Origin of the sequence: Leucobacter sp. G161, from assembly GCF_001482305.1 — a bacterium.
Taxonomy (GTDB): Bacteria; Actinomycetota; Actinomycetes; order Actinomycetales; family Microbacteriaceae; genus Leucobacter.
Genome location: NZ_LOHP01000064.1, coordinates 1 through 56470, shown reverse-complemented (window position 1 = coordinate 56470; position 56470 = coordinate 1). Strand labels below are relative to the sequence as shown.

At 66.0% G+C, this 56470-nt stretch carries 55 protein-coding genes, 2 tRNA genes and 1 pseudogene (1 of these 58 cut by a window edge); 10 read left to right on the top strand and 48 right to left on the bottom strand.

Features of this window, described 5'->3' with window-relative positions; genetic code table 11:
- Together AUL38_RS10330 and AUL38_RS10325 are read right to left on the bottom strand one after the other, a co-directional pair.
- Window positions 1-287, bottom strand: the beginning of a protein-coding gene (locus tag AUL38_RS10330) for a SpaH/EbpB family LPXTG-anchored major pilin (RefSeq protein WP_235590688.1). The gene continues 991 nt to the left of window position 1, outside the view; 287 of the gene's 1278 nt are visible here — the first part of the coding sequence; the start codon lies at window positions 285-287; its stop codon lies beyond the left edge, outside the window.
- A complete protein-coding gene (locus AUL38_RS10325; RefSeq protein WP_059061830.1) occupies window positions 269-1138 on the bottom strand; it encodes a hypothetical protein in 870 nt (289 codons plus the stop codon). The genes AUL38_RS10330 and AUL38_RS10325 overlap by 19 nt, the downstream gene beginning before the upstream one ends.
- Window positions 1139-1231: 93 nt before the next feature.
- On the opposite strand from AUL38_RS10325, the gene AUL38_RS10320 reads away from it, so the two are divergent.
- Complete coding sequence (locus tag AUL38_RS10320) at window positions 1232-1768, top strand: hypothetical protein (protein WP_059061827.1); 537 nt, start codon at window positions 1232-1234, stop codon at window positions 1766-1768.
- Between the two features lie 150 nt (window positions 1769-1918).
- Complete coding sequence (locus tag AUL38_RS16880) at window positions 1919-2728, top strand: AraC family transcriptional regulator (RefSeq protein WP_083506779.1); 810 nt, start codon at window positions 1919-1921, stop codon at window positions 2726-2728.
- On the opposite strand, the gene AUL38_RS10310 is transcribed toward AUL38_RS16880, so the two are convergent.
- Genes AUL38_RS10310 through AUL38_RS10295 form a run of 4 tightly spaced genes read right to left on the bottom strand, consistent with a single transcriptional unit; the run spans window position 2632 to window position 6727 of the window.
- Entirely contained in the window at window positions 2632-3498 is an 867-nt protein-coding gene (locus AUL38_RS10310; RefSeq protein ID WP_059061823.1) for an ABC transporter ATP-binding protein, read from the bottom strand. The two genes, AUL38_RS16880 and AUL38_RS10310, sit on opposite strands and share 97 nt — an antisense overlap.
- Before the next feature lie 29 nt (window positions 3499-3527).
- Window positions 3528-4607, bottom strand: a complete 1080-nt coding sequence (locus AUL38_RS10305) for an iron chelate uptake ABC transporter family permease subunit (protein ID WP_059061821.1) — start codon at window positions 4605-4607, stop codon at window positions 3528-3530.
- A complete protein-coding gene (locus AUL38_RS10300; protein WP_059061819.1) occupies window positions 4604-5647 on the bottom strand; it encodes an iron ABC transporter permease in 1044 nt (347 codons plus the stop codon). The genes AUL38_RS10305 and AUL38_RS10300 overlap by 4 nt, the downstream gene beginning before the upstream one ends.
- A gap of 27 nt (window positions 5648-5674) precedes the next feature.
- The gene (locus AUL38_RS10295; protein ID WP_059061817.1) at window positions 5675-6727 is read right to left on the bottom strand and encodes an ABC transporter substrate-binding protein; all 1053 of its coding nucleotides are present in this window, start codon (window positions 6725-6727) and stop codon (window positions 5675-5677) included.
- Window positions 6728-6941: 214 nt separating this feature from the next.
- Between AUL38_RS10295 and AUL38_RS10290 the strand changes: the two genes are divergently transcribed.
- Window positions 6942-7538 (top strand): TetR/AcrR family transcriptional regulator, encoded by a 597-nt coding sequence (locus AUL38_RS10290; RefSeq protein WP_059061816.1) that lies wholly within the window; start codon window positions 6942-6944, stop codon window positions 7536-7538.
- Between the two features lie 14 nt (window positions 7539-7552).
- Here the strand turns inward: AUL38_RS10290 and AUL38_RS10285 are convergent, their stop codons facing one another.
- Together AUL38_RS10285 and AUL38_RS10280 are read right to left on the bottom strand one after the other, a co-directional pair.
- Window positions 7553-8500, bottom strand: a complete 948-nt coding sequence (locus AUL38_RS10285) for a fumarylacetoacetate hydrolase family protein (protein WP_059061814.1) — start codon at window positions 8498-8500, stop codon at window positions 7553-7555.
- Window positions 8501-8526: 26 nt separating this feature from the next.
- Window positions 8527-9297: a cyclase family protein gene (locus tag AUL38_RS10280; protein WP_059061812.1), complete on the bottom strand. Its 771-nt coding sequence runs from the start codon at window positions 9295-9297 to the stop codon at window positions 8527-8529.
- Window positions 9298-9397: 100 nt separating this feature from the next.
- On the opposite strand from AUL38_RS10280, the gene AUL38_RS10275 reads away from it, so the two are divergent.
- Entirely contained in the window at window positions 9398-11161 is a 1764-nt protein-coding gene (locus AUL38_RS10275; RefSeq protein WP_059061810.1) for a CocE/NonD family hydrolase, read from the top strand.
- Between the two features lie 46 nt (window positions 11162-11207).
- On the opposite strand, the gene AUL38_RS10270 is transcribed toward AUL38_RS10275, so the two are convergent.
- The 11 genes from AUL38_RS10270 to AUL38_RS10220 all read right to left on the bottom strand — a co-directional run bounded on the left by AUL38_RS10270 (window position 11208) and on the right by AUL38_RS10220 (window position 21122).
- Window positions 11208-11280 (bottom strand) — tRNA-Ala (locus AUL38_RS10270).
- A 93-nt stretch (window positions 11281-11373) separates the two neighbouring features.
- Window positions 11374-11751, bottom strand: a complete 378-nt coding sequence (rsfS, locus tag AUL38_RS10265; protein WP_059061809.1) for a ribosome silencing factor — start codon at window positions 11749-11751, stop codon at window positions 11374-11376.
- Window positions 11752-11855: 104 nt separating this feature from the next.
- Window positions 11856-13112: a hypothetical protein gene (locus AUL38_RS10260; RefSeq protein ID WP_059061807.1), complete on the bottom strand. Its 1257-nt coding sequence runs from the start codon at window positions 13110-13112 to the stop codon at window positions 11856-11858.
- Window positions 13109-13711, bottom strand: coding sequence for a nicotinate-nucleotide adenylyltransferase (nadD, locus tag AUL38_RS10255; protein WP_083506777.1), 603 nt, complete (start codon window positions 13709-13711; stop codon window positions 13109-13111). Before nadD ends, AUL38_RS10260 begins: the two co-directional genes overlap by 4 nt.
- Window positions 13711-13920, bottom strand: coding sequence for a hypothetical protein (locus AUL38_RS10250; RefSeq protein WP_059061803.1), 210 nt, complete (start codon window positions 13918-13920; stop codon window positions 13711-13713). The genes nadD and AUL38_RS10250 overlap by 1 nt, the downstream gene beginning before the upstream one ends.
- Window positions 13921-13977: 57 nt before the next feature.
- Window positions 13978-15228: a glutamate-5-semialdehyde dehydrogenase gene (locus AUL38_RS10245; RefSeq protein ID WP_059061800.1), complete on the bottom strand. Its 1251-nt coding sequence runs from the start codon at window positions 15226-15228 to the stop codon at window positions 13978-13980.
- Window positions 15229-15263: 35 nt separating this feature from the next.
- Window positions 15264-16046: a glutamate 5-kinase gene (gene proB, locus AUL38_RS10240; protein WP_059061798.1), complete on the bottom strand. Its 783-nt coding sequence runs from the start codon at window positions 16044-16046 to the stop codon at window positions 15264-15266.
- Complete coding sequence (gene obgE / locus AUL38_RS10235; protein ID WP_059061795.1) at window positions 16043-17551, bottom strand: GTPase ObgE; 1509 nt, start codon at window positions 17549-17551, stop codon at window positions 16043-16045. The genes proB and obgE overlap by 4 nt, the downstream gene beginning before the upstream one ends.
- 179 nt (window positions 17552-17730) lie before the next feature.
- Window positions 17731-17985 carry a 50S ribosomal protein L27 gene (gene rpmA, locus AUL38_RS10230; RefSeq protein WP_042542900.1) on the bottom strand — a complete coding sequence of 85 codons (255 nt, stop codon included), beginning with the start codon at window positions 17983-17985 and terminating at the stop codon, window positions 17731-17733.
- Between the two features lie 28 nt (window positions 17986-18013).
- Entirely contained in the window at window positions 18014-18322 is a 309-nt protein-coding gene (gene rplU / locus AUL38_RS10225; RefSeq protein ID WP_059061793.1) for a 50S ribosomal protein L21, read from the bottom strand.
- 160 nt (window positions 18323-18482) lie between these two features.
- Window positions 18483-21122, bottom strand: a complete 2640-nt coding sequence (locus tag AUL38_RS10220) for an Rne/Rng family ribonuclease (RefSeq protein WP_083506775.1) — start codon at window positions 21120-21122, stop codon at window positions 18483-18485.
- 264 nt (window positions 21123-21386) lie between these two features.
- On the opposite strand from AUL38_RS10220, the gene AUL38_RS10215 reads away from it, so the two are divergent.
- Window positions 21387-21995, top strand: a complete 609-nt coding sequence (locus AUL38_RS10215; protein ID WP_059061791.1) for a vitamin K epoxide reductase family protein — start codon at window positions 21387-21389, stop codon at window positions 21993-21995.
- 28 nt (window positions 21996-22023) lie between these two features.
- Here AUL38_RS10215 and coaE read toward each other — a convergent pair whose 3' ends face one another.
- Entirely contained in the window at window positions 22024-22641 is a 618-nt protein-coding gene (gene coaE, locus AUL38_RS10210) for a dephospho-CoA kinase (protein ID WP_059061790.1), read from the bottom strand.
- A 45-nt stretch (window positions 22642-22686) separates the two neighbouring features.
- On the opposite strand from coaE, the gene AUL38_RS10205 reads away from it, so the two are divergent.
- Entirely contained in the window at window positions 22687-23292 is a 606-nt protein-coding gene (locus AUL38_RS10205; RefSeq protein ID WP_059061788.1) for a DUF4126 domain-containing protein, read from the top strand.
- Between the two features lie 190 nt (window positions 23293-23482).
- Here the strand turns inward: AUL38_RS10205 and rpsA are convergent, their stop codons facing one another.
- Window positions 23483-24934, bottom strand: coding sequence for a 30S ribosomal protein S1 (gene rpsA, locus AUL38_RS10200; protein WP_059061786.1), 1452 nt, complete (start codon window positions 24932-24934; stop codon window positions 23483-23485).
- 232 nt (window positions 24935-25166) lie between these two features.
- On the bottom strand, window positions 25167-27788 hold the full coding sequence (gene polA, locus AUL38_RS10195) for a DNA polymerase I (RefSeq protein WP_059061785.1): 2622 nt from the start codon (window positions 27786-27788) through the stop codon (window positions 25167-25169).
- A 72-nt stretch (window positions 27789-27860) separates the two neighbouring features.
- Between polA and AUL38_RS10190 the strand changes: the two genes are divergently transcribed.
- Window positions 27861-28325 carry a hotdog fold thioesterase gene (locus AUL38_RS10190; RefSeq protein WP_059061783.1) on the top strand — a complete coding sequence of 155 codons (465 nt, stop codon included), beginning with the start codon at window positions 27861-27863 and terminating at the stop codon, window positions 28323-28325.
- 91 nt (window positions 28326-28416) lie between these two features.
- Here AUL38_RS10190 and AUL38_RS10185 read toward each other — a convergent pair whose 3' ends face one another.
- The 14 genes from AUL38_RS10185 to AUL38_RS10120 form a co-directional block, all read right to left on the bottom strand.
- Window positions 28417-29025, bottom strand: a complete 609-nt coding sequence (locus AUL38_RS10185; protein ID WP_059061781.1) for an ANTAR domain-containing response regulator — start codon at window positions 29023-29025, stop codon at window positions 28417-28419.
- Window positions 29026-29279: 254 nt separating this feature from the next.
- A tRNA-Leu gene (locus AUL38_RS10180) sits at window positions 29280-29360 on the bottom strand.
- A 70-nt stretch (window positions 29361-29430) separates the two neighbouring features.
- Window positions 29431-30894 (bottom strand): pyruvate kinase, encoded by a 1464-nt coding sequence (gene pyk, locus AUL38_RS10175; RefSeq protein ID WP_059061778.1) that lies wholly within the window; start codon window positions 30892-30894, stop codon window positions 29431-29433.
- An 11-nt stretch (window positions 30895-30905) separates the two neighbouring features.
- Window positions 30906-31844 carry a prolipoprotein diacylglyceryl transferase gene (gene lgt / locus AUL38_RS10170; protein WP_059061777.1) on the bottom strand — a complete coding sequence of 313 codons (939 nt, stop codon included), beginning with the start codon at window positions 31842-31844 and terminating at the stop codon, window positions 30906-30908.
- A gap of 155 nt (window positions 31845-31999) precedes the next feature.
- Entirely contained in the window at window positions 32000-32788 is a 789-nt protein-coding gene (gene trpA, locus AUL38_RS10165) for a tryptophan synthase subunit alpha (protein WP_059061774.1), read from the bottom strand.
- On the bottom strand, window positions 32785-34032 hold the full coding sequence (gene trpB, locus AUL38_RS10160) for a tryptophan synthase subunit beta (protein ID WP_059061772.1): 1248 nt from the start codon (window positions 34030-34032) through the stop codon (window positions 32785-32787). Before trpB (AUL38_RS10160) ends, trpA begins: the two co-directional genes overlap by 4 nt.
- 35 nt (window positions 34033-34067) lie before the next feature.
- Window positions 34068-34838: an indole-3-glycerol phosphate synthase TrpC gene (gene trpC / locus AUL38_RS10155; RefSeq protein WP_059061769.1), complete on the bottom strand. Its 771-nt coding sequence runs from the start codon at window positions 34836-34838 to the stop codon at window positions 34068-34070.
- Between the two features lie 2 nt (window positions 34839-34840).
- Window positions 34841-35074, bottom strand: a complete 234-nt coding sequence (locus tag AUL38_RS10150; protein WP_059061767.1) for a DUF6704 family protein — start codon at window positions 35072-35074, stop codon at window positions 34841-34843.
- Window positions 35075-35236: 162 nt separating this feature from the next.
- The gene (locus AUL38_RS10145; RefSeq protein ID WP_059061764.1) at window positions 35237-35860 is read right to left on the bottom strand and encodes a Trp biosynthesis-associated membrane protein; all 624 of its coding nucleotides are present in this window, start codon (window positions 35858-35860) and stop codon (window positions 35237-35239) included.
- Entirely contained in the window at window positions 35853-37457 is a 1605-nt protein-coding gene (locus AUL38_RS10140) for an anthranilate synthase component I (RefSeq protein WP_059061762.1), read from the bottom strand. The genes AUL38_RS10145 and AUL38_RS10140 overlap by 8 nt, the downstream gene beginning before the upstream one ends.
- Before the next feature lie 110 nt (window positions 37458-37567).
- Entirely contained in the window at window positions 37568-37969 is a 402-nt protein-coding gene (hisI, locus tag AUL38_RS10135; protein WP_059061760.1) for a phosphoribosyl-AMP cyclohydrolase, read from the bottom strand.
- Window positions 37966-38748: an imidazole glycerol phosphate synthase subunit HisF gene (gene hisF, locus AUL38_RS10130; protein ID WP_059061758.1), complete on the bottom strand. Its 783-nt coding sequence runs from the start codon at window positions 38746-38748 to the stop codon at window positions 37966-37968. The genes hisI and hisF overlap by 4 nt, the downstream gene beginning before the upstream one ends.
- 11 nt (window positions 38749-38759) lie before the next feature.
- Window positions 38760-39602, bottom strand: coding sequence for an ATP phosphoribosyltransferase (gene hisG, locus AUL38_RS10125; RefSeq protein ID WP_059061756.1), 843 nt, complete (start codon window positions 39600-39602; stop codon window positions 38760-38762).
- A 104-nt stretch (window positions 39603-39706) separates the two neighbouring features.
- Entirely contained in the window at window positions 39707-39970 is a 264-nt protein-coding gene (locus AUL38_RS10120; RefSeq protein WP_059061754.1) for a phosphoribosyl-ATP diphosphatase, read from the bottom strand.
- A 707-nt stretch (window positions 39971-40677) separates the two neighbouring features.
- Here AUL38_RS10120 and chrA point away from each other — a divergent pair.
- Window positions 40678-41976 (top strand): chromate efflux transporter, encoded by a 1299-nt coding sequence (gene chrA, locus AUL38_RS10115; RefSeq protein WP_059061998.1) that lies wholly within the window; start codon window positions 40678-40680, stop codon window positions 41974-41976.
- 265 nt (window positions 41977-42241) lie between these two features.
- Here chrA and AUL38_RS10110 read toward each other — a convergent pair whose 3' ends face one another.
- The 9 genes and pseudogenes from AUL38_RS10110 to AUL38_RS10070 form a co-directional block, all read right to left on the bottom strand.
- Window positions 42242-42997, bottom strand: coding sequence for a hypothetical protein (locus tag AUL38_RS10110; RefSeq protein ID WP_059061751.1), 756 nt, complete (start codon window positions 42995-42997; stop codon window positions 42242-42244).
- Window positions 42998-43011: 14 nt separating this feature from the next.
- On the bottom strand, window positions 43012-43959 hold the full coding sequence (locus AUL38_RS10105; RefSeq protein WP_161937432.1) for an ABC transporter ATP-binding protein: 948 nt from the start codon (window positions 43957-43959) through the stop codon (window positions 43012-43014).
- Window positions 43960-43964: 5 nt separating this feature from the next.
- A complete protein-coding gene (locus tag AUL38_RS10100; RefSeq protein ID WP_059061748.1) occupies window positions 43965-44189 on the bottom strand; it encodes a helix-turn-helix transcriptional regulator in 225 nt (74 codons plus the stop codon).
- Window positions 44186-44587 (bottom strand): hypothetical protein, encoded by a 402-nt coding sequence (locus AUL38_RS10095; protein WP_059061746.1) that lies wholly within the window; start codon window positions 44585-44587, stop codon window positions 44186-44188. Before AUL38_RS10095 ends, AUL38_RS10100 begins: the two co-directional genes overlap by 4 nt.
- Window positions 44584-45747 (bottom strand): ABC transporter permease, encoded by a 1164-nt coding sequence (locus tag AUL38_RS10090; protein ID WP_059061744.1) that lies wholly within the window; start codon window positions 45745-45747, stop codon window positions 44584-44586. Before AUL38_RS10090 ends, AUL38_RS10095 begins: the two co-directional genes overlap by 4 nt.
- A 230-nt stretch (window positions 45748-45977) precedes the next feature.
- Window positions 45978-46343: a thiamine-binding protein gene (locus tag AUL38_RS10085; protein ID WP_059061743.1), complete on the bottom strand. Its 366-nt coding sequence runs from the start codon at window positions 46341-46343 to the stop codon at window positions 45978-45980.
- A gap of 91 nt (window positions 46344-46434) precedes the next feature.
- Complete coding sequence (locus tag AUL38_RS10080) at window positions 46435-46869, bottom strand: PaaI family thioesterase (protein WP_059061742.1); 435 nt, start codon at window positions 46867-46869, stop codon at window positions 46435-46437.
- 186 nt (window positions 46870-47055) lie between these two features.
- Window positions 47056-47717 (bottom strand): annotated as a pseudogene (rpe, locus tag AUL38_RS10075) (ribulose-phosphate 3-epimerase).
- 9 nt (window positions 47718-47726) lie between these two features.
- On the bottom strand, window positions 47727-48656 hold the full coding sequence (locus AUL38_RS10070) for a LysR family transcriptional regulator (protein ID WP_083506773.1): 930 nt from the start codon (window positions 48654-48656) through the stop codon (window positions 47727-47729).
- 70 nt (window positions 48657-48726) lie between these two features.
- On the opposite strand from AUL38_RS10070, the gene AUL38_RS10065 reads away from it, so the two are divergent.
- The gene (locus tag AUL38_RS10065) at window positions 48727-49662 is read left to right on the top strand and encodes a DMT family transporter (protein WP_059061740.1); all 936 of its coding nucleotides are present in this window, start codon (window positions 48727-48729) and stop codon (window positions 49660-49662) included.
- On the opposite strand, the gene AUL38_RS10060 is transcribed toward AUL38_RS10065, so the two are convergent.
- Together AUL38_RS10060 and AUL38_RS10055 are read right to left on the bottom strand one after the other, a co-directional pair.
- A complete protein-coding gene (locus tag AUL38_RS10060; RefSeq protein ID WP_083506772.1) occupies window positions 49646-51244 on the bottom strand; it encodes an RsmB/NOP family class I SAM-dependent RNA methyltransferase in 1599 nt (532 codons plus the stop codon). The two genes, AUL38_RS10065 and AUL38_RS10060, sit on opposite strands and share 17 nt — an antisense overlap.
- The gene (locus tag AUL38_RS10055; RefSeq protein ID WP_059061738.1) at window positions 51241-52164 is read right to left on the bottom strand and encodes a methionyl-tRNA formyltransferase; all 924 of its coding nucleotides are present in this window, start codon (window positions 52162-52164) and stop codon (window positions 51241-51243) included. Before AUL38_RS10055 ends, AUL38_RS10060 begins: the two co-directional genes overlap by 4 nt.
- A 201-nt stretch (window positions 52165-52365) precedes the next feature.
- On the opposite strand from AUL38_RS10055, the gene trpB (AUL38_RS10050) reads away from it, so the two are divergent.
- Entirely contained in the window at window positions 52366-53607 is a 1242-nt protein-coding gene (trpB, locus tag AUL38_RS10050) for a tryptophan synthase subunit beta (protein ID WP_083506771.1), read from the top strand.
- Window positions 53608-53687: 80 nt separating this feature from the next.
- On the opposite strand, the gene AUL38_RS17400 is transcribed toward trpB (AUL38_RS10050), so the two are convergent.
- Window positions 53688-56470 (bottom strand): DEAD/DEAH box helicase family protein (locus tag AUL38_RS17400; protein WP_059061736.1); only part of this gene is annotated, 2783 nt, incomplete at its 5' end.

Here is a 56470-nt window from a genome sequence, read left to right as displayed (position 1 = left end):
GCGGCGGGGATCGCGTTCGCAGCGAGCGTGCTCTCGTAGACCACGTAGGCTTTGTCGGCGGCGAGGTTGAACACCGTCGTCCCATCGGCTGCCGATGTCATCTGCTCAGTACCGCAGGTCAACGCGAGCGTTGTGCCCCCCTCTGTTGCGACGGGGTCACCGTTGGGGTCGTTGGTGACAACGATGCCCTTGAGCCGTTCCCAGTCGGCAGCGACGGTGAGGTCGATGTCATCGATCGAACAGGCGGTAAAGCCTGCCTCGAGTGGATTCACGCCTGTGAGCGGCAGTTCGGAACCGTCGTTGGGTCCGAGGTCACCGCCCTCCTCCCCGTGCCGGCGGTGAACTTCAACGAGATCGTGTGACCCGGTGTGCCGGTGCCCGAGATCGTCACGGAGTCCGGCACATTCGTGTGCGAGTTGTGCGGCGGCTCAGTGATGACTGGAGCGTCCGGAAGCGGAATGTCGTATCGGTAGTAGACGCTGCCCGGCGTCCACTTTTCCTTGTCAGCCCGCGGCGTAAGATACCCGTTCGCGTCAAACAGGTCAGCGGCCGTGTACGAAATCGTCGGAGCACCATGAGACGCGTTCGGCGTGAGTGGGTCGCGAGCCTCCGGCCATGCGAGGAGCCGATAGTAGCCGTTACCCCCCGCGCCGGAGAAGTCGATCGAGCCGTCGATGCCGACGCGCTGGGTCAGGCCCTGCTCGGCCTGCTCGATGGTCCACCCGAGCGCCGGAGCATCGGGTCGCGCCGACTGCGCCAAGTTCTTAATGATGTACCGCTCAGTCGACGAGCGGCTATCGCGCGAACTGTTGCATGTCAGCCGGATGGGCCCGGTGTTGATCGATTCGACCAACGAGCCGTCCTCGTGCACCCATGCGTACCACATGCTCTCAGTGATCGTGCCGGTCGGCCCGGCCTCGGGATTCCCGTTGCGTGTTGCATTGTTCACGAGGTCAAGACCGAGCGAGTTCGGCGGCAGCACCCCTGGGGCGTACCCGTTCAGACCGTAATCGAGCACAGCGCCCCAGTTCGCCTGACCGGCGCTCCAGAGCGACTGAATATTGTCCCAGGGAATGCGGTATTGCGGGCCCGTGATAGCCGAAGAGACGCGCGCGCCGTAGTACCAGCAGAACGTCATCGGCTCGGTGGTGAGGGCGGATGAGGTCTAACCGGTCGAGCTGCTGGGCGCCCGCAGCTCATCACCGGGAACACCCAGATCCTCTTCCCCGGCATGGGTCGCCTCGGTGAGAACGCGGTGCTAAGCATTAAGAACCGCTCCTTCAACGTCACCGCCCAGGTCGAGGTCTCCGGCGATCCTGCCGAGGGCGTGCTCCTCAGCCAGGGCGGCTACCTCGGTGGCTGGTCGTTCTACATCGACGGGGGCAAACTGAAGTTTGCCTACAACTTCGTCGGCCTGTCCACCACGGTCATCACCTCCGGCGACCTGATCCCCCACGGCCCACGGCAGCTCCGCGCCGAGTTTGCGTACGACGGTGGCGGCTTCGGCAAGGGCGGCGAGCTGACGCTGTTCGTTGACGGGATCTCCGTCGGGAGCGGTCGGATCGATGCGACCCAACCCATCGTGTTTTCCGCTGACGAATCGAGCGACGTCGGCACCACGACAGGCACGCCAGTGACCAGCGATCGCGGCGCAGGGTGCTCATTCACCGGCTCCGTCGAGTGGATCCGGATCGACATTGGATCGGACGACCACAGCCACCTGATCCCACTGGAGGACGCAGTTCGTTCAGCGATCGGGCGGCAGTAACAGCGGGCCATCTCGTCTCGCTCGTTGCGCACTCCTCGTCACTCGAGCTGTCGAAGCGCCACGGAGGCAAGGTTAGGTTAGGCTAACCTTGCCTCTGGCGCGGCGCATGGCTAGTCCGTGCTGCGCCATCCCCGACAGAACGGAAGCGCAATGTACTCCCGAGCTGACGCTTCGGTCGCCCACACCGTCGATCTCCTGTTGCAGATTCCTGCCGTCACCGTGCCAGAGATCCGACATGACGACGTGCACATGGCGTTTTGGCAGCTGCGTGGCTCGACGCGCTTCACGCACCCCGGCCACGCGACCGAGGTGCACGCGGGCGAGGTGCTCTGGCTTCCGGTCGGCACGCCGCACTCGCTCGACGTTCGAACCGACTCGATCGTGTTCCCGTACTGGTTCCCCATCGGCGAGACAGCAACGGTGCTGCACGAGCCCACCGTTGTCACGATAACCGAGCGCGACCAGAGCTTCTTCCTTGCGCTGTATCAGAGCCGCAGCACGATCATCCGGCCGAGCGCGAACGTCCAACGCCAGGTGCTCTCCATTCTGGAGCGCGGCGCGACCTATTCGGAGGAGTTGCCGCTGCCGGCCAGCCCGACCGCGGCGGCCGTGGCTGAGGCGCTCCTGTTCAACCCCGGCGACGAGCGCCGCACCGCTGATTGGGCGGTCGAAGTGCACACGAGTAGTCGCAGCCTTGAGCGTGCCTTCTTGAGCGAGACCGGGTTGACCTTCAGCGAGTGGCGGCTGCGTGCGCGGATGCAGTTGGCCGCGCGGTTACTGCGTTCTGGCGCCGCGGTCACGTCGGTCACGTTCCGAGTGGGCTACCAGCACCCGAACAGCTTCGCGCGCGCGTTCCGCGGTTTCTACGGCGTGAGCCCGTCCGCCTTCGCAGCACTCCCCGAGGGTAATGTTGCGGCACGCGGGTCGAGCGGCACGACCGTCGGCGTTCCCGTCACCTGATCAGGGAGCACCAGGCAGCGCAGCCCGAACACGGTCTCGATGAGCTCGGGCGTGATGATGTCTGCTGGGTGCCCGGTCGAGACGACCGCACCCTCACGCATCACAATGAGGTGATCAGCGTACCTGGCAGCCTGATTGAGGTCGTGCAGCACAGCGACGACCGTCTTGCCACTCTCGTGCAGCGTCCTAAACAGCTCAAGCAACTCGTACTGGTGCGCGATATCCAGGAACGTGGTGGGCTCGTCGAGGAGCATGATCGGGGTCTGCTGCGCGAGGAGCATCGCCACCCATACCCGCTGCCGTTGCCCGCCTGAGAGCTCGTCGACGAGGTGCCCGGAGAGCGCAGTGAGGTTCGTCGCCGCGAGCGCGCCCTCGACGGCCGCTTGGTCGACCGCACGCCACTGCTGCAGCATCGACTGGTGCGGTGCACGGCCGCGCGCGACAAGGTCTGCGACGCGGATCCCGTCCGGGGCGAACGAGGTCTGCGCCAGCAGCCCGAGTTCTCGCGCAACGACCTTCGCCGGCATCGCACTGATCGACGCACCGTCGAGCAGGATTCGTCCGGCGCTCGGCGTGAGTACGCGCGCGAGCGCCCGCAACAGCGTCGATTTCCCGCACCCGTTCGGACCAATGATCGCGGTGAATGATCCGCCCGGGATCCGCGTTGTGAGATCGCGCGCGATGACTCGACGGTCGTAGCCGATGGTTGCGGCCTCGATGCGGAGGCGGTCTGGCGCCTCGGCTGGTGTGGGGACAGTGTTCGCGTCCATACGGTGCTTTCTGCTCGAGAGGAGTGGAGTCATGCGGAGGCGCCGCCCGCACGGCGGGCCTCGCGGATCAGGAGCCAGATGAGATACAGCCCGCCCAAGCAGACGGTGATGAGTCCCACTGGAATCGCGCGGTACGCCTGCGCGATGAGAACAGATGCGAGGTGCGCCGTTGCGAGCAGGGCAGCTCCCATCGCCGCGGCTGACAGCAGGCTCGTCCCGGCCGCGCGGGTGAGCCGTCTGGCAAGCTGCGGTGCAACGAGCGCGATGAAACCGATCGGGCCGGCGGCCGCGGTCACGAGCGCGGTCGTTGCCACGCCGAGCACGAGCAGGCCGAGCCTGGCCACGCCGATCCGCTGTCCCTGCGCTCTTGCGACGTCGTCACCGAGCTCGAGCTGACGCAGGCTCGCGGCGAGCACCACCGCTGCAACGCACAGCACCGCGGCGATCGCAAGTGTCGGCAGCAGGGTGCCCCATGACACCCTGGTGATCGATCCAGCGCCCCAGAACCCCACCGCGATCGCGTCCGTGGAGTCCGAGCGGGTGATGAGGAACGAATTCACCGAGCCAAGTACGGCCGATACTCCAATCCCGACAATGATGAGACGGAAGCCCTGGAAGCCGTTGCGGTACGCGAGCAGTGCGACCAATGACGCCGTCGCAAGCCCACCGATGAGCGCGGCCGCAGCGAGGGACCAAGCGCTCGAGCTGCCGAAGACAAGAATCGACAGCACCACAGCGGTGTACGAACCGGCATCGAATCCGATAATGTCGGGCGAGCCGAGTGGGTTGCGGGTGAGTGACTGAAAGATCGCGCCGCCAATGCCGAGCAGTGCACCGAAGACGACGGCGGCCACGGCGACCGGGAGGCGCCACTCCACCACAATCATGCGGTGAAATTCGTCCCCTGACCCCCGGAAAACGGCGAGCACTTCGCCCACCGTCAGCGGGAAGTCACCGAAGCGGATCGCGAACGCGGCAACGAAGACGGCGACTGCGAGCAGTGCCGCCGACACGCCGGCCGTTCGCAACGGGATCCGCTGCGATAGCCACCTCGTGCGAATGACTCGCGTGCGGTAGCCAAAATCCAGTTGCTTCTCCCGTACGCTCACAGTCCACTCACCTTTCGCCCGCGCACGAGCGCAATCAACACCGGCGCGCCGAGGACGGCCGTCAAGACCCCCACCTCGACCTCCCCAGGGCGCGCGATGACGCGGCCGAGGACGTCTGCGAAGAGCACAAGCACCGGCGCCGCGAGCGCGGAGGTCGCGATGATCCACCGCTGATCCGGCCCAAACAGCCAGCGCGCGATGTGCGGCACCATCAGGCCGACGAACCCGATCCCGCCTGTGAGCGCGGTGCCACCGCCAGCGAGCAGCGTGACCGCGACGATCACCAGTACCCGGGTGCGGACCACGCGCACACCGAGCGTCGCGGCTAAGTCGTCACCGAGTGCCATGGAGTTCAGGGCGCCGGAGACCAGCACCGCCAGCAGCATGCCGACCAGCAGCATCGGCAGCACACTGAGGGTGTCAGCGAGGCCGGTGTTCTCGATTGACCCGAGCCCCCACGTCCGCACTGCCCGGAACGTGTCGGGGTCGAGGAGGGAGAGGAACGTCGAAAAACCGTTCAGCACGGCCCCGAGCGCGACTCCCGCGAGCACGAGCGTCACCGGGGAAGCCATTCCCCCGCCGACGGAACCAATGAGATACACGAGCAGCGTTGCCGCCGCGGCTCCGAGAAACGCGAACCACACATACTGGCTTGCACCCGTGACCCCAAACACACCGATCCCGATCGTGACCGCGAACCCGGCTCCAGCGTTCACTCCGAGGATCCCCGGGTCTGCGATCGGGTTGCGTGTGAGCGCCTGGATGAGTGCCCCGGCAACGCCGAACGCGGCCCCGACAAGGACGCCCGCGAGCGTGCGGGGTGCGCGAAGCTTCCAGACGATGCTGGCGGCTTCCGAACCGTCGGGGCGCCAGATCGCAGCCCACGTCTCACCGACACTCAACGGGTTCGCGCCGAATGCGAGGCTCGCCATCACGGTGACGAGGAGCCCCGTGGCGATGATTACGGCACCAATCGCGCGGCGCCGCGCGAGTGCGGTGCGCGGCCCGCTGCTGGCCGCGCACCGATTACGGATGGTCATGCCCGTTCGACTTCTCAACTGGCCCAGCTAGTTGAGCGCCTCTGACCCCATCTCTGCGAGGCGCTCGATGAGCCACGGGATGCTCAGCACGCTCTGCTGGTTGAGGCCCCACGCGAAGTTGTTCGTCGTGGTGCCCTCCTCCGCTGGGTCGATCACCGCACGCCCCTCGGCGACCGCGGGAACCGTCTCGAGCAGTGGTGAATCCAAGAAGAATTCGGGCTCGGTGATGGTGCTGATGAGCAGGAAGTCTGCGTCGATGAGGCCGATGAGCTCATCGCTGATCTTGGTGCCCGGCGCGATCGACTGTGCCGCCTCGGGCAGCACGAACCCGAGCTCGTTGAACAGTTGCTCGGTGTTCGAGCCTGGCGTGCTCGCATAGAACGCGCCGGCCTTCTCAGAGTGAGCAATCACGTGGGTCGCCGTCTTGCCGGCGAACTCCGGATGCGCTTCGCGCGTCTTCGCGATCGTGTCTTCCGTGCGCTGCACCGCATCACGAGCGCTATCCCCGAGGTCAATCGTGTCACCGAGCGTCTCGGTGAGCTGCTGCCAGCTCAACTCGTCGACACCCGCATACAGCACGGGCGCGATTGCGCTCAACTGGTCAAACGTCTTCTGGTCAAAGGTGTCGAGCGCCTGTAGCGTCACGATGAGGTCTGGCTTGCTCGCAGCAACCGCCTCAGCCGGCAGCTCGACGTCGGGGCTTGCCTCCCACACGGTCTCGATCCGGTCGGTCTGGCTCGCATCAAGCCAGGTGTTTCGCTCGATCGTCGACGGAGCGAATACGGGTATGCCGCCGAGCGCCAGCAGCGCATCGGTATCTGGTGTAGCAGTTGTGACGATCGCAATGCGCTCGGGGCGTTCGACGAGTTCGGTCTCGCCGAACGGGGTATCGAGCGTGAGCGGGTAGCTCGTGTTTCCCTCCGCCTCCGGCAAGAGTGCGCTGGGTGTCGTCGTGTCCGAAGTCGCAGCGGAGCCCGCAGAGCTCTCTGCCGGAGTGGCACACCCTGAGAGAAGCAGTAGCGCGGCCACCGCTCCGGAGAGCAGTGCTGCGGGGCGATAGTTGGGCATCACAAATGTCATGGTTGCTTTCAGATCAGAACACGGAAGTGCCCCCGGGGCTCCGAGGGCAGAGCGCCTCACGCGCACAGATCTTAGGCTAGCCTTACTTAGATCTGATGTATGAGCAGAACGCGTCAAAGCCGGAGCAGAATGCGACAGCGTGGCTTCGCGCCGGGAGCGACGCGGTCCCCAGCTCAGGCTGCACCTCGTGGCCCAATGCCATAATGGATGCACCATGAGCAGACCGAGTCGTCGAGAAGACATCTTGCGCGCGGCCGAAACTGTATTCGCCGACAAAGGCTTCGATGCCGCCTCAATGCGAAACATTGCTGACGAGGCTGGTGTCGGCCTGCCGCTTGTGGTGTATCACTTCGAAACGAAGCTGAACCTCTATCGCACGATCTTTGAGCATCACCAACACCTCAATGAGAGCCGCATGCGGGAGCTGCGCGAGATCGACGTCACCGCAACCGACGCGCTGGAAGCAGCGGTGTCGGCATTCCTCAGGCTTAGCAGCAACAGCATTAACGACGAGCGTGTGGCAAACTACCTGACGATCGTGCTGCGGGAGGCTGGCGACCCGCACGCGTACGATCGCGACATTTTGGACGCGCTCTTCGACCCCATGGCACGGGAGTTTATCGCGACCCTCTCACGCATCATCCCCGGGAAGCCTGAGGGCTTCCACGAGTGGGCGTACCTGTTCGCTGTCGGCGCGCACATCTCCACGAACGTTGGCGAGCGCGGCCGCAGGATCGTCGGCGAAGCCGGGGCCCGCGCCCGACTCGAATACCTGCACAGTTTCATCTGTGCGGGTATTCGTCACGGCTAGGCGCCGACCACCGCCTACTCCCGCAACGGCCGCGTCCATTCTACGTGTCGCGCTCTGGGAACGTGCTGCAGTGGGGGCCCGGCAACGATCCTGTTCGAGATCGTGCCAAGCCCTTGCACGGTCATGGTGACCGTGTCCCCCGCTGCGATCGGCGCCGGATCGTGTGCCCCGTTCCAGCCCCAGAACTCCGCGAGGCAACCTCCCCCGCTCGTCCCCGAACCGAGCACGTCCCCGCGCCGCACCCACGTGCCTCGACTCGCGTATGCCACGAGCTCTGCAAACGTCCACGCCACATTTGCCAACGAGTCCCCGCCGATGAGTTGGCCGTTCACGAAGACCTGCATCTGCAGATCGTAGTGCCCATCAGAGAAATGCCCCGCGAGTTCCTCTGTGGTCACAACCGTGGGCCCGAGCGTGGTCGCAGTGTCCTTGCCTTTGACGGGACCCAAACCCACACGCATCTCACGCTGCTGCAGGTCGCGGGCAGACCAGTCGTTGAGGATCGTGAACCCGGCTATGTGGTCCCACGCTTCCTCAACAGTGAGATTAAAGCCGTCGGCGCCGATGACCGCGGCAACCTCGAGCTCGAAATCGTAGACTTCGCAGCCAGGCGGCACGATCACCTCCTGGCCTGAGCCCACCGCTGCATGGGGGTTGGTGAAATAGAACGTCGGGGCCTCGAACCAAGCCTCGGGCACCTCGGTGCTGCCCGTCACGGCCCGCAGCGAGCCAGCGGTGTGCTGCTCGAAAGTGATGAAGTCCCTGATCGTGGTAACCGGCAAGGGTGGCTCGAGCACGCCATTCGGGTCGAATGGCACCGGCTCACCCCATTCAAGCGCACCCGCGGCCCCCGCCGTGAGCAGATCCAGCGGATCTTGCCCATGGACAATCGGCGTGAAGGTCGCGCCCTCGACGCGCCCGAAGCGGCGTGTGCCGTTGATGTAGATCGATGCGATGCGCACGAATTACTCCTTCTAATAGGTTCGGGTCAGTGGATGATCGCGACGGCGCGAGTCCAGCCCGCCGACGCCGCGTGAATTTTCACGGGAAAGCACGCCACCTGGAATCCGTGTGGCGGCAACACTTCGAGATTCCCGAGCTTCTCAATGTGGCAGTAACCAATCTCGCGGCCGGCACGATGCCCCTCCCAGATAATCCCGGCATCCCGGCCCTGCTCGAATCGCTCGGCCGTATACCGGAAAGGGGCGTCCCAACTCCAGGCATCAGTACCGGTCACGCGGACACCCTGTCGCAGCAGGTGCAGGGTTGCTTCCCGGCCGACGCCACACCCCTTGGCGAGGAAGTCATCCTCACCGTATCGAGCCCCTGCGCTCGTGTTCACCAGCACGATGTCGAGCGGCTGCAGCACGTGCCCGATCCGCTCGAGCTCCGCATCAATGTCGGCTGGAGTCACCACGTAGCCGTCGGGCAGATGTCGAAAGTCAAGCTTGACGCCATTTTGAAAGCACCAATCCAGCGGCACTTCGTCTATGGTGATGGCACGCTTGTCACCGTCCATAGTCTTCGAGAAGTGATACGGCGCATCAAGGTGAGTGCCTGTATGGGTTGTCGCAGTGATGCGCTCAATAGCCCAACCTTCACCGTCGGGCAGGTCGCCGATGCCCGCGCCAGGGAAATACGACACCACCTCAGCAGCAGTCGCATCATGGTCGAGGTATTCGATATCTGGGGTGTGCCCAGGCGGGTCCGATGCAATTCCAGCCTGCAGTGGGACTGAGATGTCGATGATGTGACGCATGTCATGGGCTCCTTCGCTCCGGTGCATGGATTCGGGGTTGCGAGCCATACTAGCAATACGTACAGTTAGTTTACGAGAGCAGATCAAGGGAGATTCTGGAATGTACGATAAACAAGACCGCTACGTGCGCACAGTCGACAAGGACAACATGCGCATCGACTGGGACGTACCCATTGAGATGAACGACGGAATCGTCCTGCGATGCGACGTGTATCGGCCCATCAGCGACGGCACATACCCAGTGCTCATGACATACGGCCCCTACGGCAAGGGCCTACACTTCGAGCAGGGCTACGCTCCACTGTGGAACCGCATCGTCACCGCCTACCCCGAGATCCTCGAGGGCACCAGCGGCAAATACATGACATGGGAAACAGTGGATCCCGAAAAATGGGTTCCCGAAGGCTACGTGGTGATCCGCGTGGACTCGCGCGGAGCGGGCCGCTCCCCCGGAAGGATCGACTGCTGGTCACCGCGTGAGTCACAGGACTTCTACGACTGCATCGAATGGGCGGGTGTACAGCACTGGAGCAATGGCAAGGTGGGCCTGCTCGGCATCTCCTACTACGCGATGAATCAGTGGCGGGTCGCCGCAATGAACCCCCCACACCTTGCCGCGATCTGCCCGTTCGAGGGCAGCTCCGATTATTACCGTGAGGCGGCGCGACACGGCGGCATCAAGCACGACATGACTTCACTCTGGTACCCACTGCAGGTCGAGAGCCTACAGCACGGCCTCGGCTCCCGCGGCCACACCAGTCGCATCACTGGCGAACTGGTATCCGGCCCGGCCGAGCTCACCCAGGACGAGCTCGACGCGAACCGGATCGACATCAGGCAGGACATCCTCGACCACGAGTGGTACGACGCCTACTACGAGGAGCGAAATGTCGATCTCGCAGACATCTCAGTCCCGTTGCTGTCCTGCGGAAACTGGGGCGGCAACGCCCTGCACCTGCGTGGCAACATCGAGGGCTTTCTGGGCGCAGGAAGCGAACACAAGTGGCTTGAGATCCACGGCCTCGAACACTTCACCGAGTTCTACACGGAGTACGGCCGCTCCATGCAGCTGGCGTTCTTCGATCATTTTTTGAAGGGCAAAGACACCTGGCACCAGGCCCCTGTGCACCTCCGGCTGCGCAACGTCGATGGCACCTTCACCGACCGCGACGAGCAGGAGTGGCCGCTCGCCCGTACACAGTGGACAAAGTACTACCTCGACGCTGACACCATGCGGCTCACACCTACCGAACCGCTTGCCACGTCACATGCGACGTTCGCCGCTTCCGGAGACGGAGCGACGTTCAGAAGCACCCCGCTCACGGAGGAACTTGAGATCACTGGCCCTATCGCCGCGAAGCTCTTCGCCAGCAGCAGCACGGAGGACGCCGACGTCTTCGTGACGCTACGCGTGTTCGACCCGAACGGTGACGACGTTACTTTCGTCGCTGCAAACGACCCCCACGGACTGATTGCCACCGGATGGCTGCGCATGAGTCATCGCAAACTCGACGAGACTCTCAGCGAACCCTATCGGCCGTGGCACCCGCACGACGAAGCCCTCCCGGTGGCGCCCGGCGAGGTCTACGAACTCGATGTCGAGGTCTGGCCTACGAGTGTCATCGTGCCAGCGGGGTACACGATCGCAGTGACTGTATCCGGGCGCGACGTCGAGCTACCAGGCGAAGGCCCCTGGCCTGGGCTCTACGGCGTCGAAATGCGTGGCAACGGCATCTATATCCACCAGGACACCGAGGAGCGCGTCCCGGAAGTATTTGGTGGCAACACCACGCTGATGTCAGCCCCGGAACAGCGACCCTACGTGCTGCTTCCAGTCATTCCGAACAGCTCACCACTCGAGTAACGCGAAACAGTAAAGGCCCCGCGCGAGCGGGGCCTTTACTTAGGAGTGGATCTGAGGGGATTCGAACCCCTGACCCCCTGCATGCCATGCAGGTGCGCTACCAACTGCGCCACAGACCCGTAGGGAAGTCGGGCGAATGCTCGCCCGACAACTCTTCTATTCTACACCAGCCCCAATGTTGCGAAGCAAATCGACGCGCCCGGGGCCAGAGGCTAGGAGTTGGCGACCTCGAGCATCGCCGCAACGTCGATGACCGGGGCGTCGTGCCAGAGACGCTCGAGCTGATAGAACTCGCGCTCTTCCTCGTGGAACACGTGCACCATGATGTCACCAAAGTCGAGCAGCACCCAGCGGCCACCCTCGCGCCCCTCACGGCGTACGGTGCGGGCACCGGCTTCGTTGAGTGCGCGCTCGATCCCGTCAGAGATGGCCTGCACGTTGCGCTCGACGCTGCCGGAGACGATCAGGAACGCGTCAGCGAACCCGAATTGCTCCGCCACGTTGAGCGCGACGGGTGCCGTCGCGCCTTTGTCGTCGGCCGCGCGGACGGCGGTCTTCAGATCGGTGAGCGTATCTCGGGCTTCTGCCACGTGTGTGCCTTTCAAAGCGATTTAACCGAACAGTCCCTGTGTCGCTGCGAAGATCACGCCGCCAACGACCACAACAATGAGTCCGCCACCGGAGAGCGCGAGGATCAGCGGCATCTTGCTGCGATCCTTCGTCGGCTCCGCGACAACGGGAACCTCTGGGCGGCGACGTGCGCTGACTGCGCTGAGCGCCGACACCGGCATCGGCCCGGACTCACCGGAAGACGCGACGACTCGGGGTTCTCCCCAGTCAGGAACGGGTCGTAGTCGAGCGAGTCATGGATGCCAGAGTGGCCGCCAGTCTCCCCCATCGACTTGGGAAGTTCGATGGAGCCGGTAACAAACAGTTCACCGGTGGACCCAAGCGGGCCGGTCAGTCCACCGGTGTCACCCGGGTGCGTGGGAAGAATCAAGGCCGAGGCACCGGTTCCGCCAGTGCTCCCCTCCTGAGCGACTGCTCGGGAGATGAGATCGTCAAAGTCGCCGGACTCGCCGGGCGCCGTGATTGTCGCTGCTCGTGACGGGTCATCGAAGACCGAGCGCCATTCCTCAGGAGGCTGGATGTCGGGGAACGAATACCCGGCAGTGTCAGTGCTCGTGTCAACCGACTCGTCGTCGTTCTCCTCGGGTGCGGGCTGCTCAGCGACCGCCTCCTCGACGAGCGTTTCCTCAACAACGACTGCGTCAGCGACCTCATCGGTCGCGACGGCCTCAGCCTCAACGGCTTCACCCTCGACGACCTCCGCCGGCTCGACATCAGCGACGTCGACCTCAACCACGTCGGCAACCACGGTGGGCTCGCCGGAGACTTCGACGTCGTCGATGATTTCGACGACCTCGACACTGTCGGTGTCGTCAGCAGCAAACAGGTTCGCTACGGCTTCGGCATCGCCCGTGGGCGATTTCGGTTCTGCAGCATCGAGGATGTCCTCGAGAGTGAAGGCCTCCGTCGGCGCGTCGAGTTCGAGCTCGTCCTCGGCTGCATCCTCTGCGCTCGGGAGGTCTTCAAAGCTCAGTGCCTCAGTCGGAGCACCGTACGAGTCGTCCTCGTCGGCTGCAGCAGTCCCCTGCTCGCCTTCCGTGTCGCCCTCGCGCTCAGCCACGATCTCTGCGATCGCGGCAGCGCGCAGCTCGCGCATCTCACGGCGAGTGCGCGGAGTGCCGTCGGGGTGTAGCGGATCGATCTCCACCTCAATGCCGGCAACTGCAGCGACATCATCTGCCGCTGCGGGGGCCTCATCGGAGGGGGTCGGTTCGTCACTTGCGACGAGGTCATCGATTGATTCGACGCCCTCGCGCTCTGCCTGCTCGCGCAGCCGTAGTTCACGGCGCGTTAGCGGACGTTCGTGCTCTTGCTCACTCATCTGTCTGTCGCTTCCTCGGAATACAAGCCATGCTTGGCGATGTACTGCACTACCCCATCAGGCACTAGGTACCACACAGGGTAGCCCCTCGACACACGCTCCCTACAGTCCGTAGAGGAGATTGACAGTGCCGGGATCTCAAGCAAGCTTACGTTATCGTGTGAAAGCCCTGAGAGAGATAGCTCGTGTCCGGGGCGAGACACCGCAATAAAGTGTGCCAATTCCCAGAGCTTCTCGACGTCTTTCCAGCTCACGATCTGCTGAACCGCGTCAGCACCCGAGATGAAGAAGAGCTCCGCATCGGGCATCAACCGCTTAAGATCGCGCAGGGTGTCGACCGTGTAGGTCGGGCCGTTACGATCCACGTCCACACGGCTCACAGTGAACTGTGGGTTCGAAGCCGTGGCGATCACCGTCATGAGATACCGGTGCTCGCTCTCAGAGACGTTGCTCTTCTGCCAGGGTTCACCGGTAGGAACGAACACGACCTCATCGAGATCGAAGCTCTTCGCTACCTCGCTGGCGGCGACGAGGTGGCCATGGTGAATTGGGTCGAAGGTGCCGCCCATCACCCCCACACGTCGCCGAGTAGACACGATTAGTGCTGCTGCGCCTCACCGTGCTCGCGTGCATACGCCGCTGCCTTTTCCGCGTGACGGTTTGCAACGTCGCGGAACGAGAAGGTCACCAGTGCAGACACCAGGAAAATCGTGAACACGATGACGCCGTATGCGGGCGCCGGGATCGGCAGCTCGGTGACGGCATGGCTTGCGCCCTCGGCTGCTGCAATCGTGGCTGCAAATGACATGTAGAGCCCTGACCTTTCCTATGGCAGAAATACTTACGACAAGCCTACAGTGTTTAGCTAGCGAATCTGCCCAGTGCCACGCACAAGCCACTTTGTGCTCGTGAGCTCGGCGAGCCCCATCGGGCCACGCGCGTGCATCTTCTGCGTCGAAATCCCGACCTCCGCGCCAAATCCGAACTCCCCGCCGTCGGTGAATCTGGTCGACGTGTTCACCATCACCACGGCGGAATCCACCTCAGCCAGGAACCTTTCGGCGTTGGCGAAGTCGTTCGTCACGATCGCGTCAGTGTGTTTGGTCGAGTACCGCTCGATGTGCGCGATCGCCTCGTCGAGCGAGTCGACGACGCGTACCCCCATCTCGAGATCGAGGTGTTCGGTAGCCCAGGTCGCGTCGTCGGCCGCCCGCGTGGCGCCCGCAGACCGGGCGTGTTCGTCGCCAAAGAGCGCGACGCCGCGGTCACCCAACGCGGTGAGTAGCCGGGGCAGCAGGCGCTCAGCTGCGTCCCGGTGCACGAGCAGCGTTTCGGCCGCGTTGCAGACGCTGGGGCGGTGTGTCTTCGCGTTGAGCACAATCGCCTCCGCCATGTCGGCGTCCGCTGACGCGTCAACAAAGACGTGGACGAGGCCGGCTCCGGTTTCGAGCACGGGCACGGTCGATTCCTGCACGACGGTAGCGATGAGCCCCGCACTCCCACGGGGAATGAGCACGTCAACGTAGCCGCGCGCACGCATGAGGCGCCCAGCACCCTCACGCCCGAACTCGTCGATTGTCTGCACGGCGTCGCCGTCAAGCCCAGCGCGCGAGATGGCCTCTTGCAACAGCCGCACGAGGACCTTGTTCGAATCCTCTGCAGCGGTGCCGCCGCGCAGCACTGCCCCATTGCCGCTTTTCAGCGCGAGCGCCGCGATGTCGACCGTGACGTTCGGGCGCGCCTCGTAGATCGCGCCGACGACACCAAAGGGCACTCGCGTCTGCGAGATCGTGATGCCGTTCGGCAGCGTGCTGCCACGCACCACTTCTCCGACAGGGTCGGGGAGCGCAACGATCTCGCGAACGGCGCTTGCCAGACCGAGGATGCGTGTTTCATCGAGCATGAGCCTGTCGAGCAGCCCGGCTCCGATGTTGTTTGCCTCGCCGCGCGCAAGATCCGATGCGTTTGCGGCAACGATCTCTGGGATCGCGCCTTCGAGTCCACGCGCAATCTCTTCGAGTGCGGCGTTCTTCATCGCGGCGGTGGCCGTGGCGAGCGATTTTGCGGCGCCCTTGGCCAGGGTCAGGATCTCGACGAAGGCATCATTGCTAGACATGGCCCCATTCTAGCCCGGGAGCGGATCCTGCCCGGTTAGCGCGTCGCGGCTTCGAAGAGGGTTCCGTGATCCGCCCCGTCAAGCACCGCAGGCAACAACCGGGTCTCGGTCAGCAGCACAGTGGACCCCGCGTCGGCGGCAAGCCGCGCGGCCTGCACCTTGGTCGTCGCTCCCCCGGTGCCCCAGCCAGACTGGCTCTCGCCGATCTTCACGCCGGCGAGCGCGTCGCCGTACGGCACGTGCGCGATGCGTTCGGCCCCAGCAACCTCGGGTGGCGCCGTGTAGAGCGCGTCAACGTCCGAGAGCAAGACGAGCTGGTCAGCCTCGACGAGGCGCGCGACGAGCGCCGCGAGCCGGTCGTTGTCACCGAAGCGAATCTCGTGAGTGGCGACGGTGTCGTTCTCGTTGATGATTGGAACGGTTCCCAGCGCGAGCAGGCGCTCCAGGGCACGCCGCGCGTTGCCGCGGTGCGTCGGGTTCTCCATGTCGTTCGCGGTGAGCAACACCTGTCCAGCCACGAGATCGTGGCTGGACAGCGCACGCTGATATCGGTTCACCAGAATGTTCTGGCCGACCGCGGCGGCAGCCTGCTGCGTGGCGAGGTCGTCGGGTCGCGCCTCAATGTTGAGGAACGGCACCCCGGTCGCGATCGCGCCACTGGAGACGAGGATCACCTCTGCCCCGGCTGCGTGCAGCCGCGCGAGCGAGTCAACGAGGGTCGGGATCTGGCCGGCGTTGTCGCCGCTCACAGACGAAGAACCGACCTTCACGACGACGCGCCTCGCCGTCAGCAAGGATTCGCCGCGGCTGACGCTCACTCGTCCGTCTCCCACATCCCTGCCTTGCGCTCATCCTCCAGCTGCTGGCGGGCGGCCGCCTTCGCATCCATGAGCTCGTAGTAGTCCGCGCGGCGCTCCTTGTTCGTGCGGCGCTGGGCACCGTCAAACCGGTCGTCGCTGCCGCGAACACCGATCTGCACCTCGGCGGCGCTCGTGAGCGCGGGCTCCCAGTCGAAGACGACGCCGGAGCCGGGGCCGATGACCACGGTGGATCCCGCGACGGCCCCAGCCTTCACGAGGGCGTCCTCGATACCCAGCTTCTGCAACCGGTCAGCGAGGTAGCCGACGGCCTCGTCGTTCTGGAAGTCGGTCTGCTGCACCCAGCGTTCGGGCTTCTGGCCCAGAATCCGGAACAGCGTGCCGTACGAGCCGCCCTCGGTCACGACACGGAAGCCTGGCTGTCGGTCGACAGCCTTCGGGGTGAGCACGATGCGCTCGAGCCGCTCCGATTCCGCGATCTCCTTGTCACGCGCCGTCTCGACGATCTCTGCGAGCGCGAATCCGAGCTCCCGGAGCCCTTCGCGCGACGCGGTCGAGATCTCGAACACCTGGTAGCCCATGGCCTCCAGGTCCGGGCGCACAAACTCAGCAAGCTCGCGCGCCTCAGGCACATCGATCTTGTTCAGCGCGATGAGCTGCGGGCGCTCGAGCAGCGGCACCTGCCCCTCCGGTACCTCGTAGGCCGCGAGCTCCTTCTTGATGATCTCAAGATCGGAAATGGGATCGCGGCCGGGCTCAAGCGTCGCGCAGTCGAGCACGTGCAGCAGTGCGCTGCAGCGCTCGACGTGGCGCAAGAAGTCGAGGCCGAGGCCCTTCCCTTCGCTCGCGCCCTCGATGAGGCCGGGAACATCGGCAACGGTGAAGCGGTGCTCCCCGACTTCAACGACGCCAAGGTTCGGGTGCAGCGTCGTGAACGGGTAGTCGGCGATCTTCGGCCGTGCGGCGCTCATTGCAGCGATGAGGCTCGACTTGCCCGCCGAGGGCAGGCCGACGAACGCGACATCAGCGATCGTCTTGAGCTCGAGCGTGACATCGCCGGCCCAGCCGTCGGTGCCGAGGAGGGCGAAGCCGGGGGCCTTGCGCTTCTGACTCGCGAGCGCGTGGTTGCCGAGGCCACCGAGGCCACCCTCAGCGACGACGAAGCGGGTACCCGGCTCCGTCATGTCGATGAGCGTCTCGCCGTCCTTATCCTTCACGACGGTACCCACGGGTACACGCAGCTCAAGATCGGTGCCGTGCGCGCCGGCGCGATAATCGCCTGCCCCGTACGCGCCGTTCTCGGCGGTGCGGTGCGGCCTGCGGTGGTACTCGAGCAGCGTCGTCACCTGCGGATCTGCGACGAGTGCGATCGTGCCGCCGTTGCCGCCGGCACCGCCGTCAGGGCCAGCGAGTGGCTTAAACTTCTCGCGCCGTACAGAGACGCAGCCGTTCCCACCACGGCCCGCCTGCAGGTGCAGCTCCACCTGATCTACGAACGTCACCATGAGAGATTCTCCTTCCGCCCCGAAGACGCGATCGAGTAACTACATTGTGCCGGACGCGCGTGTATGTGCGCGCGGCCAGCGACGCCGGATTACGTCACGCGCGGGCGTGTTCGCCCGCGCAATCCGGCCAGATACGACAAAAGGCGAGCCGAAGCTCGCCTTTGTCGATACCAGTCTGCTTACGCAGTGGCGACGATATTGACGACCTTGCGGCCACCCTTCGCGCCGAACTCGACTGCACCAGCAGCGAGAGCGAACAGCGTGTCGTCTCCGCCACGGCCAACGTTCGCGCCCGGGTGGAAGTGAGTTCCGCGCTGACGCACGATGATCTCGCCGGCGTTTACCTGCTGGCCGCCGAAGCGCTTCACGCCGAGGCGCTGTGCGTTCGAATCGCGGCCGTTCTTGCTGGAGCCGACGCCCTTCTTGGATGCCATCTGTCTGTCTCCTTAGAGTCTAAAAGTGTTACTTGATGCCGGTGACCTTGAGGCGCGTCAGATCCTGACGGTGCCCCTGGCGGCTCTTGTAACCGGTCTTGTTCTTGTAACGCTGGATGACGATCTTCGGGCCGCGGAGGTCATCAAGAACCTCTGCAGTGACCTTCACCTTGGCGAGCGCCGAAGCGTCGGTCGTCACCTTGTCGCCGTCGACGAGCAGAACTGCGGGGAGTTCAAGCTTGCCCTTGTCGTCGCCTGCAACACGGTTCACAGTGATGATCGAGCCAACCTCGACCTTCTCCTGCCGTCCGCTTGTGCGCACTACTGCGTAAACCAATTGGTCACCCATCTCTCGTGGATTGTCTTAATCGTGTCGAATCGCGAACCCGTCACGATCGAAGTCATACGTGCACTTCCCGCCTCGAAAGCGAGTACGCACAACGGTCAATATTAACCCGATTTGCTGCTACCGGTCAAATGAGGGTCGGCGTGTCAGCTTAAGCTTCGCCGCGACCCTTCGTGCGCGCATCAAGCGCGTCGAGGAGCATGCGCTCTGGATCGAGCCCCTTCCCACCCGCACTTGCTGCGCTCTCAATCGACGTATCGGCCGCGGCACCAGACTCAGTGCCGGCGTTCGAAGCTGTCGATGAAGCTGTGGTCTGCGCTCGCGTGGCACGGCCTCGCGAAGCCCGCGCCCGGGTGGGCGCGCTCTTCTCGGCAGCCTCTGCCTGCGTCTCAGCAGGCACCTGTGCGGGCGCAGAAGACTCTGGCGCGTTCTGCGCGGCGGCGGGGCGCTGTGGCTCTGCCTGCTCGGACTTCGCGGGGCTCGACGCAGTGGTTGCTGCGGGAGCGCCCGCACGCGAGCTCACACGACGGTTCCGCGACTTCGAAGCGCCAGCGGGGGGCGCGTCGGGGAGTGCGTCGAGGACGCTCTCAAGCGCGGCTGCCGGAGCGTGATCCTCTGTCGACTTCGCTGCCGGGATCGTTGACGCGGCGACCTGAGCGAGCATGTTCTTCGCTCCGTCGGTGATCGCGTGCGCCTGCCCCTTGGGCTCGCTTGCGTTCTTGCTTGACCCGTTGCTCGCGTTACCACCGTTGCCGCTGCCGTTGCCGCCGTGGCTGTTGCCACTGTTCGAGCTGTTGCCGCCGCCGTTGTTCCCGCTACGCTTCTGGCGCCCCGACGACTCGTTGCGGTGGCGCTGCACCGGCTCGTGATGGACGATGATGCCGCGACCAGCGCACACATCGCAGGGCTCACTGAAGGACTCAAGCAGCCCAAGACCGAGCTTCTTCCGCGTCATCTGCACGAGGCCAAGCGAGGTGACCTCGGCCACCTGATGCTTCGTGCGGTCGCGCCCCAGGCATTCAACGAGCCTGCGAAGCACAAGATCGCGGTTGGACTCGAGCACCATGTCGATGAAGTCAATCACGATGATGCCGCCGATGTCGCGCAACCGCAGCTGGCGAACGATCTCTTCAGCTGCCTCGAGGTTGTTCTTCGTGACGGTCTCTTCGAGGTTGCCGCCAGCGCCGACGAACTTGCCGGTGTTGACATCGACGACGGTCATCGCCTCAGTGCGGTCAATAACGAGCGATCCGCCCGAGGGCAGCCAGACCTTGCGGTCGAGGGCCTTTGAAATCTGTTCGGTGACGCGGTAGGCGTCGAAGATGTCGCGATCTCCGTCGTAACGCTCGACACGCTGCATGAGGTCGGGGGCGACCGCCGACAGGTAATCCTCGATGACCTGGTGCGTCTCCGCACCCTCGATGCTCATCTTCAGGAAATCCTCGTTGAAGACGTCACGCACAATCTTGATGAGCATGTCGGGCTCCGAGTGGAGCATCGCCGGGCCGCCGCCCTTCTTCACGCGGGCCTGGATCGACTCCCACTGGCGGGTAAGGCGCTGCACGTCGTGCGTGAGCTGGTCCTCGGTCGCACCCTCAGCTGCGGTGCGCACAATGACGCCTGCGCCGGTCGGGAGGACCTCCTTGAGAATCTTCTTCAGGCGAGCACGCTCGGTGTCCGGAAGCTTCCGGGAGATGCCGTTCATCGCGCCGCCTGGGACGTACACGAGGAAGCGCCCAGGGAGCGAGATCTGGCTCGTGAGCCGAGCGCCCTTGTGCCCCACGGGGTCCTTCGTCACCTGGACGAGCACGGGATCGCCCGGCTTGAGTGCGTTCTCGATCTTGCGCGCGGTGTTGCCGCCCTCGAACTCTGACCAGTCAACCTCGCCCGAGTACAGCACGGCGTTACGGCCACGGCCAATGTCAACGAACGCGGCCTCCATGCTCGGCAGCACGTTCTGCACGCGACCGTGGTAGACATTGCCAATCAGCGAAGACTCGCTCGAGCGAGCAACGTAGTGCTCGACGAGCACCTTGTCTTCGAGCACGCCGATCTGGATCCGGTCGGCAGTCGTCCGCACGATCATCTCGCGATCGACGGACTCACGACGGGCGAGAAACTCAGACTCGGTGATGACCATCCGCTTGCGGCCAGCATCGCGACCGTCACGGCGGCGCTGCTTCTTCGCTTCGAGACGGGTGGAGCCACGCAGCTTCTGCGGTTCGGTGATCACGGGCGCCTGGCGCTGCGGGCGCGTCACTTCTTCGTCGTCGTGATCGTGCACGCTCTGGCGGCGGCGGCTGTTGGTGCGGCTCGCGGCGTCGCGGCTATTGCGCTCACCGCGGTCGCCGTCGCGGTCATGGCGCTCAGCGTCGCGGTCGTGACGCTCTCGCGGCGCACGGTCACGATCGCGTGAGTCGTTGCCGGGGAAGCGTGAGTCGAGAATGTCGTCGAGCTTGCGCAGTTCGTTGCGGCGCGGCATCGGCTGCACGGGAGGCACGTCGGGCGCGAGGAAGATGAGCCTCGTGGTCGCCCGGAAGCGCTCCTCTGGCGACATGTTCGAGAGCGGCAGCACGAGCGGCAGCCCGTCAGCGAACATCTTGGTCTCCGGCTCAGACGGGGATTCTGGCTCGGCCGGCACTGCAGGCTCGACCGGCGCTTCGGGCTCGGCGGGGGCTTCCGGAGCAGCGGCGGGCGGTGCCGCGGCGTCTGCTCCTTCGCTGCCGGTGACCGTCGCGGCCTCCAGCTCGGTAGTGTTCGCGCCCTCGGTGTTCTCTTGTGTGTTCACCATTGCTGGTGTGCTCCTTTAACCACGGCCCAGAAGCTCCGCGGAAACCAATATTGAGTGCGGTAAGTCCCGCAAATTGTGAGGTTCGCTCACATGCAGTGAGCGTTCGGCAAATGCCGCGACCACCATGGGGTGGTCAAAGACTGTACGTGGAGCCCGCCGTCGTGGCGTTATCCAACGGTAACCATTATGTCACGGAGAACCTGAACTTCGCAGGATACGCTCGCGCGTCGCGTTGTCTCAGGAAGCGCGAGTTATTATCGACCCATGAGCGCTACCGAGGTACAGCCTGGCAAAAACCGTGGTTTTGCAATCACCACCATCATTCTCGGCGCGATTGGGCTCTTCGCCTCATTCGAACTCGCCACCGAGTACATCAAGACGCTGCAGCAGACGGACTACATTCCCAACTGCGAGCTCTCAGTGCTCGTGACCTGCGGCCCGAACATGGACTCCCCACAGGGCTCACTGTTCGGTTTCAGCAACACCATCCTCGGGCTCATGGGCTTCATCGCTCCCATTGCTGTCGGCGTCGCGATGCTCGCCGGCGCCCGCTTCAGTGCGTGGTTCTGGTGGCTGTACCGCGCTGGACTCGCGCTGGCCACGGTCTTCGTGTTCTGGCTCTTCTACCAGAGCGTCTTCAACCTCGGCACCCTGTGCCCGTGGTGCATGGTCGTCTGGTCGGTGACGATCCCGCTCTTCTTCTTCACCGCGTTCCGCCCGGAGGCAAACGGCTACTACAACGCCTCGCCCCGCGTCGCGAAGGCGTTCGCAGCGATCAACTCCTGGGCCTGGGTGCTCGTGCTGATCTCGTACCTCATCATCGCTGCCGTCGCACAGTTCCAGCTGAACTGGCTCGCAGAGTTCAGCCGCTAGGCCTCCCCCGTCTACGCACCGCTGCGAATTACAGCCGCTGTGTGAGTCGGGCCCACAACGCGTCGACCTGATCGAGCGTGTGCTGCTCGGTGCCAGACGTGTCGATGATCACGTCGGCGACAGCACGTCGCTCGGCGTCGCTCGCTTGATTCGCGATGCGTCGCCTCGCTTCGTCCTCGGACATGCCTCGGAGATTCATCATGCGCGTCACCCGCGTCTCCGCCGGCGCATCAGCGACGACGACGAGATCCCACGCAAAGCCGCTCCCGCCCTCGTGGGCGCCTGTCTCAACGAATAGCGGGATCTCGTAGACCACGACAGCGTCAGCGTCCCGTGCAAGGGCTGCGGCGACCTGCTCTTCTGCGAGGCGACGCACTTCTGGGTGCACAATGGCGTTCAGGTCGGCGAGCGCCCCCTGGTCACGAAACACAATCTCGCCGAGCGCGGCACGATCCAGTCCACCGTCGACGGCGCGAAGGCCAGCGCCGAAGCGCGCGATGACTGCCTCGAGACCGGGCGACTCTGCCGCCACGGCGTCGCGGGCAAGCTCGTCGGCATCGATCCGCACCGCCCCCAACGCGGCCAGGCGACGCCCCACCGTGCTTTTTCCCGAAGCGATTCCACCAGTGAGCGCGAGCAGTTGCATACTTCCAGGGTAGCGTGACCCTAGGCTAGATGTCAGGAGGCCATCATGTTGGAAGCAATCACCGGACTGTCGCTCGCGGCGGCCGCGGGACTCAACGCCTACATTCCCTTGCTCGGGCTCGGGCTCCTCTCCCGGTTCACTGATCTACTCGCCCTGCCAGAGAGTTGGGCATGGATCGAAAACGACTGGTCCCTCGGTGTCCTCGGCGTGCTCTTGGTCGTCGAGATCGTGGTCGATAAGCTCCCAGCCCTCGATACCGTGAACGACGTGCTCCAAAGCATCGTGCGCCCGGCATCGGGCGGTCTCGTGTTCAGCGCGGGTGCCTCAAGCAGCACTGTCGCGGTGGCTGATCCGGAGGCGTTCGTGAACTCGTCAGCGTTCTGGCCCTTCGTGTTCGGGATACTCATCGCCCTCGTCCCCCACGTCTTCAAGCTTGTCTCCCGGCCGATCATCAACCTTGCGACAGCCGGCCTCGGGGCGTCCGTGATGAGCACGCTCGAAGACGTGGCCGCCGCCGTGGTCACCGTGCTCGCCGTGCTCCTTCCGCTCGTCGCACTCGCCGCCATGGTGCTGCTCGCGGTGTTGGGCGTGCGCTGGGTCAAGCGGCTTCGCAATCGACGAGCGCACCGGACGGTCGGGGACATCGCGTAACACCGCTAGTCGTCCGCTGGTGGGCGAAGCCGCATGCGTGCGCGGTCTCACCCCGTCCTCCGACTGAGACGCTTTCAACAGGCCAGGGTACAGGGGCTTGATTGCGTGATCTCAGCACCCGACCGACCTCCGGCCGCAACGCAAAAGGCCCGGCGCCCCCGAAGGGGTGCCGGGCCTGTTGACTTAAGGGTTAGTTGCCCTCGAGCTGAGCCTTCAGCGCAGCAAGCGCCTCGTCGTCAGCAAGCGCACCGGTCGAAGCCGAGTCGCTCGAGAAGCCCGAAGAGGACGAAGGTGCGTCCATTGCGGGTGCAGCAGCCTGCTCTGCGAGCATCGTGGTGACCTGCTTCTTGTGAGCCTCCCAGCGATCCTGGGCAGCAGCGTACTCCTGCTCCCACTTCTCGCGCTGGGTCTCGAAGCCTTCCTTCCACTCCTGCGTCTCAGGATCGAAGCCCTCGGGGTACTTGTACTCACCGTTCTCGTCGTACTCGGTGGTCATACCGTAGAGAGCCGGATCGAACTCGGTGCCCTCGGTGTCGAGGCCCTCGTTCGCCTGCTTGAGGCTGAGCGAGATGCGGCGACGCTCGAGATCGATGTCGATGATCTTGACGAAGACTTCCTGGCCGGCCGAAACGACCTGCTCAGCAAGCTCAACGTGCTGACCCGACAGCTCGGAGATGTGCACGAGGCCCTCGATGCCGTCTGCAACGCGAACGAACGCGCCGAACGGAACAAGCTTCGTGACCGCGCCCGGAGCAATCTGACCGATTGCGTGGGTGCGGGCGAATACCTGCCAGGGATCTTCCTGCGTAGCCTTCAGCGAGAGCGAAACGCGCTCGCGATCGAGCTCGACCGAAAGTACCTCGACGGTGACTTCCTGGCCAACCTCGACAACGTCCGAGGCATGCTCGATGTGCTTCCACGAAAGCTCCGAGACGTGCACGAGGCCGTCAACGCCGCCGAGATCGACGAACGCACCGAAGTTGACGATCGACGAGATGACGCCCTTGCGAACCTGGCCGGGCTTGAGATCGGCGAGGAACGACGAGCGAGTCGCCGACTGGGTCTCTTCGAGGAGCGCGCGACGCGAAAGCACAACGTTGTTGCGGTTCTTGTCGAGCTCGAGGATCTTGGCCTCGATCTCCTGGCCAAGGTACGGGGTGAGATCGCGCACGCGGCGGAGCTCGATGAGCGATGCGGGGAGGAAGCCGCGGAGCCCGATGTCAACAATGAGGCCGCCCTTGACAACCTCGATGACGGTGCCGGTGACGACACCCTCGGTCTCCTTGACCTTCTCCACGTCGCCCCAAGCACGCTCGTACTGAGCACGCTTCTTGGACAGGATCAGGCGACCTTCCTTGTCCTCCTTCTGGAGAACGAGCGCCTCGACGGAATCGCCGACCTTGACAACCTCATCAGGGTTGACGTCGTGCTTGATGGAAAGCTCGCGCGAGGGGATAACACCCTCAGTCTTGAACCCGACGTCGAGGAGAACCTCGTCGCGGTCAATCTTCACGACGGTGCCCTCGATGAGGTCTCCGTCGTTGAAGGACTTAATGGTCAGTTCGACCGCTGCAAGGAAGTCTTCGGCTGAGCCGATGTCGTTTACTGCGACCTGCTTGCTCGTGGTCGTTGCGTTCGTCATGTAATTGGTCTCCAGAATGGACAGGATATTCAGGTGGGTGCGTGCCAAAGTGGCCGGAACCGAATTGCTTCTGTTCCGCGAGACGTCCCACACGTGGACATGGTGTAGTCGCCACAAATGTGACAGTTCAGTCTAACGCGAGTTTGCTTCGCCGGGCAAGTGACGTTCTGCGGCGCGTCGGAAGGCATGCGCGCCGCTGTTCGGCGGCTCGCATCCGCTTGCGCCGCACCAGCTAGTGTGCGGCCGCGTTCCAGTTCGGCCCGTGCCCGAACTGCACCTCGAGCGGCACCTTGAGCTCGGCGGCACCCGCCATATCGGCGAGCACGATCGCTTCGAGCTGCTCTTGCTCCCCCTCAGCAACCTCGAACATGAGCTCATCGTGGATCTGCAGCAGCATGCGCGATTTCAGGCCGGCCTCGCGCATGTGATCCTCGACGCGGATCATCGCGATCTTGATGATGTCGGCAGCGGAACCCTGGATCGGTGCATTGAGCGCGGCGCGCTCCGCGTTCTCGCGGAGGATCCGGTTCGGGCTCGCGAGGTCGGGGAACGGCCGACGGCGACCGAAGATCGTCTCGGTGAAGGTGTCACGCTTCGCCTGCTCGACGACGGAGCGGAGGTAGTCGCGGACTCCCCCGAAGCGCTCGAAGTAGTCCTCCATGAGCTGCTTCGCCTCGCCGGCGGAGATGTTCAGCTGCTTTGACAGGCCGAACGCGGAGAGCCCGTATGCGAGGCCGTACGACATGGCCTTCACCTTCGAGCGCATTTCGTTGGTCACCTCGGCCGGGGTAACGCCGAAGATGCGCGAGCCGACGAAGCGGTGCAGATCCTCGCCGGCGTTGAACGCCTCGATGAGGCCTTCGTCGCCCGAGAGGTGCGCCATGATCCGCATCTCGATCTGCGAGTAGTCGGCGGTGAGCAGCGTCGTGTACTCGGGGGCGTGGATGAAGCCCTCGCGAATGCGGCGACCCTCTTCGGAGCGCACCGGGATGTTCTGCAGGTTCGGGTCGGTCGAGGCGAGTCGACCGGTGCTCGCGCCCACCTGCACGAGGGTGGTGTGGATCCGCTGATCCTCAGGGCCAACGGCCTTGATGAGCGTCTCAATGATCTGCCGCAGCTTGTTCGCGTCGCGGTGCGCGAGCAGCGAGTCAAGGAAGGGGTGCGGGTGCTTCTGCTGCAGGTCGGCGAGCGCCGCAGCGTCGGTCGTATAGCCGCTCTTCGTCTTGCGCGTCTTCGGCATGTCGAGCTCTTCGAAGAGCACCTGCTGCAGCTGCTTCGGCGACGAGAGGTTCACCTCATGCCCGATCGAATCAAACGCGCGCTGCTCGAGGGCTGCGACCCGCTCCGTGAGTTCGGCGTTGTGCGCCTCGAACAGCGGCAGGTCGATCGCGACGCCGCGCGCCTCAAGCTGCGCGAGGATCGGCAGCAGTGGCAGCTCGATCTGCTCGTAGACCTCTCTGGTGCGGCCCTCGAAGCGGCCGACGATCGCAGCGTGCACACGCACGATGTACCAGGCGAGCTGCTCGGGCGTCGCCACGCTACCCTCTTCGGGGACGAGCTGGTTCGGATCGCCCGTCGGCACCTCTTCGCCGAGGTAGCGGAAGACCGCCTCGGCGATGGTCTTCTCTGGGGAGATGGGCCGGAACACCCAGGCGGCAAGCAGCGCGTCGCCCGCGATCCCGTCAACCGCGACACCCGCCGCTGCGGCAACGCGCAGCTGCGCCTTCGCGTCGAAGAAGACCTTCGGCGCATCTGACGCAAGCCACGCCTCGAACTGCGCGTAATCGCGGCCGCCGGGCTGCCAGAGCAGCTTCACGGTCGACTCAGGCGTCGCGAGCCCCACGTCGATGCCGCCGGCGGCATCCGCAAGGTAGACGGCGGGGCTCTCGGCCTTCGCGAGCCAGTCGCCAAGCTCTTCGTCAATGAGCAGTCGCGCTTCCGGGAGCGTCGCGCCGAGGGCAGCTGGCTTGCCGGAGGCGGTCGGCACCTCGGCGCCGACGAGCTTTGCAACGCGCTGCAGCAGCGTGCGGAATTCGAGCTCCGCGAACTTCTCAGCGACGGCGTCCATGTCGACGTCGCCGCGCTTCAGGCCCTCGAGCGGCAGGTTGAGCTCGACGTCGGTGATGAGGTGGTTCAGGCGGCGGTTGCGCACCGCGAGGTGTGCGTTCTCACGCAGGCTCTCGCCGACCTTTCCGCCGATCTCGTCCTGCCGCTTGAGGATCTCATCGAGCGAGCCGAACTGGTTGATCCACTTCACCGCGGTCTTCTCGCCGACGCGCGGGACCCCCGGGAGGTTGTCGCTCGTCTCACCGACGAGCGCAGCGATCTCGGGGTACTGCTCGGGGCGCACCCCGTAACGCTCCATGACCTTGTCGGCGTCGTAGCGGGTGAGCTCGCTCACGCCCTGCTTCGAGGGGTAGAGCAGCGTCACGTCGTCGTTCACGAGCTGGATCGTGTCCCGGTCGCCGCTCACCACGAGCACGCGGTAGCCACCGGCGCGCCCCTCGGTCGCGAGCGTCGCGAGAATGTCATCGGCCTCGTACCCCTCCTTCTCGATGGTTGTGATGCCCATCGCGTGGAGCGCCTCCTGGAGGAGCGGGATCTGGCCCTTGAACTCGACCGGGGTCTCGCCGCGGGTGCCCTTGTATTCGGGGTACTCCTCGGTGCGGAACGAGTGGCGTGAGATATCGAACGCGATCGCGAGCGCGTCCGGGTTCTCGTTCGCCAACAGGTTGATGAGCATCGAGATGAAGCCGTGGATAGCGTTCGTGTGCTGCCCCGTCTGCGTCTGGAAACTGTCGACCGGAAGCGCGTAGAAAGCGCGGAAGGCGAGGGAGTGACCATCGATCACCATGAGGGTAGGCTGCTGAGTGGTATTCGACACACACACAGCCTACAAGGCTGGACTGACATTGAAAGAGTGGCAATGACCGAGCAGGATGTTCAGGCCCCTAACCGATTCGGTGTTCGCCCCGGTGAAGACAACGCAGACCTCGACTACATCAATTCGGTGGGTCTCGGAGCGCTCGCGCACACGATGGGAATCACACTCACCGAATTCAATCGAGAGCGTGTCGTCGCCACGATGCCGGTCGAGGGAAACACACAACCCTACGGCCTCGTCAACGGCGGCGCATATGCAGTACTCGGCGAAACCCTCGGCTCGATGCACGCCGGCTTCCTCGCCCCCGAAGGAAAACTGCCCGTCGGTGTCGACATCAATGCCACGCACACGGGTTCGGCCACAACTGGAAACATTACCGCCGTCTGCACGCCGATCCACGCCGGCCGCTCAATGACCGTCCACGAGATCATCTGCACCGACGACAACGGACGCCGCTGCTCGACGTTGCGCATCACAAACTTCTACAAGTCGATCCCGACGAAGTAGGGCGATCCTCGCTCCCCCAGCAAACGAAAAGACCCCGCGGATTCGCGGGGTCTTTTTTCGTTCGGGCGTGGCGCCGAGTTGAAGCGGTGAGCTAGTCCTTCTTCGGTCCCAGCTGATCGATGATTGTCTTCGCGACATCCTGCATCGTCAGACGACGGTCCATGGACGCCTTCTGGATCCAGCGGAACGCCTCGGGCTCCGAGAGGCCCATCTTGTCGTTGAGGATCCCCTTCGCGCGGTCAACGAGCTTGCGGGTCTCGAAGCGCTCAGCGAGGTCAGCGACCTCGCTCTCGAGGGCAACAATCTGCTGGAAGCGCGAGAGGGCGATCTCGATCGCCGGGATCAGGTCTGCGGGCGTGAACGGCTTCACGACGTAGGCGAGCGCGCCTGCCTCGGTCGCGCGCTCGACGAGCTCACGCTGGCTGAACGCCGTGAGCAGCACCACGGGAGCGATGTGCTCCTCGTTGATCTGCTCGGCCGCGGAGATGCCGTCAAGCTTCGGCATCTTCACGTCCATCACGACGAGGTCGGGGCGGAGCTCTTTTACGAGGGCGACGGCGGTCTCGCCGTCGCCGGCCTCACCGACAACGTCGAAACCGTTGTCGCGCAGCGTCTCAACGATGTCGAGGCGGATGAGGGATTCGTCTTCTGCGACAACTACGCGCCTGGGCGTGGTCGGTGCAACACTCTGGTCATTCACGCCTCAAGCTTACGATATCTCGATTAGATAACACCCAGTTTTCACAGCGTGGGAGAAAAGAGACTGCAAATCTAGTGAAATTATCAGCTTCACAGCAGACGAACGAGGCGGTCGCTATGCGTGAGCTCGGCTTTGGCTACGGCCAACGACCGGGCGCGTCACCGAACACGGGTAGCCGCACGCGGGCATCCACACACGCAAAAGGCTCGGACCCCAGCTTGTTCAGCCAGGGCCCGAGCCGTATTACCTATTTGTACCGGATGCGGGACTCGAACCCGCACGCCTCTCGGCAGCGCATTTTGAGTGCGCCGTGTCTACCATTCCACCAATCCGGCAAGCGGTTCCAGTTTACTGCACTGGAACCGGTTCCGTGGACCTCAGGCGGGCACGAACCCGCCCAGCGAGCTACTCGCCGTCAAGCGTGTGCTTGCGAGGCCCAGCAGCAGCGAGATTTCCGCTCGTCTCCCCCACGCGGTGAATCCGCAGCGTGTTCGTCGTGCCAACGGTGCCCGGAGGCGATCCCGCGATGATGAGGACGCGCTCGCCGAGTTCGATGTTATCGCGCGGCTCGAGGATCTCGTCGACCTGCGCGAACATCTCATCGGTGCTCCCGACGCGCGGCATCTCGATGCTGCGCGCGCCCCACGTGAGCTCCATGCGTCGGCGTGTCGCGACGGAGGGCGTGAACCCGATGATCGGGATCGGTGTCCGCAGACGCGACATACGCCGAACGGTGTCGCCCGACTCCGTAAACACGCAGATGTACCGGGCGCCGATGAACTCAGCGACCTCGGCAGCTGCGCGGGTGAGCACGCCGCCCTGGCTGCGCGGAGCAACCGTCAGCGGCTTGATGCGGTCCAGCGCGTGGTCCTCGGTCGTCTCGATGATCCGCGCCATTGTCTGCACGGCCTCAACCGGGTACGCTCCAACACTCGTCTCGCCCGAGAGCATGACCGCGTCGGCTCCGTCGAGGACAGCGTTTGCGCAGTCGGATGCCTCAGCGCGTGTCGGGCGCGGGTTCTCGATCATGGATTCGAAGACCTGCGTGGCAACGATCACAGGCTTCGCGTTGCGACGGGCGATGTCGATCGCTTCCGTCTGCACGAGCGGCACGCGCTCGAGAGGCATTTCGACGCCGAGGTCACCGCGGGCAACCATAATCCCGTCGAACGCGGCGACGATCTCTTCGAGGTTGTCGACAGCCTGCGGCTTCTCGATCTTCGCGATAACGGGAAGGCGCGTGCCCTCCTCGTCCATGATCTCGTGTACCCGAACAATGTCGGCCGCGTCGCGCACGAACGACAGTGCGATGTAATCGACGCCGAGCTTCAGGGCCCAGCGCAGATCATCCTCGTCCTTCTCGGAGAGAGCGGGCACGTTGACCGCGACACCCGGAAGGTTGATGCCCTTATTGTTCGACACCGTCCCGGGGACCTCGACCACGGTGTACACCGTGTCCTCGGTGACCTTCGTGGCGCGCAGCGTCACCTTGCCGTCGTCCACCAGCAGCGGATCGCCGACGCTCACGTCTCCCGGCAGCCCCTTATGGGTGGTGCCGCAGATCGTGCGGTCACCGGGGACCTCACGGGTCGTGATCGCAAATTCATCGCCAACCTCGAGGTCGTGCGGACCGTCAGCGAACGTTGCGAGGCGAATCTTCGGCCCCTGGAGGTCAGCAAGCACCGCGATAGGCCGTGCAACCTCGATCTCGGCACGCCGGATGTTCCGGTAGATGCCCTCGTGCACGTTGTAGGTGCCGTGCGACATGTTCAACCGCGCGACATTCACACCAGCGCTGATGAGCTCGAGGGTGTGGTCGTAACTTGAGACCGCAGGGCCCCAGGTTGCGACAATCTTGGCGTGGCGCATGGCTACTCCTTCTATTCCGCGTTGCCGCGGTTAATCACATGGTGAAATTCTTCGGGGTCCGCAGTGTCCCTGAGGACCGAATCGGCCGGGTTTGAACGGCCGGGGAGGTACACGCTGGTCTCGATACCAACGTGGCGGCGGCGCTGCACGAAGTACAGAATCACGCCGAGCACGATCGCGAGGAGCGCGGCAAGCACGTTGGTGCGCATGCCCAGGAAAAGCAGGCTCGGATCAACGCGCATCGACTCGATGATCGCGCGGCCGATGCCGTACCAGATGAAGTAGAGCGCGAGGAGCTTGCCCCAACGCAGCTGCCACTTCCGCTCGATCGCGAGCAGGACAACGATCCCAACGAGGTTCCAGATGATCTCGTAGAGGAACGTGGGGTGGAAGAGCGTCCCCTCCGGCAGTCCGATCGGGAATGCCGGGTTGGAGGAAGCAATCTCGAGGCCCCAGGGCGCCGTGGTGGGGCCGCCGAAGAGCTCGTGGTTGAAGTAGTTGCCGAGGCGGCCGAAGGCCTGCGCGAGCAGCAGGCCGGGAACGAGCGCGTCAGCGAACGACAGGAAGCGCACGCCGGTGAGGCGCGACGCGATCAGCACGCCGATGGCGCCGCCGAGCAGCGCACCGAAGATCGCGATGCCGCCGTCCCAGATGTTCCAGATGGCGTCCTTCTCGAACGGGTTCCACCACTGGCGACCCGCGGAGAAGTAGAAGCCCCAGTGCGTGACCACGTGGTACAGGCGTGCGCCGATGATGCCGAGCAGCACCGACCACACCGTGAAGTCGAGCACGACGCCGCGTTCAGCGCCGCGCTGGGTGAGCCTGCGTCCGGTCCACATCGCTGCGAGGACGATCCCGAGGATGATCCACAGGGCGTACAGGTGGATCGTCAGCGGACCAATCTGAAAGAACTGGAAGCTGGGGCTCGGGATACTGAGCGGGAGAATCATTGGCTCCTCTTTCGCGGGCGAATCTGTTCACTGGCGGCTGCGTCCACACGGGCTCTGCCCGGGGAACGAGGATCGCTGGCGATACACACTGCCAGCTTCCCGAACCGCCGAATTCATGTCTCTTGCCCCGGTTTCCCGCGGCACCAGAGACAATCCTATCTGCTGGTGCCTACTGCGATCTCGCGAACCACCTCGGCAAGTCGCTGCACCCCGCCCTCGCGGAGTGCACGGACGAACACGGTGCCGACAATCGCACCATCCGCGTACTCGAGTGTCGTGGCGACCTGTTCAGCGTTCGAGATGCCGATGCCGACGCACGCGAGGTTGCTGCCTGCAGCGCGAATACGGCCGGTGAGCACGCGCGCTGCCGCGTCGAGCTCCGATCGTTCACCGGTGATTCCCATTGTCGAAACCGTGTAGATGAACCCGGTGCTGCTCTCTGAGATCATGCGCAGCCGCTCCTCGCTTGAGGTCGGAGCAGCGAGGAAGACCCGGTCGAGTCCCAGGCGTTCGCTGATCTCGATCCACTCTGCCGCGGCGTCGGGCGTAATGTCTGGCGTGATGAGCCCGGCTCCCCCAGCAGCCGCGAGATCGCGAGCGAATCGTTCGACACCGTACTGGACAACGGGATTCCAGTACGTCATCACGAGCACAGGCGCATCGACAACTGCGGTGACGCGGCTGATCGCCTCGAACAGCTGCGGGAGCTTGAAGCCGGCCTTGAGCGCGGTCTGCGTTGCTTCCTGAATGACGAGCCCATCCATCACCGGATCGGAGTAGGGCACCCCGAATTCGATAACGTCTGCGCCGGCCTGCGCCATCGCGATCGCCGCGTCAACGCTCGTGTCAAGGTCGGGGAATGCCACCGGAAGGTAGCCGATGAGGGCTCCTTTGCGCTCGGACTTCGCAGCGAGAATCGCTGCCTCAACGCGCGAGGCGCTCATTCGGTGATCCCTTCGGCATCGAGGTCGGTGCCATCAAACAGTCCGAAGTACCGGCCTGCGGTTGCCATATCTTTGTCGCCGCGGCCCGACAGGCTCACTGCGATGATCGCGTCCGGTCCGAGCTCTTTGCCGATGCGGATCGCGCCAGCGAGCGCGTGCGCAGACTCGATCGCGGGAATGATGCCCTCGGTCTGGCTGAGCAGCCTGAGCGCCTGCATGGCCTCATCGTCGGTGGCGGGGATGTACTCGGCCCGGCCAATGTCGGCGAGCCAGGAGTGCTCTGGGCCGACGCCGGGATAATCAAGCCCGGCCGAGATCGAGTGCGACTCGATCGTCTGGCCATCCTCGTCCTGCAGCACGTAGGTGCGGGCACCGTGCAGCATGCCCGGCTTCCCACGCTCGATCGACGCGGCGTGCCGGTCGGTATCGACGCCGTCACCGGCAGCTTCCACGCCGAAGAGACGCACCGAGTCATCGTCGAGAAACGCGTCAAACATGCCGATCGCGTTCGATCCGCCGCCAACGCAGGCGACAACGGCATCGGGAAGACGCCCGTTCTTGGCGAGGAGCTGCTCGCGCGCTTCCTCAGAAATGACCTTCTGGAAGTCTCGGACCATCGCAGGGAACGGGTGCGGGCCCGCCGCGGTGCCGAAGATATAGTTCGTGTTCTCGACAGTCGCGACCCAGTCGCGGTACGCCTCGTTGATCGCGTCCTTCAGCGTACGCGACCCCGTGGTCACGGGAACGACCTCGGCGCCGAGCAGTCGCATCCGTGCGACATTCAGCGCCTGCCGCTTCGTGTCGACCTCGCCCATGTAGACGACGCACTCGAGCCCGAGCAGTGCGGCAGCCGTCGCGGTTGCGACACCGTGCTGCCCAGCGCCGGTTTCAGCGATGACGCGCGTCTTGCCGAGCCGCTTCGTAAGGAGAGCCTGTCCGAGCACGTTGTTGATTTTGTGCGATCCCGTGTGGTTGAGATCCTCGCGCTTGAGGAACACGCGGGCGCCACCGGCGTGCTCTGCGAACCGGGGCACCTCCGTGATCGGCGATGGCCGACCGGCGTAATCACGCAGCAGGTCGAGGAGCTCTGCCTGGAAAGCGGGATCCGCCTTTGCGACAGCGTAGGCGTCGGAGAGCTCGTCAATCGCTGCGATGAGCGACTCCGGCATGTACCGACCGCCGAACTCGCCGAAAAACGGCCCGTGCTGATCTCGGAGACTCGTCACTGAAGTCTGATCTGACATGCTCGCCTTTCAAAGGAGACGGAGAGTTGTGAGGGTTACACGCTCAGGAAAGACGCCAGCGTTGCGATCGGGTCGTTGGTCACGAGCGCTTCGCCGACAAGAATCGCGTCAGCACCCGCTTCGCGGTACCGAACGACGTCGTCAATTCCGAGCACGGCTGACTCCGCGACGCGGATCACGCCCGCGGGAATCTGGTCCGCAACGCGGCCGAACAGCTCGCGATCAAGCTCGAACGTCGACAGGTCGCGTGCGTTCACGCCGATGAGCTGCGAGCCGAGATCCACCGATCGGGCGACCTCGTCAGCCGAGTGCGCTTCAACGAGCGGGGTCATACCGAGCTCGAGCGTAAAGCGATAGAGCCGCTCAAGCGTCGCCTGCGGAAGCGCGGCGACGATGAGCAGCACGAGGTCGGCGCCGGCGGCGCGGGCCTCGAGGATTTGGTATTCCTCACCGATGAACTCCTTGCGGAGCACCGGGATACTCACGGCCTTGCGAACCGCTTCAAGGTCGGCAAGCGAACCCTTGAAGCGGCGCTCCTCAGTCAGCACGCTGACTACGCTGGCGCCGCCAGCCTCATACTGGCTGGCGAGCGCCTGCGGTTCGGGAATCTCTGCGAGATCTCCGCGGGACGGGCTCGCACGCTTCACCTCGGCAATCACACGCATGTGATCGGCGGGCGCGAGATACTCGAGAGCATCAAGCGCAGCCGGGCGCGCCAGCGCCTCCGCCTCAACGACGGAGAGCGGGCGGATCTGCCTGCGGGACTTCGCGTCCTCGAGCGAACCCTGGAGGAGCTGGTCAAGCACCGTTAGTCGTGTGACTTCGGGGTGAAACGGGGGCCCTTAACGCCGTAGCCTGCCTTCGCCAGAATCGCGCCAAGGATCAGGCCGAGAGCGACGACGCCGACGCACACCCATACGAGTGTCGGCATCTGAAGGAAGAAGAATACGGTTCCGGCCGCAATGCCAATGAGCATCACCACCACTGCCGTCCATGCCGCGGGCGAATCGCCGTGACCGGGGTCTCCGTGTGGGTTACTCATGTATCTCCTCTGGCAGTGTGCACATTCGGACGTCTCAATCTTACCGGGAATTCCCAGCATTCAGCGAATGCAGGGCGCGTGGCGCGGCTCACGCCGTGTCGTTTTCGCGACCTGCCCGGTCTAGCGTACGGTCAATCCGGCGTGTTGGCGCGGGTTTTCAGCTCAGCGATGTTCGTCGTCGGTGGGATCGCCGCCGTCGGAGAGCGCATCCCACTCGGAGATGCGATCGTCTGTCGGGGCTGTCGCGCCGCGCGGGCGAGCCGCTCCGCCGGTCTCATATTTGCGTCCGGCAACCTTCCAACGCGGACTAAACACCAGCACGAGCAGTCCGGCAATCGCGAGCAGCGCGCCGACGATCACCGTGACGGTGGGCCACACCGACACCGTCATGGTGTCAATCAGGGAGCTTTGAGCCTCACCAGAAATCCCGCTGACTTCCTCGAGCGATCCACTCGCGCCCTCTAAGGGGTCGATGAGCGCGCGAACACCGGCGTACGACAGACCGCCGCCGAGCGCGACAATAAGCACGCCGATCACCCGACGGAATCCCTTGCCCGCAATAGTGAGCACGAGGGCTGCCGCCAGCGAAGCCAGTGAGATCATCGTCAGCGCTGGGCTGATCTGCTGACCGGTCACGGCGAGCCGCTCGACCGTTGCAGCGCCGGGCAGCAGCGCAATATCCAGCCACGACTGCACCGACGACAGCAGCGCCCCCGCCCCAGCGATCACGACGAACCCGATGAGGGTCGCCTTACTGGTGAGCTTGCTCTGGCGTTCCTCAGACATGAATTTCCGTCCTGCTTAGCGAGTTCGCGATCGCGACCGCCCGGAGGGGCGCCGCGGCTTTGCTTTGACACTCGGCGTCTTCGGTTTCTGGCACCGAGTCGGCAACGACGCCGGCCCCCGCCTGCACCATTGCGACGCCGTCACGGATCGTAGCGGTGCGGATCGCGATCGCAAGATCCGCTGCGCCGCCGAGCCCGAAGTACCCGACCACTCCCCCGTACACCCCGCGCTGCACCGGCTCGAGCTCGTCGATGATCTCGAGCGCGCGCGGCTTCGGAGCACCACTCAGGGTGCCTGCCGGGAACGTTGCCTTGAACACATCGATGGGATTCTGTCCCGCACGCACCTGGCCTTCGACTGAGGAGACAATGTGCATGATGTGACTAAACCGCTGCACGACCATGAACTCGCTCACCTCCACGCTGCCGGGTTCGCAGACACGGGCGAGATCATTACGGGCGAGATCCACGAGCATGAGGTGCTCGGCGCGCTCCTTCTCATCGGCAAGGAGATCCTTCGCGAACTGCTTGTCCTGCTCGACGGTCTCGCCGCGCGGACGCGATCCCGCGATCGGGTGCGTCATAACGTGGCCGTGCTCCTGCACGGTGACGAGCGCCTCCGGGCTCGAGCCAACGACCGAGAACGGGACGCCGTCGTTGCCTTCGAGTTGCACGAGGTACAAGAACGGGCTCGGGTTCAGGTGCCTGAGCACCCGATATACGTCGAGCGGGTCAGCGGTGCACTCCTGGTCGAAGCGCTGCGAGGGCACGACCTGGAAGATGTCGCCGTCAACAATGTACTGCTTCGCGGCGTCAACGGTCGCCATATATTCGGGCGTCGTGGTGAGCCGCGTCGGCTCGGGCAGCGAGGCCCGGTCGAGCACACCAAGCGGCGACGGCGAGGGCGCCGCGAGCGCTGTCTGCAACGCATCGAGCCTGCGCTGTGCGTCAGCCCACTGGCTATCCGCGTCAGCAGCCCCCGTCGCACCGAGCGCGCCGTCGTTCAAGACGTTCGCGATGAGGATCACCGCGCCTTCGCGGTGGTCGATGACGACGAGCTCGGACACGAAGCTCAGTCCCTGTGTGGGCAGCCCCGTCGGCACCGCGGGCGGCGCATCAAGGCGTTCGAACTGGCGTACGGTCTCCCAGCCGAGGTACCCGACGAAGCCGCTCGCGAGCGGTGGCAGGCCGGGAATCTGTGGTGATTTCCAGCGTTCGTACGCGGCACGCAATGCCTCGACCGGCTGCAGTGCTGAGACGCCACCGGGGAGCAGCCGTTCCTCGCTGAGCGGCTCGCCGCTGCCCGCGGGACCGTCGCCCGCGGAGCCGCCGAACGCGTAGCTGCTCGGGGTCCAATGGGCGAATCCGTCGCGTTCGCCGAGCACGCCGAAGCTTCCGGCGCCAACGAAGCTGAAGCGTGTCCAGACGCCGCCCTGTTCGGCGGACTCGAGCAGGAACGTGCCAACGCGTGACCCCGCAACCTTGCGGTAGATACTGACGGGAGTGTCTGCGTCAGCGAAGATTTCGCGGCGAACCGGTATGACGGCGTGCGCCTGGCGCTCGACATCGAACTCTGCACGGGTAGTGGTGTTGCTCACGGTCTCAGCCTATCTCTCAGTTCCGGAGGGAACCCTGCGCTGGGTTCCCACATGCTGCGAGAAACGCCTCAGCCCCGCCACGGTGGGGCGAGGCTGAGGCGTTCACTCAGTTAGTCTGCCGACGGGTCGCCGGCGACGGCCGGCAGATCGCGTCCGTCGAAACAGGTGCGGGTGCCGGTGTGGCAGGCCGCTCCCAGTTGCACAACGCGCACGAGCAGGGTGTCGCCGTCGCAGTCGCTCGCCACGGAGCGCACGTACTGGCGGTGCCCCGAAGTGTCGCCCTTGCGCCAGTACTCGCCGCGTGAGCGGGACCAGTAGGTGACGCGGCCAGTGGTGAGAGTGCGCCGCACCGCCTCTGCGTCCATCCAGGCGAGCATGAGCACGCTGTCTGACTCATCGTCCTGCACGATCGCTGCGAGCAGCCCGTCGTCGCCGAACTTCAGCTCAGCGATCGCGGCCTCGGCAGCGGAGGGGTCGGATCCGGTGTCGGCTACGCTGGGCCCCCCGCTCATGCGGTGGCTCCCCCGCCGAGTCGCACGGTGTGCCCGGCGTCAGCGAGCGCCTGCTTGACGTCACCGATCGTGAACTTTCCGTAGTGGAAGACCGAGGCCGCGAGCACCGCGTCCGCGCCGGCGTCGACCGCCGGGGCGAAGTGCTCGAGCTCACCGGCACCGCCGGAAGCGATCACAGGCACGGAGGCGAGCTCGCGCACCTTCCGAACGAGTTCAAGGTCGAAGCCGTCCTGCGTGCCGTCAGCATCCATCGAGTTCACGAGCAGCTCGCCGGCTCCCCGATCCACCGCTTCGCGACACCATTCAAGCGCGTCGAGCTCGGTCTCACGCTTACCGCCGTGCGTCGTCACAACGAAGCCGCTCGGCTGCTTCTCGCTGCGCTTCACATCGAGCGAGAGCACGATGACCTGTGCCCCAAAGCGATCGGCGATCTCACCAATCACCGCGGGCCGCGCGATCGCGCCCGAGTTGATGCCGACCTTGTCCGCACCCACCTCAAGGAGCCGCGCGACATCATCAGCTTCGCGCACGCCACCACCGACCGTGAGCGGGATAAACACCTGCTCAGCGGTGCGGCGGACCACGTCGTAGGTCGTCGAGCGGCCGTCGACGGTCGCGGTGACATCGAGGAACGTCAGCTCGTCCGCGCCCTGATCCGCGTACTTCGCGGCGAGCTCGACGGGATCGCCCGCGTCCTGCAGGTTCAGGAAGTTCACGCCCTTCACGACGCGGCCATCGGCGACATCGAGGCAGGGAATCACACGTACTGCAACAGTCATGATTCGCTCCCCTACAGTCGCGCGGCGTGGATCGCGGTGACCAAGATCGCCCGCGCGCCGAGGTCATACAGCCGGTCCATGATGAAGTTCGCCTCGTCGGCAGGCACCATCACGCGCACGGCGACCCATTCCTCATCGCGCAGCGGCGACACTGTCGGCGACTCAATGCCCCCGGCGACCGCGATCGCGTCGTCGAGGTGGCTGACCGGGAGGTCGTAGTCCATGAGCACGAACTTGCGCGCGACGAGCACGCCGCGCAGGCGGCGCATGAGACGCTCAATGCCGGCGTGCTGGCTCGGGCCACCGATGAGCACCGCGGTGGACTCGAGGATGACCGGGCCGAAAATATCGAGGCCAGCGGCACGGAGCGTGGCACCAGTGGAGACGACGTCGGCGACCGCGTCAGCGACGCCGAGCTGCACCGCCGACTCGACGGCCCCGTCGAGCTTCACGAGCGAGGACTCGATACCGCGCTTGCGGAGGAAGGTATCGACGAGCGTCGGGTAGCTCGTCGCGACGCGCTTGCCAGCGAGATCTTCGAGGTCCTTCACGTCGCCGTCCGCCGGCGAGGCAAAGCGGAACGTCGAGTCAGCGAAGTCGAGCTCGGCGATCTCATGGGCTTCGGAGCCCGAGTCGAGCAGCAGATCTCGGCCGGTAATACCAACGTCGAGCGCACCCGACCCGACATACGTCGCGATGTCGCGCGGCCGGAGGTAGAAGAACTCGACGTCGTTCTTCGGATCCGAGTGCACGAGCTTGCGTGAATCCTTGCGGCCCGAGTATCCGGCCTCAGCGAGCATTTCTGCAGCGACCTCGGCCAGGGCGCCCTTGTTCGGAACTGCGATTCGCAGCATGTGGAAATTTCCTTCCATCGTGGCCGAGGCACGGGGTGGATCGGCCGAGTGAGTTTCAAAGGTCAGCGAAACGCGCCAACGCGGGCTCAAGCCGAGCGTTGACGCTACAGATGCGTGTACACATCTTCGAGGGTCATGCCCTTCGCGAGCATGAGCACCTGGAGGTGGTACAGCAACTGGCTGATCTCTTCGGCGCAGGCTTCTGACGACTCGTACTCGGCCGCCATCCAGACTTCTGCTGCCTCTTCGACGATCTTCTTGCCGATCGAATGCACGCCAGCGTCCAGCCGGGCGACAGTGTCGCTGCCGTCAGGCCGCGATGCGGCCTTCTCGGCGAGCTCGGCGAAGAGCGTGTCGAAGGTTTTCACGGGTCAAGACTATCAGGGCGCGAGCGCCCACCGTGCCACCGCCGGGCCATCTTGCGGAAAATCGGCTTTTCGCACCGCCAAGACCGCGGGCGGCGGGTTTTCCTGTAGTGCCGCGCATCTGAGGCAGGGAATCGCATGCTGGTGCACCGGCACCCGGCAAGTCACTGACAAAGCCACTTGCGGAAAGTAACTTTGCAGGCATGGATTACGACCTCCTCTTCCTCCCCACAGCACACCGGCACGGGGCATCCGAGTCACCGATCCGCCACGCTCTGCGCAACTCCATCCACCACACCAGACCAGACCAGACCAGACGACAGCATGACGATGTACACCGGCCCTGACTATGACGGCACCCTGTCGAGGTAGGCGTGATCGAATGGCACGAGGTCTTGGCAGTTGCCCACGCAATGAAGCCAGCACGATCCAATCGCCAAGCCACGCTGACAGGGTGGCGGCTTGGCGGCATGGCGGCATGCCGGCGGGCCGAGGCTGAACGAGAGTTCGCCGCTGCCATCGCTCACGCCAGATCAGAGCACGTCTCTTGGCGCGAGCTTGGTGAGATGCTCGGCACAAGCGGCGAGGCGGCCCGCCAACGATACTCGCGGCGCACAGCCTAGACCGAGCTCTACCAGCAGCCGCTAGCGCCTGCCGCCGCCTACAGCCGTGGCCACCTTCCCGTCACCTTGGACCGCTACGGTGTCGCCGTGCAGCAAAGCTCCCCCTCTTCGGCCGCCTCACAGGGAACCGTGCGCGAGATCTTCTGGGCGTTTTTGCGCCTCGGCCTCACTTCCTTCGGCGGCCCAGTCGCGCATCTCGGATACTTCCGTTCTGACCTCGTGACGCGCCGCGGCTGGGTCTCCGACCGCGACTACACCGACCTTGTGGCTCTCTGCCAAGTCCTCCCCGGGCCCGCGTCAAGCCAGGCCGGGTTTGGCCTCGGGCTGCGGCGAGCCGGGCTCCCCGGTGCACTGGCCGCGTTCGCGGCCTTCACGCTGCCATCGGCGCTACTGATGTATCTGCTGGCGGCCGGCACTCAAGTCCTCACGGGCCCGTTGTGGTCGGGTGCACTCGTGGGGCTGCAGGCCGTCGCGGTCGCTGTCGTCGCGCACGCCGTCATCGGCATGGCGCGCACGCTCACCCCAGACCTGCAACGGCTCTCCATCGGGGTGGCTGCGCTGACAGCGGCCTTACTCTGGCCCGGCGGCGTCACACAACTCATCGTCATTGCCGGCGGTGCCGCGCTCGGCACCTGGTGGTGCGTGGCAGCGGCACGCTCAACGCTTGCTCGCCACACAGCGCACGCTCTGGGCGCGACGGGTTCTCCGGACGCGGCGAGGGCACCCGAGGGTGACCTGCCTCTGACCGACGATCGGGGTCGAGTCACCCGCCGCACCGGAACCGCCTCCCTCACCATTCTGGGTGCGCTGTTGGTGGCGGCGTCTCTCCTCGGTCGCAGTGTGGGCGATAGTTGGCTTTCCCTCGTGGCGGCGTCCCTCCGAGCTGGATCCTTCGTCTTCGGCGGCGGCCACGTCGTGCTGCCGCTACTGCACTCCGAATTCGTCGCGACCGGCTGGGTCTCCGAGGCCGATTTCGCCGCCGGCTACGGTGTCGCCCAGGCAATGCCCGGCCCACTGTTTTCCTTCGCCGCCTACCTTGGCGCCATCGCTGATGTAGGCCCGGGCGGTGCCGCGGGTGCGACGCTCGCACTCGTCGCGATCTTCATACCGGGGTTTCTCCTCTTGCTCGGCGCGCTGCCGTTTTGGGCGCTCTTGCGTGGCAGCGCGCGCGGCAATGCTGCGGTGCTCGGCGCGAGCGCTGCGGTGGTCGGCCTCCTCGCCGCCGCCCTGGCGCATCTCGTTACCCAAGCTGCGGGGAATGGCCCATGGGCGCTCGCCATCGCGCTCGGGTGCGGCTTGGCGCTCTACTGGCGGCCCCCGCTGTGGTTGGTGGTGCTACTCGCCGCCGCGGCAGGTGCGGCACTCAGCCTCCTCGGCATGCACTAGCTCTGCCCCGCCCCGCGCGCCACGCCCTCCGCCACACGCCCACGCCCACCGCCCCCCAAGCCCGCCACCCCGCGCCCACGCCCCACGCCCCACGCCCGACACATAGATCTGGGATCGACGCATCGTATGCAAGAAACTCAAGTTTCCTCGATACGAAGCGTCGTTTACAGGTCTAGCGATCGCGCCCCGGCCAGCACCTCGGTCGAGCGATCGCGCCCCCGGCCAGCACCTCGGTCGAGCCCAGACATCTCGCATGCATCACCCGCTAACGCCTGCAGCGAGTCACCCCAACCGCCCACAGCACCAGTCCACCCGCCGCGATCCACGCTGTCGGGCCGAGTCCGGGCCTGCCACCCGCGAGCGTGTCAGCCAAGACATACGCAAGCGCTGTGGTCGGGACATAGCCAAGCACCCAGTCGGCCCCTGGCAAGAACGCTTCGAACGGCAACGCCCCCGCAGTGAGTAGCACGGCGGCAGGCACGATCATGCCGAGCGCACGAACCTGGGAGCCACGGCGGGCCAGCGCACCGCCGACGGAGCCCAGCCCGAGTCCAATGGCGCACAGGCCAGCGCAGACCGCAAACGCGCCCGGAATGGCCGAGGGTGGTGTTCGAGCCGCTGCGAGCCCGGCGACGGCAACTACCAGGGCTAACGTGAGCGCGATCGGCGTGTGCGCGAGTAGGAGCGCTCCACGATGCAGCGGGACTGTTGCGAGGAACCTGACGGTGCCGCGCTCCCTCGCCTCTGCGACCGGTACTGCGAGGGCGCCGAAGCTGGCGGTGACGAGCAGCACCGCGAGCAGGATCGGCATCGAGGAGCGCGTGATCTCCCCCGCCGCACCGAGAAGCAGATCGGTTGCTGTGATGAGCAGGATGGTTGCGAGCGGGATGGCGAGTCCGAGGACGGTGGTGACCGGGAACCTGCGGATCTCTGTGAGTGCTGCCCGGTGTAGCGCGAGGACGCCTGATAGCGTCTGGGCGAAGCTCTGCCCCCTGAAATGAGCTACTCGGGCGCGAAGCAAGTTCCTCCCCTGCATCATCGGACCCGGTCTGACGCGTGTCCGGCGGATTCGTGCGCGCTTTCTCCCGGCTGCCCGACGGCCGCGAGGTAGACGTCCTCGAGGGAGGGGTGGTGGACGGCGATCCCGGTGGCGTGGAGTCCCCGCGTGAAGGTGAGTCGCCTGAGTGTCGCGTCGGGGTCGTCGGCGGGCACGGTGACCCGTGTCCCTGCGACGAGCGCCCGCTCTGTTCGAGTGGCGCCCACCGCTTCGCTGAGGAGACCCGGGTCGGTTCCCGCGGCGACGGTGAAGCTCACCTCGCTCGGTGCGACGAGTTCGCGCGCGAGGTCGTCGGGGGAACCGGAGAGCACGATCCTCCCCTCGGCCATGATGGCGACTCGGTCACAGAGCTGCTGCGCCTCGTCGAGGTGGTGCGTGGTCATGAGCACGGTGGCTCCGGCTGCCCGGATGTCCCTGATGAGTTGCGCGATGTCGCGCCGCATCTCGGGGTCGAGCCCGGCGGACGGTTCATCGAGCAGCACGAGCGTGGGGCGGCCGACGAGGGCGATTGCGATGAGCAGCCGTCGCTCCTCCCCGCCGGAGAGGTGCTTCACGCGCGTGCGCCGCACCTGGGTGAGCCCCACCCGGTCGCGGAGCTCGGCGAGCGGGAGCGGGTCGTCGTGGAAGGAGGCGAAGAGTCGGAGTGTCTCGTCAACGGTGAGGGTCGGGAAGAGCGCGGCCGCCTGGGGCTGCACGCCGACGCTCGCGGTAATGGTGGATCGGTGCCGTTCAGGATCCACCCCGAGCACCGTGACAGTTCCCGTGGTTGGGCGTTCGAGCCCGGCGATGAGGTCGACCGTCGTGGTCTTACCCGCACCGTTGGGCCCGAGCAGCCCGACGATCTCGCCTTCCCAGGCGTCGAGATCAACGCCGCGCAGGATCTGGGTCTCGCCGACGGTGCGCGTCACCCCCTGCACGGAGATCACCGCGGTCACTTCTTGCCCCCTGAGGGCGGGGCGTCTGTCTCCCCCGGGAAGAAGATCTGTTCGATGGGTTTGCCGAAGGCGCTCGAGACGCGGAACGCGAGCGGCAGCGAGGGATCGTACTTGCCCGATTCCAGCGCGTTTACCGTCTGCCTCGACACCCCGAGCATCTCTGCGAACTCGACCTGCGTCCAGCCGGCCTCGCTGCGGAGGGCGCGCACGTCGTTTCTCACTGGTTCCCTCGGAGGTTCATTACGAGCATCGCGATGCCCCAGGTCATCATGCCGATGACGAAGACTCCCCACACGGCGAGGGGCACGGGCCCGATCTCGGCGTCGAGCATGCCGAACACGACCGCGGCCACCATCGAGACGAGGAACGCGATTGCGGAGGCCGTCATCGCGCGCGGCCGCATGAACTCGTCGAGGCTGCGCACGAACTGTACGACGGCGTAGACCATCCAGGCGACGGCGACGAGCGGCACGAGCGCGATCACGAGGGCGAGTGGCGTGCCCGGCTCAGCCTCGAACGGCAGGAACAGCATGAGCACGAGGAAGAGCACGGATGCGGCCGCCATGTGGAGTGTGTAGCGGCGCGCGTGTGCGCGCTCGCTCCGGGTGAGTTCGGTCATGTGAGGGCTCCTTCTGGGGAGGGTGCGGTCGGGGCGGGGTCGGGAGGTGCCGGGTCGGTGGTTCCTCGTGCGCCGCGCGGATTCGCGCCTGTCGGCGCTGCGTCCCATGTGAAACGCTGTACCGCGAGCATGAAGCAGGCGATGCCGGTCACAAGCATGAGCGCCCAGTACGCGGGCACAGGCAGCAGTGGGGTGGTGCCGGCAAGGTCCGCGCTCGCCGGTTCCGTGATCCAGCTGCCGGGGAGCAGCCCGACGGCGAACCGCGCCGGGGTAGGGAGCAATTCTGCCGGTAGCACTGCACCAGCACTGAAGACGAGGGCGAGGGAGATGCCGGCCATGAGGCTCTGTGAGGCCTCCGCCTTGCGTGCCCTGGCCGAGAAGACGGCGCCGACCCCAAACAGCATGACGGCGGCCAAGGCCACGGTCACCGCGAAGCGAGGAAGCGCGCTCACCTCGGTGTATCTGCGGGCGAGACCAATTGCAACGACTCCTGCGGTGCAGGCGAGTAGCAACGCGAGGCGCGCGGGGATACGTGAGGCGAGAAACAGTCGGCGTGAGAGCGGGGTGGTGCCGAGCAACCGAAGCATGCCGCGCTCACGTGCCGCGACGAGCGGCACGGTGGTTCCAATGAGCGCGACCGAGGCAAGCACCGCGAGGAACTCGGTGCCGAGATTCAGCCGAAGGAAATCCGGCATGGGTTCCCCCTCAGCGGCGATCACATCGATGCTCCCCGCTGGCATGCCCGCGACGCGGAGCGCCTGCCAGAGCGGGTCCCAGCCGATCCCTGATTCACGCAGCGTCACCGTCACCCGCCCAGTGCCGTTCTCGGCGGCGGTGCTCTCGGCGGCGGCGTCGACCCGCAGCGTCACGTTCGCAACCTCCCCCGTGCCCGAGGCAACGAACGGCGCGAGCTGCTCGGTGATCGCGGCGGCGTGGGGCTCGACAAGTTGTGGCGTCGCCGAGATAGCTGCGAGGTCGTGCTGGGCAATGCGCGGGGCAGACCCCGTCACCGCGAAGGCGAGCCACATCGAGGTGTGGATGACGAGCAGGACGAGCATCAGCGCGAGCATCGACGCCCAGGTGAGCTTCTCGCGGAGCAGGTCACTCGCGTCGGTGCGCGCGAGCGCCCAGAATGCGCGGCGTTTGGTTGCTGCGAGCACTGGACCCCCTGACGTCAACTTTCCTTTACATCAGGGTAGATGGCGACACCTTGCATGTCAAGAGTCCTTGACGCCCGGTGGTCGAGGGCTGCCCGGGACAGCCCCGCGCAGCCAAGCCTGGGCACACCCCCGCACGTAGATCTGGGATCGACGTTCCGTATGCAAGAAACTCAAGTTTCCTTACTACGAAACGTCGATCCCAGATCTTCGGGACGTGACCGCCGACCGACTTAGGCGGTGCGCACGTGCCGGGCGCGCCCGCGCACCTCGTCGGGGTTCGCCTCGCCCACTCTGCGGGCAACGGCCTCCTCGAGGCGCTCGAGCTTCCCGTCAATCTCGCCCGTGTGGCCGGGGCGAATGTCAGCCGTCATGACGAGCGACACCCGTGATCCGAACGGCATCACGGCATCGGTCGCGCGCTTCACGACGTCGAACACCTCGTCCCACTCCCCCTCGATCTCGGTAAACATGCTGCTCGTGCGGTAGGGCAGGCCAGAATCACGCACGACACGGATCGCTTCGGCCACCGCCTCAACAACCGATCCGTCTGAGTGCTCTTGGCCACCGCTCGGGGCAACGGAAAACGCGAGAATCACGAAGGGGTCCTTTCGTCCTTGACTGGTAACTCGTGAAAGAGTACCGGTCAAAGATGCCAGGACGTCTCGGGAACCCCCACAGATCGCAGTTTCATCGGCTTGACGTCGACTCCTCCGAGCGAATCGCCGACACCGTTCCAGACCCAGCCGCGCACAAGTATTCCTTGCCACCGGTCGCCGCGTAGATCTCAACGGTCGCGACCGCCCGACCCGACGTTTTCGCCTGCGTGGTCGCCCGCGCGATCACGACCTCCCCCTTGGCCGGCCTGAGGTAGTGCAGGTTCACACTTGCCGTGAGCACACTCGTGCCGAGCACCTGCCCCGCCGCGAACGTCACCGCGTTATCGGCGAGGTAACACAGCACGCCGCCGTGCACGAAGCCGTGCTGCTGCAGCAGATCGGGCCGCACGTCGAGTTCGAGGGTAATCCCCTCGGCATTCCAACGGGTGAGTCTGGTCCCCAGCATTTGACTGAACGGTTGCGAGTCGAGCACTTGCTGCGCCACCACGATTGCGTCATCGGCCATGCGGCACCCCTGTCGATCAGCGGCCCGGCGTCGTTACCGAGCCAAGTGTCGTCAGACTAACACGGCGAGCGTGGCGCTACTGCCGCGCCCGCGTTTCCTCGCGCACACCGCTGGGCCGCACCGCTGGGCGGCACCGCGGGGCAGCACCGCTGAATTACTGCGCCAACGCCGGCGCTGGAACTGCGGCTAGTGCTTGTGCTGGGCAGCGGCGATGCGGAGGTCAGCGATCCGCTCCTCGGGCACCCCGCCGTAGACGGCCGAGCCGGCGACGAAGGTATCGGCGCCGGCCTCGGCAGCGATGCCGATCGTGTCGACAGTGATGCCGCCATCGACCTGCAGCCACACGTCGAGTCCGTGCTTCGCGCGCGCCTCTGCGAACCTGCGCAGCTTCGGCATCATGTCGGGCATGAACGACTGTCCGCCGAAGCCGGGTTCGACGGTCATCACGAGCACCTGATCGAACTCGGGCAGCAGCTCGAGGTAGGGCTCGGGGTCGGTGCCGGGCTTGAGCGCGATCCCCGCGCGGGCGCCGATGTCACGGATCTTGCGCGCGAGCGCCACCGGGTCAGTCGTCGCCTCGGCGTGGAACGTCACGGAGTACGCGCCCATCTCGGCGTATCCGGGAGCCCAGCGGTCGGCGTCGGAGATCATGAGGTGCATATCGAGCGGGATCGGCGATACCGCCTGAATCCGCTCCACAATGGGCGGACCCATGGGAGGTTCGGGACGAAGTGATTGTCCATCACGTCGACGTGCACGAGATCCGCGGCGCGGATGGCCTCGAGCTCTGCCTGGAGGTTCACGAAATCGGCGGACAGGATGCTGGGGTTGATGCGCTGCGCGGTCACACTCCCAGCCTACGCGATCCGCGCGGCGGCCTCCCCCTCGAGCAGCGCGTCGGCTCCCCGGTCAGCTTGCTTCGAAGCGGCCCGACGTGACCTCGTGTGAGACAGGAGCGCGGCTCCCACCGGGTGCGGATCTCGATTGTCGGGAAGGGCGAGCACGAGGCGTCGCGCGCGGCGTTCGACGAGCGGCCGCATGCGGAGATTCGACGGGAGCATGCCGCGCCCGAGCGTCGGCACAATCGAGACACCGAACCCCTGCTCAACCATCGCGAGCAGGGTGCTCGTTTCGCGCACCCGGTGTCGCACCTCAAGCGGGATTCCGGCGGCCGCGAAGATCGACTGGACGTGTGTCTCGCAGCCGCCGCTCGACACGATCATGCCGTCGTCGGAGAGCTCGGCAAGGGGAATCTCAGGAAGCTCAACGAGGGGGTGGTCCTCACGAATCACCGCCGCATACTCGTCGACGTCAACGACCTTGGAGTGCGCAGGCTGTTCGGCCGGGTCGACGAGGATCGCGATGTCAACGAATCCGTTCTCGAGCCACTCTGGCATCTCGTCGTCGTCGCCCTCGAACACGTCCACACGGACATCTGGGAGCGCTGCGGCCCACTCCTCGATGAGCTCGGGGAGCAGCCCCCGGCAGACCGTCGGCACGGCGCCCAAGCGCACAGGCCCAGATACAGATCGATCGCCGCGGGCGGCTGCTTCGAGAGTCTCGATCGCGACCGATGCCGCACGAGCGTGCCCGACGGTCCGTTGCCCGAGCGAGGTGAGCGAGAGGGTGCGCCGGTCAAAGAGGGGCCCGGCGAGCTCGCGCTCCAACCCTGCGATCGCGTGCGATACCGCGGATTGACTGACCCCGAGCGCGGCAGCCGCGTCGGTGAAGGATCCACTGTCCGCGACAGCGACGAATGCGCGCAGCTGTTTTGTCGTGGGCACCATGAGCCTCCTTCATGTGAGCATGAGCAGCATTCGTTTGTTTCATGCTCGAGTGATTTCTAAGCTTAGCCGCATGCCCCCGCACCCCCGAGCCTCCCGGACCGCCCTCTCGTTCGCCGCACTCGCCCTCGTGTGGGGGTCAAGCTTTCTGTTCATGAAGGTCAGCCTGGCGGGGCTCGCCCCCGGCCAGGTCGCACTCGGTCGGGTGAGCCTGGGCGCGGCCACCCTCGTGTGCATCATGCTCGTCACGCGCCGGGCTTGGCCGCGAAGTCCGCGCATCTGGCTGCATCTCACGGTCGTCGCCGCGACGCTGTGTACGATTCCCTTCACGCTGTTCGCGTGGGCGGAAACGATGGTGCCGAGCACCGTGGCGAGCATCGTGAACGCGACAACGCCAATCATGACGTTGCTGCTCACCCCACTGTTACTCCCAACCGAGCGGCTGTCACGCGCGAAACGGCTCGGGCTCGGGATCGGGATCCTCGGGGTCGTTGTCCTCGTCGCGCCCTGGCGAGTGCTGTTCGACGGCGGCAGCGGCTCGCTGCCGGGAGTCCTGGCGGCACTCGGCGCAACCGCCTGCTACGGCTTCGGCGGGCTCTACATGCGCCGCTTTCTCGCCAACACTGACCTCGACACGATCACGATCGCTGCCATGCAGATGGCACTCGCGACCGCCCTCGCGCTCATCGCCGCCCCCGTACTCTCCACCGGGGAGGTGCACCTCACGCCGCCAGTCGCGCTCGCGATCTTGGCGCTCGGGGTGCTCGGCAGCGGCATCGCCTACATCTGGTACACGGGGATCATCCGGGAGTGGGGCGCAGCGCGCGCCTCAACGGTGACCTACCTCACCCCCGTCGTCGGGGTCACCTTCGGCGCGCTGTTCCTCGGCGAAGGCATCCACTGGAACGAGCCGCTCGGCGGCGCGATCGTCGTGCTGGGAATCCTCGCGAGTCAGGGGGTCCTCGAACGGCGGCTTGCGCGCCGCAGTACAGCTAGCTGTCGCGCGTAAGCAGCGACACGAACATCGCGTCGGTGCCGTGGCGGTGCGGCCAGAGCTGCGCGCTGAGCTGCTCGCCTGCGAGATCAGGTGCTTCGCCCTCGCGCGACGCCGCGAGCACTGCAGCCTTCGCATCGAGTTCGCGCAGTTCGGGGTGGCGCTTCAGCGCCCGATCCACGCCCACCCGCGTCTCCGCGAGGTGCGGCGAACACGTCACGTAGGCGAGCACGCCGCCCGGCTTCAGGTGCGCGAGTGCGGCATCGACAAGCTCGCTCTGCAGCGCCGTGAGCTCGGGGAGATCGCCGGGCTGCTTGCGCCAGCGCGCCTCGGGGCGGCGACGCAGCGCGCCGAGCCCGGAGCAGGGCGCGTCGACGAGGATGCGGTCGTAGAGCTCGTGCTCGCCCCGCCCGCAGCCGTAGGCGTCCTCCTCGCGGCCGTCGTGCGAGACGACCTCGATGACGTCGCCCGGCAACGCGGCAACTCCGCTCACGGAGTCGCGGACGAGCTCGGCTCGGTGATCCGACACCTCGTTCGCGCGCACGGTCGCGCCCTCGACGAGCGCCTCAGCGGCGAGGATCGCGGTCTTCCCGCCCGGCCCCGCACAGAGGTCGAGCCAGCGCTCACCCTGCACGACGGGGGTTGCCCGAACCAGCGCGAGGGCGGCGAGCTGCGATCCCTGATCCTGCACGCGGAGCAGCCCCGCGGACACGTTTGCCTGTTCCTCAGCCGTCGCCATCGCGCGCGCGGGGTCGCCGCCGTGCAGCTCGAGCCCGATCGCAGAGGAACCCACCGCGTCAAACAGGTCGGGCTCGACCGCCGCGAGTTCCTCGGCCGTGATGCCAGCCCCCTCGAGCAGCGCGAGGTTCACGCGCGGGGACGCGTTGTTCGTTTCGAGCAGCGCCTCGATCTCTGCTTCGCGGCCCTCGGCGCGGAGCGCGTCGCGCAGGGCCCGCAGCACCCAGGCGGGGTGCGAGGCGCGGGCGGCGAGCGCCTCGTCCGGGGTCTTCGCCTCGGCGACGATGCGCTCGTCCCACTCCTCGCTCGTCGCGCGCCCGATCTCCCGGAGCACGCCGTTCACGAAGCCCGCCGCGCGCTCGCTGCCGACGCGCCGCTGCAGCTCGACGCTCTCGTGCACGGCTGCGTGGGCCGCGGTGCGCATCGAGAGCAGCTGGTGCGCGCCGAGGCGCAGCACGTTCAGCGCTACTGGATCGATGTCCGCGGTCGAGCGGCCGGCGGCGAGCTCGATGATGCGATCGATGCGGCCCAGGCCGCGCAGCGTTCCGGCCGCGAGCTCGGTCGCGAGGCCCGCGTCGCGTGAGTCGAGGCGCGCGGTGCGGATCCGGGAAGCAAGCGCGAGGTTCGCGTACGCGTCGCGGTCGACCACGTCGCGCAGCACGTCGTACGCGACGATGCGGGCGCCCGAGATCCGGGCCCGCGGCGCGCGGTCACGCTGGCCGCCACGCTGACCTCCGCCGCGGGAGTTGCCACCCCGCGAGTTGCCGCGTGTGCCGCCTCGACCGGCTTCGCTGCCCGAGCGCTGCCCTCCGCCCCGAGAACTGTCGCCGCGGGATCCGCCGTTGTCCTGTGGGCTCATGCGAGCTCCGCCTTTCCGCCGCGGCCACGAAGCCACGCGTTTCCGTCCATTGCGGGTTTGCCGGCCGGCTGCACCCGTGAGAGTTCGAGGGCGCCCTCGGCGAAGCCAAGCAGCGCGGTCTTGCCGACGAGCCGGGCCTCGCCCGCGGCGAGATCCGCCGGGACATCGCCGACGAAGGCCTTGAGCTCGGTGAGCTTGACCGCCTGCTCGCCGAGCAGCGCGTAGGCGCCGGGCTCCGGGGTGACGCCGGCCCAGTGCGCGAGTGCGGCCGCGGCGGAGACGGTGTGCGGCTCGATCCTGCCGTCCTCCCGGCTGAGCTTGTGCGCGTAGGTGTCCTCGCCGACCTGCGGCTCGCCCGCGGAGGGATTCTCTGCGAGGAGGTCGACCGCGCGCATGAGCGCCTCGGTTCCCGTGCTTGACAGCTCGGTGAGCGCAACACCTGCGGAGGTGCCGGGCGCGAAGCTCGTCGTGTCGCGCGTGAGCACGTCGCCCGCGTCGAGCGCTTCGACGAGGCGGAACACGGTGACGCCGAGATCCTGCTCGCCGTCCATGAGCGCCCGCTGCACGGGGGCGGCTCCCCGCCAGCGCGGGAGGTCGGAGAAGTGCAGGTTGATCCAGCCGTGATTGGGCAGCGACAGCAGCGGCTCGCGCAGCAGCCCGCCGTAGGCGACGATCACGCCAAGTTCGGCGCCGCGGGCCTCGGCCCAGGCGGTCGCGTCCTCGCCGAGCCGATTGGCCTTGAGTGTCTCGAGCCCGAGCTCCTCGGCGGCCTGCGCGACGGGCGATGGCGTGAGCACGCGCTTGCGGCCGAGCGGCGCGTCCTCGCGCGTGATGACGCCGACGATGTCGTGCCCTGCCGCGGCGAGCGCCCGGAGGCTCGGCACAGCAAATTCCGGAGTTCCGGCGAAGAGAATACGCATATCGTCTATTCTCGCAGGTGTTCCAGGTGCTATGCTCCTGCCATGCGCAAGATTGGACTCAACCAGGAGTGGTGGCTCGCCTAGAGGCGGCCACGTTCTTACGCAGAACCCAGAACCCACACCGCCTCGCAGTGCATGTCACTCGGGCGGTTTTCGTTTCGGTGGCGCAGTGCGAGGCTCAACACCAGGAGCTCACCACCCATGTCTCACGCTGATTCCGCGCATGCTGTAACGGCTGACGCACCCGCGCTGCACCCCGACTACCAGGCCGACGAGGCCGGCTTCTTTGGCGAGTTCGGCGGCGCAGAGCTCCCGCCCCACCTCGTCGAGCCGATGGCAGAGGTCGCTCGCGAGTACGCCGCGGCCAGCGCCGACCCCGCTTTCCAGGCCGAGTACCAGGCACTGCTCTCGAAGTACGTCGGCCGGCCCTCGCTGCTGTACTACGCGGAGAACCTCAGCCGAAAGCTCGGCGGCGCGAAGATCTACCTCAAGCGCGAAGACCTCAACCACACCGGCGCGCACAAGATCAACCACACCCTCGGCGAGGCGCTGCTCGCCAAACGCATGGGCAAGCGCACCCTCATCGCAGAGACCGGCGCGGGCCAGCACGGCGTGGCGCTCGCCACTGCCGCGGCTCTCACCGGGCTGAAGTGCGAGATCCACATGGGCGCGATCGACGTCGCGAAGCAGCACCCGAACGTCGTGCGTATGGAGCTGCTCGGAGCAAAGGTTGTCACCGTCGAGGAGGGCGGCCGCTCGCTCAAGGAGGCCGTCGATTCTGCATTCGGCACCTACGCGGCAGATCCGGAGGAGTACTTCTTCGCGATCGGTTCCGTCGTCGGCCCCCACCCCTACCCGACGATGGTGCGCGACTTCCAGTCCGTCGTCGGCCGCGAGGCGCGCGCACAGATCCTTGAGGCTGAGGGTACACTCCCCGACTACCTCGTCGCGGCGGTCGGCGGCGGATCCAACGCGCTCGGCCTGTTCACCGCGTTCCTCGGGGACGAGTCAGTGAAGCTCGTCGGCGTCGAGCCTGGCGGTGAGGGCCTCGAGGGCACCCGCCACGCGGCAACCATGACGCTCGGCACCCCCGGCGTGCTCCACGGCATGCGCACGAAGGTGCTGCAGGACGCCGCGGGCGAGCCGTCGGCGGTGCACTCGATCGCCTCGGGCATCGACTACCCGGGTGTCGGCCCGCAGCATGCCAGGCTCGAGCAGCTCGGGCGCGCGGACTACGTCATCGCGTCGGACGCCGAGACACTCGCGGCATTCCAGCTGCTCACCCGCACCGAGGGCATCATCCCCGCGCTCGAGTCGTCGCACGCGGTTGCGCACGCCGTGAAGCTCGCGCCGACGCTGGCCACCGACGAGATCATCATCGTGAATCTCTCGGGCCGCGGTGACAAGGATGTGGACTTCGTCGCGGAGCTGCTGGCGAAGTAGGGTGCCGCTGGGCGAGGCCACGAGCCTCGCCCAGCATGACCCAGCCGGCTCGCTGACTTGGCGGACACGTCTCGGCCCGGCTACGCCCAGACCTCGCGGCGAGTTGTGCGGGTGTCCGGGGCGGCGCTCCGCTTGCGGGCGCGGGTGAGCAGCGCGAGCTCCTCGGGCGAATCGATCTCGTGCAGCGTGCAGGGCCCCACCTGACGCGTCCACTCCCGCGCGAACAGCTGCGCGTCGGCGCGACGCCTGCCGAGCACCGCGGGCACCTGGAGGTATCGGGTACGCACGCCCAGTAGTGAGGTGATCCTTCCGGCGAGCCAGCTCACCGGGTTTCGCAGGTTCAGCGGCGATACGCCAATCTCAAGCAGAAACCTCGGCGACCGCACCGGCGCCATGAGTTCATCGAGGGTGTCGAGCAGGAGCCGCTGCTCCGCGAGCGACCCGCCACGCACCTCGACCGTGTAGTGCGAGACGACCCTCGGAGTCGCGTGCTGCGGCACGACGACGATGTTGCCCCGGCCGAAGGCGCGCACGAAGTCGCGGGTGTGGAGCACGCGAGCGATCGCGAAGGCCGCGCCCTGGTAGGCGGTCGCGGGCAGCGCCCGCTGTCGCACCGACCGCCAGAGTTCCCCGAGGAGATCCCGCGCGCCCCAGAGCGTCACGGCGAGCGCGAACAGCACCGTCACGACCGCGCTGCCCACGGGCATCTCGCGCAGCCGCGAACCGAAACGCTCGAGCTGCAGCAGCGCCAGGACGAGCAGCGTGCCGAGCACCAGCAGCACGAACTGCAGCGTCACCGAGCTCGCGAACGGGCGCCGCTTCGGCGGAGCGGAAATGGCCAGGGCCGCCCGCTCCTCGCCGAGATACTCCTCGCCGATCCGCCACTGCAGGCGGGTGTCGGATCGCCGCGGCAGCGCCTCGACGGTCGCCCGGTTGAGGTCGGCGGCGCGCGTCGCCGGCACCCGCTTGGCGCTGAGCGCGTCAAGCTGCACGAGCTGCCGCGAGGTCAGCGTGTGTTCGAGCCCGCGCACGACCGCCGCGGTTTCGTCGAGGGCGATCCCCCAGACCTGCGCGTGCTTGCGGGTGAGCCGCGTCACGTCGCTCGTGCCGTCGAGCTTCGTGTCGGCTTCGAGCACGCAGGCGACGGTCCAGTTGTGCGCGACCTTCTCGGGCCAGGCGGGGTCGAGCCTGAGCGTTCGGCCGCGGAGCTGCTGGGTGGCAGCGGAGGTTGCCGCGACGGACAGGTCGATGAGCGTGTTCACCGCGGGACAGTCCCAGCCCTCACCGAGGAGCCCACGGGTGCCGACGAGCAGCCGCACGCTTCCCTCGGCGACGAGCTGCGAGACAGCGGCGACCACGGCGGCGGATCCGAGCCCCGCGGTCTCGAGCTCTACGACGGCGGGGTTCGGGGTCTCGCTCGCGGCGAGTTCGCGCCCGAGGATCGCCGCAAGCCGCGGCAGCAGCGCCGCGGTGTCGCGCGCCGCGATCCGCATATGCTGCCCCGTGACCATGACGGGCCGGAGCTCCGTCAGCCGCGGGTCTGCCACGACCGTATCAAAGCACCGGAGGGCCCCGGCCCGGTCACCGCGCGAGGCGGTTCCGTGCCCGTGCACGGCGAAGTCGACGAGCACCACCGCGCGTATGTCCTTCCCGGTGTCGGTGCCGAGTTCGAGGCGAAGGATCTCGCCGATCGCGCTGTCCTTCGCCGCAGAGGTTGCGAGCACCTGGTCGATCGGATCGCGGCCCCGCCGCACGCCGCGGTCGGTGAGGTGGTAGCCGAAGTCGGCGAGCACGCCCCGCGTCTTCGCCCACAGCGCCGCCCGCTCGGGGTCTGGCAAGATGCGCTCGAGGGCGTAGCGGGCGAGCACACGCAGCCGCTGCTCGGTGCTTGGCCGCGTGGTGGCCGCGGGGCCGCCAGCGCGCACGATCTCGTGCTCAGGATCGAGTTCCGCGAGCACCCGGATCGCGGCCTCCGCGATCGTGAGGTCCGCCTTGAAGGCGGCCGCGAGCCGCGACTCGAGCTCGTGGGCGGTGAGCGAGGAGAGCGATGAGCCAGCCTCGGCTGCGGCACCGGCACTCGCGCTCGAACCGGCACCCGCGCCTGAACCGGCACCCGCGCCGCCGCCCACGAGCGTGTGCTCGAGGAAGTCGAGGCCGTCAGCACCGGCAAGCGTCTCGGACACGAGCTGTTCGAGCTCCCGATCCTGTGTGCTGAGAAACGAAAGCTCGTCGGGGGTGGGCGTCACGAACCAGGCGAAGTCCCGGTAGGGCGCGAGGTTGCCCTCTTTGACGACGGCGGGCGTCGGCAGCTCGTAGTCGACGTCGCCGAGCAGGCCCGTGTAGTTCTCGTAGAGCGTGCGGTCGTCCTCCGACGGCAGCGTCGCGGTGAGCCCAATGATGCGGGGTTCGACTCCGCGCTCGCGGATTCGCCCGGCGAGGCAGTGCACCACGACGGCCCAGTGGTCGAGCAGGTGGTGGCACTCGTCGAGGATGAGGGTCGTCACGCCGTGGTCGGCGATCCGGGTGATGAGGGCGCGCGCGTTGGGGTGCAGCGCGGCCTCGAGCGCGGCGGGGTTCGCCCGCACGACGTCCTTGCGGAGCCTCCCGGCGCGGCGGCGCACGCCCCGCTGGTAGGCAGCGCGGTTCGTTGCGGCGAGCTCAGTGAGCCACGCGTCGGCGGCAGCGGAGGATCGGCCAGCCTCGACGAGCTCGTCGATCCACTCGACGCGCGCGAGCTCGTCAAAGGGGCTGCTCGTCTCAAGCACCGACAGCATCTGGTAGGTGAGCGCCGTAAAATCGCCGAGCTCCGCCGGGTCCTCGGACACCGGCGGGACCGCGGCAACGGAGGCGGGTCGGGAGCCGT

Coding starts and splice junctions, on each gene's coding strand:
- AUL38_RS16880 (WP_083506779.1), top strand. CDS start 1,919: ATGTACTCCCGAGCTGACGCTTCGGTCGCCCACACCGTCGATCTCCTG.
- AUL38_RS10070 (WP_083506773.1), bottom strand. CDS start 48,656: ATGGTGCCCACGACAAAACAGCTGCGCGCATTCGTCGCTGTCGCGGAC.
- trpA (WP_059061774.1), bottom strand. CDS start 32,788: ATGAGCGCCTCGCGCGTTGAGGCAGCGATTCTCGCTGCGAAGTCCGAG.
- AUL38_RS10190 (WP_059061783.1), top strand. CDS start 27,861: ATGACCGAGCAGGATGTTCAGGCCCCTAACCGATTCGGTGTTCGCCCC.
- AUL38_RS10260 (WP_059061807.1), bottom strand. CDS start 13,112: ATGAGTGAGCAAGAGCACGAACGTCCGCTAACGCGCCGTGAACTACGG.
- AUL38_RS10295 (WP_059061817.1), bottom strand. CDS start 6,727: ATGACATTTGTGATGCCCAACTATCGCCCCGCAGCACTGCTCTCCGGA.
- AUL38_RS10245 (WP_059061800.1), bottom strand. CDS start 15,228: ATGTCTAGCAATGATGCCTTCGTCGAGATCCTGACCCTGGCCAAGGGC.
- rpmA (WP_042542900.1), bottom strand. CDS start 17,985: ATGGCATCCAAGAAGGGCGTCGGCTCCAGCAAGAACGGCCGCGATTCG.
- AUL38_RS10205 (WP_059061788.1), top strand. CDS start 22,687: ATGTTGGAAGCAATCACCGGACTGTCGCTCGCGGCGGCCGCGGGACTC.
- AUL38_RS10220 (WP_083506775.1), bottom strand. CDS start 21,122: ATGGTGAACACACAAGAGAACACCGAGGGCGCGAACACTACCGAGCTG.
- AUL38_RS10320 (WP_059061827.1), top strand. CDS start 1,232: ATGGGTCGCCTCGGTGAGAACGCGGTGCTAAGCATTAAGAACCGCTCC.
- AUL38_RS10280 (WP_059061812.1), bottom strand. CDS start 9,297: ATGCGTCACATCATCGACATCTCAGTCCCACTGCAGGCTGGAATTGCA.
- AUL38_RS10060 (WP_083506772.1), bottom strand. CDS start 51,244: ATGAGCCCACAGGACAACGGCGGATCCCGCGGCGACAGTTCTCGGGGC.
- AUL38_RS10300 (WP_059061819.1), bottom strand. CDS start 5,647: ATGACCATCCGTAATCGGTGCGCGGCCAGCAGCGGGCCGCGCACCGCA.
- hisI (WP_059061760.1), bottom strand. CDS start 37,969: ATGAGCGGGGGGCCCAGCGTAGCCGACACCGGATCCGACCCCTCCGCT.
- pyk (WP_059061778.1), bottom strand. CDS start 30,894: ATGCGCCACGCCAAGATTGTCGCAACCTGGGGCCCTGCGGTCTCAAGT.
- AUL38_RS10080 (WP_059061742.1), bottom strand. CDS start 46,869: ATGGCCGATGACGCAATCGTGGTGGCGCAGCAAGTGCTCGACTCGCAA.
- AUL38_RS10055 (WP_059061738.1), bottom strand. CDS start 52,164: ATGCGTATTCTCTTCGCCGGAACTCCGGAATTTGCTGTGCCGAGCCTC.
- rpsA (WP_059061786.1), bottom strand. CDS start 24,934: ATGACGAACGCAACGACCACGAGCAAGCAGGTCGCAGTAAACGACATC.
- lgt (WP_059061777.1), bottom strand. CDS start 31,844: ATGATTCTCCCGCTCAGTATCCCGAGCCCCAGCTTCCAGTTCTTTCAG.
- hisF (WP_059061758.1), bottom strand. CDS start 38,748: ATGACTGTTGCAGTACGTGTGATTCCCTGCCTCGATGTCGCCGATGGC.
- AUL38_RS10290 (WP_059061816.1), top strand. CDS start 6,942: ATGAGCAGACCGAGTCGTCGAGAAGACATCTTGCGCGCGGCCGAAACT.
- AUL38_RS10145 (WP_059061764.1), bottom strand. CDS start 35,860: ATGTCTGAGGAACGCCAGAGCAAGCTCACCAGTAAGGCGACCCTCATC.
- AUL38_RS10310 (WP_059061823.1), bottom strand. CDS start 3,498: ATGGACGCGAACACTGTCCCCACACCAGCCGAGGCGCCAGACCGCCTC.
- trpB (WP_059061772.1), bottom strand. CDS start 34,032: ATGTCAGATCAGACTTCAGTGACGAGTCTCCGAGATCAGCACGGGCCG.
- trpB (WP_083506771.1), top strand. CDS start 52,366: ATGTCTCACGCTGATTCCGCGCATGCTGTAACGGCTGACGCACCCGCG.
- AUL38_RS10275 (WP_059061810.1), top strand. CDS start 9,398: ATGTACGATAAACAAGACCGCTACGTGCGCACAGTCGACAAGGACAAC.
- AUL38_RS10215 (WP_059061791.1), top strand. CDS start 21,387: ATGAGCGCTACCGAGGTACAGCCTGGCAAAAACCGTGGTTTTGCAATC.
- AUL38_RS10150 (WP_059061767.1), bottom strand. CDS start 35,074: ATGAGTAACCCACACGGAGACCCCGGTCACGGCGATTCGCCCGCGGCA.
- AUL38_RS10065 (WP_059061740.1), top strand. CDS start 48,727: ATGCCCCCGCACCCCCGAGCCTCCCGGACCGCCCTCTCGTTCGCCGCA.
- AUL38_RS10325 (WP_059061830.1), bottom strand. CDS start 1,138: ATGACGTTCTGCTGGTACTACGGCGCGCGCGTCTCTTCGGCTATCACG.
- AUL38_RS10250 (WP_059061803.1), bottom strand. CDS start 13,920: ATGTCATTTGCAGCCACGATTGCAGCAGCCGAGGGCGCAAGCCATGCC.
- AUL38_RS10095 (WP_059061746.1), bottom strand. CDS start 44,587: ATGACCGAACTCACCCGGAGCGAGCGCGCACACGCGCGCCGCTACACA.
- coaE (WP_059061790.1), bottom strand. CDS start 22,641: ATGCAACTGCTCGCGCTCACTGGTGGAATCGCTTCGGGAAAAAGCACG.
- hisG (WP_059061756.1), bottom strand. CDS start 39,602: ATGCTGCGAATCGCAGTTCCGAACAAGGGCGCCCTGGCCGAGGTCGCT.
- obgE (WP_059061795.1), bottom strand. CDS start 17,551: ATGGTGACGTTCGTAGATCAGGTGGAGCTGCACCTGCAGGCGGGCCGT.
- polA (WP_059061785.1), bottom strand. CDS start 27,788: ATGGTGATCGATGGTCACTCCCTCGCCTTCCGCGCTTTCTACGCGCTT.